46 protein-coding genes, 1 other RNA gene and 3 pseudogenes are annotated in these 54,017 nt (G+C 40.6%); 20 read left to right on the forward strand and 30 right to left on the reverse strand.

Features of this window, described 5'->3' with window-relative positions:
* Nucleotides 1–244 precede the first annotated feature (244 nt).
* Nucleotides 245–459 (forward strand): annotated as a pseudogene (locus FTU75_RS18420) (hypothetical protein).
* Nucleotides 460–473: 14 nt separating this feature from the next.
* Here the strand turns inward: FTU75_RS18420 and FTU75_RS18655 are convergent.
* The 4 genes and pseudogenes from FTU75_RS18655 to FTU75_RS06810 form a co-directional block, all read right to left on the reverse strand.
* Nucleotides 474–578 (reverse strand): annotated as a pseudogene (locus FTU75_RS18655) (AlpA family transcriptional regulator); the annotation flags it as partial.
* Between the two features lie 153 nt (nucleotides 579–731).
* A complete protein-coding gene (locus tag FTU75_RS06800; RefSeq protein ID WP_180115496.1) occupies nucleotides 732–1,691 on the reverse strand; it encodes a hypothetical protein in 960 nt (319 codons plus the stop codon).
* 84 nt (nucleotides 1,692–1,775) lie between these two features.
* Entirely contained in the window at nucleotides 1,776–2,741 is a 966-nt protein-coding gene (locus FTU75_RS06805) for an inovirus Gp2 family protein (protein ID WP_257223734.1), read from the reverse strand.
* Between the two features lie 239 nt (nucleotides 2,742–2,980).
* Nucleotides 2,981–4,627, reverse strand: a complete 1,647-nt coding sequence (locus FTU75_RS06810) for a hypothetical protein (RefSeq protein WP_180115497.1) — start codon at nucleotides 4,625–4,627, stop codon at nucleotides 2,981–2,983.
* A gap of 210 nt (nucleotides 4,628–4,837) precedes the next feature.
* Here FTU75_RS06810 and FTU75_RS06815 point away from each other — a divergent pair, with 210 nt between their 5' ends.
* Nucleotides 4,838–5,542: a hypothetical protein gene (locus FTU75_RS06815; RefSeq protein ID WP_180115498.1), complete on the forward strand. Its 705-nt coding sequence runs from the start codon at nucleotides 4,838–4,840 to the stop codon at nucleotides 5,540–5,542.
* A gap of 165 nt (nucleotides 5,543–5,707) precedes the next feature.
* On the opposite strand, the gene FTU75_RS06820 is transcribed toward FTU75_RS06815, so the two are convergent.
* Nucleotides 5,708–6,844 carry a tyrosine-type recombinase/integrase gene (locus FTU75_RS06820; RefSeq protein WP_180115499.1) on the reverse strand — a complete coding sequence of 379 codons (1,137 nt, stop codon included), beginning with the start codon at nucleotides 6,842–6,844 and terminating at the stop codon, nucleotides 5,708–5,710.
* A 184-nt stretch (nucleotides 6,845–7,028) separates the two neighbouring features.
* Nucleotides 7,029–7,388: a transfer-messenger RNA gene (ssrA, locus tag FTU75_RS06825) on the reverse strand.
* A 128-nt stretch (nucleotides 7,389–7,516) separates the two neighbouring features.
* Between ssrA and glpK the strand changes: the two genes are divergently transcribed.
* A complete protein-coding gene (gene glpK / locus FTU75_RS06830; RefSeq protein ID WP_180115500.1) occupies nucleotides 7,517–9,001 on the forward strand; it encodes a glycerol kinase GlpK in 1,485 nt (494 codons plus the stop codon).
* Nucleotides 9,002–9,070: 69 nt separating this feature from the next.
* Here the strand turns inward: glpK and FTU75_RS06835 are convergent, their stop codons facing one another.
* The 3 genes from FTU75_RS06835 to FTU75_RS06845 all read right to left on the reverse strand — a co-directional run bounded on the left by FTU75_RS06835 (nucleotide 9,071) and on the right by FTU75_RS06845 (nucleotide 12,515).
* The gene (locus FTU75_RS06835) at nucleotides 9,071–10,597 is read right to left on the reverse strand and encodes a DHA2 family efflux MFS transporter permease subunit (RefSeq protein ID WP_180115501.1); all 1,527 of its coding nucleotides are present in this window, start codon (nucleotides 10,595–10,597) and stop codon (nucleotides 9,071–9,073) included.
* Between the two features lie 6 nt (nucleotides 10,598–10,603).
* Complete coding sequence (locus tag FTU75_RS06840) at nucleotides 10,604–11,755, reverse strand: efflux RND transporter periplasmic adaptor subunit (RefSeq protein WP_180115502.1); 1,152 nt, start codon at nucleotides 11,753–11,755, stop codon at nucleotides 10,604–10,606.
* 262 nt (nucleotides 11,756–12,017) lie between these two features.
* Nucleotides 12,018–12,515 carry a thioesterase family protein gene (locus FTU75_RS06845; RefSeq protein WP_180115503.1) on the reverse strand — a complete coding sequence of 166 codons (498 nt, stop codon included), beginning with the start codon at nucleotides 12,513–12,515 and terminating at the stop codon, nucleotides 12,018–12,020.
* A gap of 107 nt (nucleotides 12,516–12,622) precedes the next feature.
* Here FTU75_RS06845 and hemB point away from each other — a divergent pair, with 107 nt between their 5' ends.
* On the forward strand, nucleotides 12,623–13,636 hold the full coding sequence (gene hemB / locus FTU75_RS06850) for a porphobilinogen synthase (RefSeq protein ID WP_180115504.1): 1,014 nt from the start codon (nucleotides 12,623–12,625) through the stop codon (nucleotides 13,634–13,636).
* Nucleotides 13,637–13,773: 137 nt separating this feature from the next.
* Complete coding sequence (gene thiO / locus FTU75_RS06855) at nucleotides 13,774–14,898, forward strand: glycine oxidase ThiO (protein WP_180115505.1); 1,125 nt, start codon at nucleotides 13,774–13,776, stop codon at nucleotides 14,896–14,898.
* Nucleotides 14,899–14,919: 21 nt separating this feature from the next.
* Here the strand turns inward: thiO and FTU75_RS06860 are convergent, their stop codons facing one another.
* From FTU75_RS06860 to FTU75_RS06870, 3 genes are all read right to left on the reverse strand, one after another.
* Nucleotides 14,920–15,855 carry a TIGR01777 family oxidoreductase gene (locus FTU75_RS06860; RefSeq protein WP_180115506.1) on the reverse strand — a complete coding sequence of 312 codons (936 nt, stop codon included), beginning with the start codon at nucleotides 15,853–15,855 and terminating at the stop codon, nucleotides 14,920–14,922.
* A gap of 66 nt (nucleotides 15,856–15,921) precedes the next feature.
* Nucleotides 15,922–16,371 (reverse strand): ABZJ_00895 family protein, encoded by a 450-nt coding sequence (locus tag FTU75_RS06865; RefSeq protein WP_180115507.1) that lies wholly within the window; start codon nucleotides 16,369–16,371, stop codon nucleotides 15,922–15,924.
* A 395-nt stretch (nucleotides 16,372–16,766) separates the two neighbouring features.
* Nucleotides 16,767–17,711: a GGDEF domain-containing protein gene (locus FTU75_RS06870; protein WP_180115508.1), complete on the reverse strand. Its 945-nt coding sequence runs from the start codon at nucleotides 17,709–17,711 to the stop codon at nucleotides 16,767–16,769.
* 676 nt (nucleotides 17,712–18,387) lie between these two features.
* Between FTU75_RS06870 and FTU75_RS06875 the strand changes: the two genes are divergently transcribed.
* Both FTU75_RS06875 and FTU75_RS06880 read left to right on the forward strand, forming a co-directional pair.
* Complete coding sequence (locus FTU75_RS06875; RefSeq protein ID WP_180115509.1) at nucleotides 18,388–19,635, forward strand: exonuclease SbcCD subunit D; 1,248 nt, start codon at nucleotides 18,388–18,390, stop codon at nucleotides 19,633–19,635.
* A gap of 9 nt (nucleotides 19,636–19,644) precedes the next feature.
* On the forward strand, nucleotides 19,645–23,256 hold the full coding sequence (locus FTU75_RS06880) for an AAA family ATPase (protein WP_180115510.1): 3,612 nt from the start codon (nucleotides 19,645–19,647) through the stop codon (nucleotides 23,254–23,256).
* Nucleotides 23,257–23,415: 159 nt separating this feature from the next.
* On the opposite strand, the gene FTU75_RS06885 is transcribed toward FTU75_RS06880, so the two are convergent.
* The 3 genes from FTU75_RS06885 to FTU75_RS06895 form a co-directional block, all read right to left on the reverse strand.
* Entirely contained in the window at nucleotides 23,416–24,225 is an 810-nt protein-coding gene (locus tag FTU75_RS06885) for a hypothetical protein (RefSeq protein WP_180115511.1), read from the reverse strand.
* Nucleotides 24,226–24,482: 257 nt separating this feature from the next.
* Entirely contained in the window at nucleotides 24,483–25,283 is an 801-nt protein-coding gene (locus tag FTU75_RS06890) for a thioesterase family protein (RefSeq protein WP_180115512.1), read from the reverse strand.
* A 270-nt stretch (nucleotides 25,284–25,553) separates the two neighbouring features.
* Nucleotides 25,554–26,240: a YggS family pyridoxal phosphate-dependent enzyme gene (locus FTU75_RS06895; RefSeq protein ID WP_180115513.1), complete on the reverse strand. Its 687-nt coding sequence runs from the start codon at nucleotides 26,238–26,240 to the stop codon at nucleotides 25,554–25,556.
* Nucleotides 26,241–26,365: 125 nt separating this feature from the next.
* Between FTU75_RS06895 and FTU75_RS06900 the strand changes: the two genes are divergently transcribed.
* Together FTU75_RS06900 and FTU75_RS06905 are read left to right on the forward strand one after the other, a co-directional pair.
* Nucleotides 26,366–27,403 carry a type IV pilus twitching motility protein PilT gene (locus FTU75_RS06900; protein WP_078190026.1) on the forward strand — a complete coding sequence of 346 codons (1,038 nt, stop codon included), beginning with the start codon at nucleotides 26,366–26,368 and terminating at the stop codon, nucleotides 27,401–27,403.
* Nucleotides 27,404–27,430: 27 nt separating this feature from the next.
* On the forward strand, nucleotides 27,431–28,552 hold the full coding sequence (locus tag FTU75_RS06905; RefSeq protein WP_180077385.1) for a PilT/PilU family type 4a pilus ATPase: 1,122 nt from the start codon (nucleotides 27,431–27,433) through the stop codon (nucleotides 28,550–28,552).
* Nucleotides 28,553–28,631: 79 nt separating this feature from the next.
* On the opposite strand, the gene fur is transcribed toward FTU75_RS06905, so the two are convergent.
* Nucleotides 28,632–29,069 (reverse strand): ferric iron uptake transcriptional regulator, encoded by a 438-nt coding sequence (fur, locus tag FTU75_RS06910; protein ID WP_078193101.1) that lies wholly within the window; start codon nucleotides 29,067–29,069, stop codon nucleotides 28,632–28,634.
* 112 nt (nucleotides 29,070–29,181) lie between these two features.
* Between fur and FTU75_RS06915 the strand changes: the two genes are divergently transcribed.
* Nucleotides 29,182–29,580, forward strand: a complete 399-nt coding sequence (locus tag FTU75_RS06915) for an outer membrane protein assembly factor BamE (protein WP_078193102.1) — start codon at nucleotides 29,182–29,184, stop codon at nucleotides 29,578–29,580.
* A gap of 43 nt (nucleotides 29,581–29,623) precedes the next feature.
* Here the strand turns inward: FTU75_RS06915 and FTU75_RS06920 are convergent, their stop codons facing one another.
* The 9 genes from FTU75_RS06920 to FTU75_RS06960 all read right to left on the reverse strand — a co-directional run bounded on the left by FTU75_RS06920 (nucleotide 29,624) and on the right by FTU75_RS06960 (nucleotide 39,193).
* Nucleotides 29,624–29,950 (reverse strand): RnfH family protein, encoded by a 327-nt coding sequence (locus FTU75_RS06920; RefSeq protein WP_180115514.1) that lies wholly within the window; start codon nucleotides 29,948–29,950, stop codon nucleotides 29,624–29,626.
* A complete protein-coding gene (locus FTU75_RS06925) occupies nucleotides 29,950–31,032 on the reverse strand; it encodes a hypothetical protein (RefSeq protein ID WP_180115515.1) in 1,083 nt (360 codons plus the stop codon). Before FTU75_RS06925 ends, FTU75_RS06920 begins: the two co-directional genes overlap by 1 nt.
* 142 nt (nucleotides 31,033–31,174) lie before the next feature.
* On the reverse strand, nucleotides 31,175–31,630 hold the full coding sequence (locus FTU75_RS06930; protein ID WP_078190032.1) for a bacteriohemerythrin: 456 nt from the start codon (nucleotides 31,628–31,630) through the stop codon (nucleotides 31,175–31,177).
* A 263-nt stretch (nucleotides 31,631–31,893) separates the two neighbouring features.
* A complete protein-coding gene (locus tag FTU75_RS06935) occupies nucleotides 31,894–32,742 on the reverse strand; it encodes a class II glutamine amidotransferase (protein WP_180115525.1) in 849 nt (282 codons plus the stop codon).
* A gap of 209 nt (nucleotides 32,743–32,951) precedes the next feature.
* On the reverse strand, nucleotides 32,952–33,860 hold the full coding sequence (argB, locus tag FTU75_RS06940; RefSeq protein WP_078190033.1) for an acetylglutamate kinase: 909 nt from the start codon (nucleotides 33,858–33,860) through the stop codon (nucleotides 32,952–32,954).
* Nucleotides 33,861–33,870: 10 nt separating this feature from the next.
* The gene (locus tag FTU75_RS06945; RefSeq protein ID WP_180115516.1) at nucleotides 33,871–35,295 is read right to left on the reverse strand and encodes a phosphomannomutase/phosphoglucomutase; all 1,425 of its coding nucleotides are present in this window, start codon (nucleotides 35,293–35,295) and stop codon (nucleotides 33,871–33,873) included.
* Between the two features lie 564 nt (nucleotides 35,296–35,859).
* Complete coding sequence (gene dut / locus FTU75_RS06950; protein ID WP_078193106.1) at nucleotides 35,860–36,312, reverse strand: dUTP diphosphatase; 453 nt, start codon at nucleotides 36,310–36,312, stop codon at nucleotides 35,860–35,862.
* A 71-nt stretch (nucleotides 36,313–36,383) separates the two neighbouring features.
* Nucleotides 36,384–38,423, reverse strand: a complete 2,040-nt coding sequence (locus tag FTU75_RS06955) for a UvrD-helicase domain-containing protein (RefSeq protein ID WP_078193107.1) — start codon at nucleotides 38,421–38,423, stop codon at nucleotides 36,384–36,386.
* Nucleotides 38,424–38,560: 137 nt separating this feature from the next.
* Nucleotides 38,561–39,193, reverse strand: coding sequence for an OmpA family protein (locus FTU75_RS06960; protein WP_078193108.1), 633 nt, complete (start codon nucleotides 39,191–39,193; stop codon nucleotides 38,561–38,563).
* Between the two features lie 247 nt (nucleotides 39,194–39,440).
* Here FTU75_RS06960 and FTU75_RS06965 point away from each other — a divergent pair, with 247 nt between their 5' ends.
* The 6 genes from FTU75_RS06965 to FTU75_RS06990 all read left to right on the forward strand — a co-directional run bounded on the left by FTU75_RS06965 (nucleotide 39,441) and on the right by FTU75_RS06990 (nucleotide 44,018).
* The gene (locus FTU75_RS06965) at nucleotides 39,441–40,364 is read left to right on the forward strand and encodes an acyltransferase (RefSeq protein ID WP_180115517.1); all 924 of its coding nucleotides are present in this window, start codon (nucleotides 39,441–39,443) and stop codon (nucleotides 40,362–40,364) included.
* Between the two features lie 15 nt (nucleotides 40,365–40,379).
* Nucleotides 40,380–41,444 carry a preprotein translocase subunit SecA gene (locus FTU75_RS06970; protein WP_373685849.1) on the forward strand — a complete coding sequence of 355 codons (1,065 nt, stop codon included), beginning with the start codon at nucleotides 40,380–40,382 and terminating at the stop codon, nucleotides 41,442–41,444.
* A gap of 125 nt (nucleotides 41,445–41,569) precedes the next feature.
* Nucleotides 41,570–42,289, forward strand: a complete 720-nt coding sequence (gene minC, locus FTU75_RS06975; protein ID WP_078193110.1) for a septum site-determining protein MinC — start codon at nucleotides 41,570–41,572, stop codon at nucleotides 42,287–42,289.
* 65 nt (nucleotides 42,290–42,354) lie between these two features.
* Nucleotides 42,355–43,167, forward strand: coding sequence for a septum site-determining protein MinD (gene minD / locus FTU75_RS06980; RefSeq protein WP_067670152.1), 813 nt, complete (start codon nucleotides 42,355–42,357; stop codon nucleotides 43,165–43,167).
* Between the two features lie 2 nt (nucleotides 43,168–43,169).
* Nucleotides 43,170–43,442 (forward strand): cell division topological specificity factor MinE, encoded by a 273-nt coding sequence (gene minE / locus FTU75_RS06985; protein WP_078190039.1) that lies wholly within the window; start codon nucleotides 43,170–43,172, stop codon nucleotides 43,440–43,442.
* 288 nt (nucleotides 43,443–43,730) lie between these two features.
* On the forward strand, nucleotides 43,731–44,018 hold the full coding sequence (locus FTU75_RS06990; RefSeq protein WP_067766167.1) for a PA4642 family protein: 288 nt from the start codon (nucleotides 43,731–43,733) through the stop codon (nucleotides 44,016–44,018).
* Between the two features lie 81 nt (nucleotides 44,019–44,099).
* On the opposite strand, the gene FTU75_RS06995 is transcribed toward FTU75_RS06990, so the two are convergent.
* Complete coding sequence (locus FTU75_RS06995; protein ID WP_180115518.1) at nucleotides 44,100–45,002, reverse strand: AEC family transporter; 903 nt, start codon at nucleotides 45,000–45,002, stop codon at nucleotides 44,100–44,102.
* Between the two features lie 104 nt (nucleotides 45,003–45,106).
* On the opposite strand from FTU75_RS06995, the gene FTU75_RS07000 reads away from it, so the two are divergent.
* On the forward strand, nucleotides 45,107–46,003 hold the full coding sequence (locus FTU75_RS07000) for a LysR family transcriptional regulator (protein ID WP_180115527.1): 897 nt from the start codon (nucleotides 45,107–45,109) through the stop codon (nucleotides 46,001–46,003).
* Between the two features lie 52 nt (nucleotides 46,004–46,055).
* Here the strand turns inward: FTU75_RS07000 and FTU75_RS07005 are convergent, their stop codons facing one another.
* Complete coding sequence (locus FTU75_RS07005) at nucleotides 46,056–49,169, reverse strand: DNA translocase FtsK (protein WP_180115519.1); 3,114 nt, start codon at nucleotides 49,167–49,169, stop codon at nucleotides 46,056–46,058.
* A gap of 253 nt (nucleotides 49,170–49,422) precedes the next feature.
* On the opposite strand from FTU75_RS07005, the gene trxB reads away from it, so the two are divergent.
* From trxB to FTU75_RS07020, 3 genes are all read left to right on the forward strand, one after another.
* Entirely contained in the window at nucleotides 49,423–50,376 is a 954-nt protein-coding gene (trxB, locus tag FTU75_RS07010; protein WP_111885274.1) for a thioredoxin-disulfide reductase, read from the forward strand.
* Between the two features lie 111 nt (nucleotides 50,377–50,487).
* Nucleotides 50,488–51,219: a leucyl/phenylalanyl-tRNA--protein transferase gene (gene aat / locus FTU75_RS07015; protein WP_180115520.1), complete on the forward strand. Its 732-nt coding sequence runs from the start codon at nucleotides 50,488–50,490 to the stop codon at nucleotides 51,217–51,219.
* A gap of 21 nt (nucleotides 51,220–51,240) precedes the next feature.
* Nucleotides 51,241–52,056, forward strand: coding sequence for an arginyltransferase (locus tag FTU75_RS07020; protein ID WP_180115521.1), 816 nt, complete (start codon nucleotides 51,241–51,243; stop codon nucleotides 52,054–52,056).
* A gap of 85 nt (nucleotides 52,057–52,141) precedes the next feature.
* Here the strand turns inward: FTU75_RS07020 and rimI are convergent, their stop codons facing one another.
* From rimI to tuf, 3 genes and pseudogenes are all read right to left on the reverse strand, one after another.
* Nucleotides 52,142–52,600: a ribosomal protein S18-alanine N-acetyltransferase gene (rimI, locus tag FTU75_RS07025; RefSeq protein WP_111885277.1), complete on the reverse strand. Its 459-nt coding sequence runs from the start codon at nucleotides 52,598–52,600 to the stop codon at nucleotides 52,142–52,144.
* 117 nt (nucleotides 52,601–52,717) lie between these two features.
* Nucleotides 52,718–53,599, reverse strand: a complete 882-nt coding sequence (locus FTU75_RS07030; RefSeq protein ID WP_180115522.1) for a metal-dependent hydrolase — start codon at nucleotides 53,597–53,599, stop codon at nucleotides 52,718–52,720.
* 215 nt (nucleotides 53,600–53,814) lie between these two features.
* Nucleotides 53,815–54,017: pseudogene (gene tuf, locus FTU75_RS07035) on the reverse strand (elongation factor Tu); the annotation flags it as partial.

The following is a 54,017-nucleotide window of genomic DNA, read 5'->3' on the forward strand; positions in this document are numbered from 1 at the left end:
AAACGGTCTGTCAAAACCGACTGACCATATGGGCCAGCAGGTCAAGGATAATTGGCAGGATTTAAAGTGTCAACGTTGTATTTTTACTAGAATAATCAATTGAGTGTTTTCGCTATACTTCTGATTCAGAATGACTATTGAATAATCAATATCATCTAAACTTCAACTGAGACTTCAATCTCAACATGAATTAGACAACATACTCAATTATAATGGTGTTTAGCGTTATTAAAGGAATCTGTATATGCAGCGTTTGAAGTGTATTGGAGGTCCACTGTATGGGCTCGAATATTCACACTCGCAGGATTCATTGATAAGCAAACAGGCAAAGAAACCCTTTACTGTAAGCTAATCTTAGACTTTACCCCACCTCAAGCATTCTTCATTGCAGAAGCAATGTCTCCTGATTTTGCTTATGCGCTGGCATTACAACTGATGGGGCAAAAATCTCATTCATAGCTTTGTGTTTTATCTCAATTTGTGATCATGCTACGTTCACTGATCTTGTGACTAATCCATGCATTGACCTCATGCGCAATCCACCCCACTCGATTACTGGTTAAATTAATCTGTTGAGGAAAGCTGGCATTCCATTACTTTAAATTAGGAATTATGGGAATAAATAGTGGTACATAAGCCTAAGTTCAATACTGTACGTATCGAAAGTCCCATCTATCCACTAGATTAAATACAGGGATCTATCTATTTTCATTGACTTGGATGAGCTCCAATCACCGTTTCCTTCCATTGAAGATTTTAAAACCACGTGTTGTGATACATATCTTATTCATCTGCTCATTTACGCTCGTCAGCGTATCAGGTAAGTCACTAAGATCATCCAATGGATTTTTAGGCTCAGGAAAGTTCAAAAGCCCATCTGGGTTATATCCAAAGGGATTACCCTGTGGTTTCTGTACTTCTTCATCTGGAATGTCAAATAAAATACCCATACCGTACGTAACATCTTGCCACAGTCTTAGAAGATCAATTGAATAGTCAACATCATCGGAATAAAAAGCTTTTTGAAAGGTAAGGAAGAATCTGATCACGTAACAATTTCGTGTAGTGTCGCGTATCAAGTGATAATAGCTAAATATCACTTGTGAGCGAAACCATGGCCGGGACGTTAACTTCTTTTCAAATTCTCGAAATGATTGAATCACCTGATCGACTGATAGCAACAGTTCAGTACCTGCTAGATAACTCAGATAGAATCTTAATTCAGGCGCATCTACACTCAATTTACTGACATCACAATAAAGGTCACGTAATTGATTAACTCTCTTCTCGTACTGCTCATTAGTTTGATTTAAAGCCTCATGGAAACCAGTTGTTACAAATAACAGTTTCAATTTACTTAAAATATGCTCAGTCAGCCATTTCTCTGTATGTTTGTCCGTTGGAATAAAATAGTACTGACGGAGGTCGATTTTCTGCAGAACAGTAAAATATGCATTTCTGAAATGTGTCACCCAAAAACTGCAATCTGACTCCCGATGATGAAACATCAGCTCATTCCACTCTCGAAAGTACTCCAATAAAACTTGAGTCGTTTGTTCAATGATTTTCTGAATATGTTCATCAGGAGTCATCGGTGGGATTGGTGAACCGAAACGCACTTTGGTAAAGAAACTTTGTATATCCTGTTCTAAATTTGGCGCGGTCTGGTGTTCAATGTGTGTAATGTCCATTAGATCAGTCCTATGTATTGATATCATTCATAGAACTGTCCACTCCATATTTTTTTACAGTTAAATGACGATTGGCTCATCCAATCAATCTTCATCATCTCGTGCAGAACAAACTCCTGCCAATGTTGGATCATTAATCTTGTACTTACGTCCATGCACGCGGTAAATACCTTTAAAGAAAGTTCTTTTGTTCGTTGGCTTAATCAACATCCGCTGCATGAACTTTTCAGGCTGAGTGAGATAACGGGCAACATTCAAAGCATTCTGCTCTTCTAAAGACTGATAGCGATGAATCATGCCTATCCCTAATAAGCCTCGATCAGCGTATTGTTTTTTCTTTTCAGGGGTATTGTTATTGAGTCCGTAACCTAAGCCTTGAGTGATCTTTTGCCACGTTTGAATCACTTCATCAGCCAAGTACCAATCCTGACAACGCTCAGAACCGTTGTAGATCAGCATTAAATGTGCATGGTAGCCTTTTGTAACACCCTGCTCTAATGCCAGCCCATAACCCAAAAGATGCTTAAAACAGCCATTCTTATCTTTCAATAAATTACGCACTGACTCAATATGGTTATAGAAATCCTGCACCATAATATTTGACATAGATACTTTTAAATATCCCAAATCAACACGCACAATCAAGACTTTATAATGATCTTTAATAATCCTCTGCACATAAGCTAGAAAACTCTTTTGGTTATCAGTTTCCTGCCCTTCGAACATTCGAATTTCATCTAGGTATAGTGACCTATGACGTCTCAACTGATTTCGAAGATTAGATACTTCTCTATATCGTAACTGTGTCAGATATTCGTCAATCCCTAAATCACCTCGACCAGCGTCAACTAAGCGCACCATTTCTTTAAACGCGCCAATCAAAGTACAGCATTCAATATCCTCCTGGTCAAAAACCTTAAATGCAGGAATCAATTTGCAAAGGTGATAAATGAACGATGTATCACATAGCTCAATATTCAATAAGTAATCAACAAAGTTAGTCACTGCATTCATTACAGCAGCTTGATGAGAGAGATCGTATTGCAACATCTGAAGATTCCTTAGTTATGTTTGATGCATAACTAAGGAGTTACAGTTATTTATTATGTATATGTGATCTACACTGTCGATATCTATGATCTGTATAAGTAAATAAATTTATAATTAGTTTATTAATTAATAATATTATTTACCGACTTGGTCTACAAACCAACTGGAACAAAACTAATCTGTATATAAGGTAGTGTACTTTTCGCTCTCACAAAATTCTTGCAATTTTACTCAAATATCTATTTACGAGAGTTAAGGCAGAAATTAGCTTTTATTTTTTTAGGATTGAACAGTCCATACAGCTTCTGATCCGCTAAGCTTAGGTCCAACTCTTTGCTTTTAAGTGCATACTCAACAGGATCAACTGAAATTCGCTCTAACTCAAGTATATGAAAAGCATCTTGTTCAGTATTTTGCTTTAACTCTTCAGCACCATATCGACAAAAATAAACTCGGTCACAAAGGCTTGCTTTTTGTAATGGTAATCCCACAAGATCAAAATATACTTTTGAACTTACTAACTTGCACACATCTTTGATGATAAGCATCATTTCGCTACGTAATAGGGTTTGGCTTATGGCATATAAGATTTTTGCTCTTGATTCTTCAACTAGCTGCTTCAGTGGAATTTGTATAACCTGAGTGTTTTCTTCACAGGAAGTTAGCTGAGATTTAACTTCAGGTAATGTAATTTTAGTTAAATTCCTATCAAACCAATCTAGTAATGATCTTGGCATTGGTGAATTCCCCCACACTTGTGCTTGATCTAAATTTGAAATTTTTATCTGAAGTAAATAGTTAAGTAAGAAATCAATTCTAGTAACATTCGATTGATCAGTGTTCAATGATGATTTCCCCATGCGGAAGCTGGGTAAAATAAGTTGTATATACTGACCAAAATTCTTTTCGAATTTACTCACAAAATTAAACTCTTCTCGAATCTCATAGCTCAGTTTGCTTTGAATAATTTGATAATTAGTTTCATCGGATACTTTGGCAAGCTCTTTCACAACACTATCGCAAGGGTGTGATGCTTTGTTTGCTTGATCAAATGCAGCCAGATACTGTATAAAATTAAAAGCTTGCTCTACGACAGATGTATATTCATTGGGTAATTTCAAAAAGTAATAATGTCCAAATATCCTCTTTTTACTCCAAATGGAGGCTGAGAGATTTAAGCAATACACCGGAGCAACAGAATTAAGTAAATTATTATTCAATGTTCCATCTAGTTTGGAGCGAAGAATCCCCATGTCAAATAAATCAGCAATTGCTCTTTGCAATGCATTACGGCTCATTCCAGTCCATTTAGATAATTCATAAGTTCCGACATCAAAAATGATCCCATTAGAATCACTAGACAGCACCATGTTCACTAAAACAAGCCACTGCTTATAATTGAGTTCCAACAACTCATTAGCATTTTTTTGCTTATGGCTAATTTTGACATCAAACATTAAACCAAATAAAACTTCCAAAAAATCATGTCGTGGATGACTAGCTACAAGCTCAGAAGCAGTTTTTTTTAACCTCATTTTTTTTATACTTTGTTTACCCAATTTTTTCTCTTTTAACTCTAATGCAGATTGATCACTATCTTTTGCTTTATCTAAAGCAACAATCAACTGGTCAGATGGTTTTCCCCCCCATTGATAACCTACTTGTCTCGGTAGAAGTACTTTATTCAGTTTTATAACTTTTTCTTCTGCCCGTTCGCATAACCCTTTTTCAACCAATACATCCAATGTTTTTTTTAATGTTAACCAATTCACTTTCACGTCTTCAGCCAAAGCCTTCAGATCCGATATTAAAATTTTACGACCTCCATAACAGACCAATAATCTTAGATAAATTATCCGATCTATTGGAGATAAAGTAGTTTCCATCTGCCTTAGCATAAGTATTGAAATTGATCTTAGTTCCCCCTGTCTATTTAGCTTATTCTTGGATTTTTTCATAAAAACAACTATTAAAAATTAAATAACAATTAGTTTAATTTAATATATAATGTTTATTAACATAATTAATTAAATATCGTTTTAATCATTTACTTAATGATTAAAAATCGATTTATCGGATATAAAAATGGAGCCAATATGGGCCGTCCTCAAATTTATTTAAAAGATTGGTGTTTAGAAGATAGTCTACTTAAAGCAGAATTCTTGAAAAACGAATCGGAAAATCCGATAGGTCTAGTTATCAAAGATCCCCAGCAAGGCTACATTCCAAATTTCAATAACTACCCTCAATTTAAGACAGGAATTTTTAATCTTGGGATGCTGAGGAATGGCACACAAGTTCGAATCACGCAAAGCTGCTATGAAAAATTAAAAGCTAAATTCCGCACTTTTAAGAAAAAAGACAAAGACAAAGACAAAGTTAAGAAGCAATATTATCTAGACCGTAAAACTGCGAATTTTTTATCTAAATTTAAAGAAAAAAACCACTTTGATCGTGAAGAGATTGTCATTGAATATCTAGTCAGCAATAAACAGAACCAAGAACTACAAAATGAACACTTTAAAAAAATAGACCAATCAACTATTCGTGTTCAAAACTTAAAAAATGAATTGGAAAATAATAAAAACTTATGTGCACAAGCCCTAAAAGATACACAAAATTTACGTATTCGCATTGATGCATTAGACGACCTCTTAGCCAGAGCATATATTTTAAATGACTTCTTTAAAGAGACTTTACAAAAGAACGGAGTTAATTTTAACCGACCTATAATTGATGATGAGACTGTTGAAAAGTATAAATTTGAAATAAGAAATAATTTAAGAACCTACTTAGATTGAAAAGTAGTAGAAACTAGCGCTTTTATATATTCTTGTTAGTTACATTCTTATTTTAATGGGCACTAAATTACACTTAGCTGTATTAGCTCAAACCTAATCTGACAGTTACCCGTTTTTTATTGTGTCTGTCAGGTTAAATTTGATCTAGATTTTTCTCCTTGTGATTTATTTTAACCAAGCACTCACTTTTGTCCCATACCACTCCATAATCTTTACACGCTCATCCCAATACTGTGCTCGGTTATATGCAGAACGAATACGGTTCTGTGGCACATGCGCAAGCTGACGCTCAATTGCATCTGAATTAAACAAATTTGACTCATTCAGTACTGTACTAAATAGCGATCTAAAACCATGGGTTGTCATTCGACCTGTATAACCAGAACGCTTAATTACAGCTAAAATTGTTTCACTACGCATAGGTTCTTTATTGTTTAAACGATGTGGGAATAATAGATCTTGGTTGTGAGTCAAACGTAGTGCCTGAAGCTCATCAATCATCATATCTGTTAAGGGTACACGATGGGGTAAACCATTCTTCATACGCTCAGCAGGGATATCCCACTTACGTTCTTCAAGATCAAATTCTTCCCAACGTGCTTGCAACAACTCACTTACTCGAACGCCAGTCAACATAACCAGAATGATTGCATGGTGAGTCTGAGCATCTGCTGGATAGGCTTTAATCCTTCTAAGAAATTCAGGCATTTCACTTTCAGGTAATGACGCTAAATTCTTCACTTTTTTATTCTTAAGCGCATAAACCAAATCACTGGCTGGATTGTCATATCGGTAGCCGTGGGCTATGGCATATTTCATCACCATACCGCATCGAGATAGCGTGCGTTTAGCTACTTCAGTAGAACCTCTAGCTTCAATTTTTTTAATAACCTGCAAGATCTCAGGTGCCTGAATCTGATTGATTCGTTTATTTGCAAGTGTACCGTAAAGCTCGTCCAAAGAAGCTCGTACATTACTAATATGTTTAGATGACCAAGTCTCTCTTTGGTTATCAAACCAATCTTCTGCCACCTCTTTAAAAAATGGCTTGATGTCTTCGTATAAGACTGACTTGGAATGCTTGTATTTCAGCTCAAGGGCAAGCTCTCTTGCTTTCTTTAAGCTCATATCAGGATATGGACCCAGTGACTCTGACTTGCGCTTACCATGAACGGTATAGCGCACATTCCAATATTTTTGCCCTGCTGGTGTAACCAATAGAGATAAGCCATTTTCATCAGAAAGACGATAACGCTTATCTTGGGTCTGTGCTTTTCTGCATTCCGTATCTGTGAGTTTCATCTGTATATACCCTTTATCAAGACTAAAAATAATTGGGTAAATTTTCCCAATAATTACCCACAAAAGGCAAAAATTGGGTCACACAGCTTAGGATAGGATCGGACAATATAACCAATAAAAAAGCCCTTAAACATTGAATTTAAGGGCTTTTTCACATTCAGTCGAACATCTCTGAATTGAATTTTGGTGGAGATGGCGGGAGTTGAACCCGCGTCCGCCAGCACTACGCTCGAGAATACTACATGCTTAGATATCGTCTATTGATTTAGCTCTTTGTGACCCGACGAACAGGGTACAAATCGCGATCCTTTAAGATTTAGTATAAGACCCCAAGGCTTGATCTTATACGGACTTGTGTGCGTTCGCTTCAGTCGGGACCCCTAACCACAAGTATTCAGGGATGCGGACAAGCTGCCCTTAGGCAGCTAGAGCGTAAGTTTCGTCGTTTGCGACTAAAATATGCAAATTTGATTTACGAGAGAAAATGCGCTCTCGACATGCATCTATGAGTTTCATCACCAGCGTCGAAGCCAGAAACATCCCCAAAGTAGCGTCATCATAGCATAACTTCAAAAAATTGCGATGCAATTTCGAAACAATTACACATTGATCTGCGCTTAATTACATAATTGCGTTAATATTTTATTTTTCAAGACCGCAAAAGAAAAATATATGAGCTTTTTATTGGCACTCGATCAAGGAACGACTTCAAGTCGCGCGATCATTTTTAACGAACATGGACAAGTTCAAGCTACAGCTCAACGGGAAACCCATATTCAAACTCCTCATTCGGGCTGGGTGGAGCAAGATGCTCAAGAAATTTGGAGTACACAAATTGCCGTCGTGCAACAAGCCCTCGCTTCTGCTCGTATCCTCGCCAAAGACATCAAAGCCATTGGCCTGACCAATCAGCGTGAAACCACTGTGGTTTGGGATAAACGCACAGGTCAACCCCTTGCTCCTGCAATTGTTTGGCAAGACCGCCGTGCAACCGAGTGGTGTGGACAACTGACCCAACAAAACCTCAATGACCTCATTCACAAAAAGACCGGTTTACGTATCGATCCCTATTTTAGTGCTGGCAAATTGGTTTGGTTATTAGAGCACACTCAAGGTCTACGTGAACTCGCAGAGCAAGGTCATGTGGCTTTTGGCACGATTGACAGTTGGTTGGTGTGGAACCTGACGCAAGGTGCAGAGCATGTGATTGAAGCCAGCAATGCCTCACGAACCATGCTAATGAACTTACAGCAACAAGCTTGGGATGAAGAACTCTTAGAATTATTCGATATTCCCCTGTCGGTCCTCCCTAAAATCATCAGTTCAGATGAATATATTGCAGATACCGCTACAGGTTTACTTGGCGCAAACATTCCCATTACCGGCATTTTAGGTGATCAGCAATCTGCGTTATTTGGACAGTCATGCTTTGACGTAGGAACAGCAAAAAATACCTATGGTACCGGCTGTTTCATGCTCTTTAACACCGGCACTGAAGTTCAATATAGCCACAATAAATTACTCTCAACCCTTGCATGGCAAGCTCAAGGTCAAGCCCATTATGCACTTGAAGGTAGTGTGTTTATGGCTGGCGCAATCGTGCAATGGCTGCGAGACGGTTTAGGGATTATTCAAAAAAGCAGTGATGTTGAAAAACTCGCGTGCCAAGTTGAACACACCGATGGCGTGGTTCTGGTTCCTGCCTTTACTGGGCTAGGCGCTCCGCATTGGGACAGTGATGCCCGTGCCCTCCTCTGCGGCATGTCACGTGGTACCAATAAATCCCACATAGCTCGTGCTGCCCTTGAGTCCATCGCCTTTCAAGTGTCGGATGTATTGACCGCCATACAGTCAGACCTGTCTAGTCCACTTAAAGAACTCAGGGTCGATGGCGGTGCCAGTAGCAATGATATGCTGATGCAATTTCAGGCCGATATTTTAAATGTGCCTGTACTGCGTCCTAAACTTTTAGAATCAACAGCATGGGGCGCTGCCGCAATGGCCGGACTCAAAGCAGGTGTGTTTTCAAACCTTGATGAAATTGCTGCATCATGGCAATTAGAACGTGCTTTTGAACCAAAAATGAATGCAGATCAACGTGAATTTCATTTGGCTCAGTGGCAATCTGCACTCAAACGGGCGCGCTCGGATCTTTGATTTTTTTCAATCAACGCCGTATGCAATATAAAACCGCTCGAATGAGCGGTTTTTTATACTTGATGTTATTTAGTGTGCATGAACGCCACCCACACCTGCTTTAGGTCGTGGACAGAGCCAAATGATCAGTGCAGCGAATATGAAGACACCTGCCAGAACTAAAAACACATGATTGGCTGAAAGCGTTAAGGCTTCTTTATCCACCAAACTGGAGATGTAACCCAATGCGGCTTCTGAACTCATTCCATGATTCACCAAGGTATTTTGTACCTCGGTAACATGTAAATTACTGACCATTTCACTGCGTGCGACTTTGGTGTGATCATCCCAAATGGTTACTGCAATCGACGCTCCAATTGCCCCTGCCATGGTTCTTAAGAAGTTCATCAAACCTGCCGCAGATGCCATGTCTTGTGGCAGTACCGATGCCAAGGCCATATTGGACAAAGGAATAAAGAAAAATGGCACGGCAAAACCTTGTAATATTTGCGGTAAAGCCAAAGCCATAAAGTCCGCATCCGTGGTCCAAAAGGCGCGCATAAGGGTTACACCACCCAAAATACTTAAACCAAAACTCGCCAAAGCACGTTGATCGTATTTGGTTGCAAGCTTCGCAACAATTGGCGACATGGTCAAACTACCGACGCCCATCGTTGCAGTGAGATAACCTGCCCACGTTGCGGTATAGCCCAAGTTGATTTGTAACCACTGCGGAATCAGGACAATACTGCCAAAGAAGGCACCAAAACCAAAGGCCAAAGCCAAGACCGAAATGGTAAAACTTCGGTACTTAAACAGCAGTATATTCACCACTGGATGCCGCTCAGTCAGCTCCCAAATCGTGAAAACGATCAGCCCAACAAATGCCGTCAGTGCCAGCACCACAATAAATGGATTATTAAACCAATCTCGTTCATGGCCCAAGTCCAACATCAACTGCAATGCACCGATCCACAACACCAACAGCAACAAACCTCCACGGTCTATTTTCAATTTTTGTGTAGGGGTTTCAGCCGTTTTCAGTAAGCGCATCGCTGCGATTGCACAGCCGATCCCAACTGGAATATTGATAAAGAAAATCCAATGCCAAGATAAATTATCACTGATCGTACCACCCAAAATTGGACCTAAAATAGGGCCAACTACAGTGGTCATTGCCCACATCCCCATGGCTTGGGATTGCTTTTCAGGAGGGAAAATGCGCATTAACAACGTTTGGCTCAGTGGCATAATCGGGCCACCAAATAAGCCTTGCCCAATTCGGCAAAACACCAACATTTCCAAACTGGTCGATAAACCACACAGTATCGAAAATACAGTAAAGCCAAACAGGCTGATCACAAAAACCCGTACAGAACCAAAGCGCCCAGCGAGCCAACCGGTTAATGGCACGCAAATCGCTTCTGCCACAGCATAGGAGGTAATGACCCATGTCCCTTGGGATGCCGACACTGCAAGACTACCGGTGATATGCGGCACTGAAACATTGGCAATGGTCATGTCGAGCACAACCATAAAGTTCGCCAACGCCAAGACCAAGGCAGCGAGAATCAGACGACCACCTTTTAGGTCAGTCATTTGCATTTGCTGATTCATAGGCAACTACTTCGATTTCAGGTCAATCGTCGCTTCCATAGATAGCCCCACACGGAGTGGGTGTTCTGCCAACTCTTTTGGATCTAAACGTATCCTTACAGGTAAACGCTGAACCACTTTAATCCAGTTTCCTGTGGCATTTTGTGCTGGAATCAAGGCAAATGCTGAACCTGTGCCACCAGAAAAACCGGTCACTGTGCCATTAAATTTAACTTTGTCACCATACAGATCAGACGTCAGCTCAACTTTTTGACCCGCTTGCACCCCTGCCAATTGGCTTTCTTTAAAGTTGGCATCGACATATAACTGAGAGACTGGCACCACCATCATTAATGACGTTCCCGGTGCAATGCGTTGCCCAACTTGAATATTGCGACGTGTCACTACACCATCAAAGGGTGCTTTAATTTGTGTACGTTCTAAGTCCAACTGAGCTTGTTGTAGACGTGCTTGCGCAACTAAAACATCTGGGGTTGAATTTTCATTGCTGTCTTGAATTAATGCATCATTTGCAGCTTTATTACTTTGTGCCGCTTTTTGACTAGATTTGGCTTGAGCGAGTCCTGCTTGTGCCAGATCAAAACTGGCTTTAGCGGTATTCACAGCACTCTGCGCTGTGCTTAATTCTTCTTTAGAAATCGCACCCGTAGCAGCCAATTGTTGACGACGTTGTAATTCATCTTGTGCTTTATTCAGATCGGCTTGTGCCTTGGCGACTTGTGCGCTTGCACTATGAATCGCATCATCACTGACAAAGATTTGTGAGTTTAAAGAGCTACTATTCGCCGCAGTTTGTTTGTATTGGCGTTTTGCTTTAAGTAATTCAGCCTGAGCTTGAGCTAAGGCAATTTCAGCATCACGAGCATCAATACGAACAAGCACATCGCCTTTTTTCACTTGCTGCGTATCACTCACCAAAACCTCTGCCACTTGCCCCGTGACCATCGAGGTAATCGACGCTGTTTCTGCACCGACATAGGCATTATCGGTACTGACGGAATGATTTAGAAATATTGACCAAATCAAATACATCACCAAAGCAATCACGATCAATACTGCCACTATACCAAGGCCTTTTTTTCTGCGTGCTTTTAATTCCTGATCGGTGGGCTGCTCTGTAGATGGGGTTTCTGGCAGGTTACTAACGGTATCTGTCATAGATTTGTCCTAAATCTAGCAGACTTGGTCATGGCATCATGAGCTTTGCAAAGCATGTCAACTTTGCTGTCAGATAATGGTGTCGTGAGAAAGTCTATCTTCTTCAATTTTCCGGCATTTTAAAGCTAAAAAATCATATCCTGAGAATAGAAAATGTAACTCGTCAGTCTTTTTTTCGTTGGCAACAGGATAAAATCATGCCCTGCTGCCAATACTGGACTTTATTTTTTCATTATTTTGAATGTGTTAACTTAAGAATGGCTTAATAGGCATACGATGCAATCGCTGTTGCAATCGCTTTACCTTCATCATTGACCATGGTCATACGCATGGTGCAGCCCTTACGACCTAAACGTAAGGTTTCAGCTCGTGCAACGAAATACTGTCCACGTCCTGGCGCTAAATAATCCACACGCATATCGACGGTCGCTAAGCGAGATACCTTTTTACTAGTTTCTACTAGATCTTCAGCTGTGGCCTTTTTATACAATTCTGCCATTGCAGAGATACCACCGATACTGTCGAGTAAGGTTGCCGCTACACCACCATGTAAAATTTGGAATGCGACATTTCCAATTAAATTACTGGCCATATCCACACGTGCTTCGATCTGACCATCGATCACCGTCATTTTCATGGCATTGTGTAAAAAAAATGGGGAGCTGTTAAATGCTTGAGCAATGTTATTTAATAAAGTATCGATTTCAATCTTCGAGTTTAGGTCAATATTACCGGTCCAACTCTTATTTACATCTGTCATAGCCTACTCGAATCGCTGTCATTGAATAAAAAAATAATACGGGGTGCGCCAAACCCTCATTATGCGTCTACAATAGTCAAAGTTTAATACTGATCAATGAGATTGTTATGACCTATACGTTCAATCGTCCAGCTTTTCCTGCTACCCGCATGCGTCGCATTCGTAAAAATGACCAGCTTCGTGCCATGGTGCGTGAAACTCAACTGACGACTGATCATCTCATTTATCCAGTATTTGTGTTGCCAGGCCAGCAACAAACTCAAGACATTCCAAGCATGCCAAACGTACAGCGTCTATCTGCTGACTTGTTACTAAAAAAGGCAGAACGTTTACTCGAATTGAGTGTTTCAAAATTAGCTTTGTTCCCAGTTACACCACAGGAAGATAAAAGCTTAACGGCTGAAGCAGCTTGGCGTGAAGATGGCTTAGTCCAAAGCACTATCCGCTTATTAAAAAAAGAACTACCAGAAATGGTTCTCATCACTGATGGTGCACTCGACCCATATACCACACATGGTCAAGACGGCATTATCGATGATTCCGGCTATGTACTGAATGATGAAACCGTTGAATGCTTAATTAAACAAGCACTCAGCCATGCCGAAGCGGGTGCAGATGTAGTTGCACCAAGTGACATGATGGATGGTCGTATCGGTGCGATTCGCCAAGCGCTTGAAGCCAATGGCCATATCTATACCAACATCATGGCCTATTCTGCAAAATATGCATCTAGCTTTTACGGTCCATTCCGTGATGCGGTAGGTTCTTCAAGCAACCTCAAAGGTGGCAATAAATATAACTATCAAATGGACATCGGTAACCGTGCAGAAGCTTTACATGAAATCGCACTGGATATCCAAGAAGGCGCCGACATGGTGATTGTAAAACCGGGTATGCCGTATTTAGATATCGTCCGTGAAGTCAAAGATAATTTCGGTGTTCCAACATTTGTCTATCAAGTGAGTGGCGAATACGCCATGTTGGCAGGTGCCATTCAAAATGGTTGGCTATCTGAAAACGTGATTATCGAATCGCTGATGAGCTGCCGCCGTGCAGGTGCAGATGGGATCTGGACTTACTTTGCTGAAGATGCAGCACTCATGTTGAAAGACATGAAATAACCTGCAAAGCCTTCCTGAAATGGTAACGTTCAGGAAGGCTTTTTTATATCTGTAAAATTTAAAAAACAGTCTTGGAAGAAAAACTTCGGCGTTGCTGAAGTTAAGATCAAACTCATACATTCATCGGTTAAAAGAACATGAATATTGCCATTATTGGGGCGGGTATTAGTGGTTTACTCAGCGCATTGGAACTCGTTGAACGCGGTTGTACGGTGACGATTTTTGACCAACAACGCACAGGTTCTGCCGCATCTTGGGCTGGTGGTGGCATCCTCTCCCCGATGTATCCTTGGCGATATCCCAATGAAGTCAATGCGCTCGCACGTTATGGCAAGCAGAGCTACCAAAAATGGAATGAAAAATTAAAACCGATCACTGGGATTGATTTTGAAATTCATGAAACTGGCATGTTGATTTTTGATGAAGATGATTTTGAAATTGGCTTAGATTATGCCCGTTTGCACCAAGACCCAATGCAACAGTCGGAATATTTACAATCCGAGCAAATTGAGCAGATTAATCCTCACATTTCAGCACGCTTTGCACATGGCATTTATTTTTCGCAATTAGCCAACATCCGTAATCCGCGACTTTTGCAGTCATTAACGGCTTATTTACAGCAGCATCCCAAAGTGATCATTCATGAACATTGCCCGATCCGCCAATTAAACCGTTCGGACAATCGTATCCAGTCCATCACCACCGCAGATGGCAAACAACATACAGCTGATCAATTCGTTATTACCACGGGCGCTTGGTCAGCCGCATGGAGTGAACAACTAGACATTGAGATACCCGTACAACCCGTGCAGGGACAAATGCTTCTCTTTAAAACTCCGCAGAACTGGTTGCCGACCATGTGCATGAATAAAGTCATGTACTTGATTCCACGCCAAGACGGTCATGTGGTTTGCGGCTCAAGTATGCGCCAATGTGGCTTTGATACTCAGACAACAAATACAACCTTGCAGCATATTCAAGAATCATGCTTTGACATGGTGCCAGAGCTTGCCAACTTTCCGATTGTGAAGTCTTGGGCTGGCCTGCGTCCATCTTCCCCTGAAGGGATTCCGTATATTGGGCAGATGCCAAATTTCGACAATCTATGGGCAAACTTTGGGCATTTTAGAAATGGTTTATGCATGGGACCTGCTTCAGCTCAGTTATTGGCTGAACTGATGACTGGGGAAACGCCTTCATTCAATGCAGACCACTATAGTCCGAGTCGCCTGTTTCAAGATGCATTGTTAAGCGTCGAATAATGGTCGATCCGTCAAATTCAACTAAGCCAATAAATCCTGCAAGGCTTCTTTTAACGTCGGAAATTTAAACTCAAAGCCTTGCTGTAATAAAGCAACTGGCTGAACCAATTGACCATTTAAAATTAATTGCGATTGCTCACCCAATAAAATTTTAAAAACAATTGCAGGCACATTGAGCCATGGCTTTTTCGCTAATTGACGTGCTGCAATCTGCGCAAACTGAGCCTGCGTCGATTTTTCAGGCGCAACTAAATTAAAAATATGCGGATCGATTGGCGTGGGTTCAAGCAACGCATGTTTTTTCTCAGCTTGTTTCATTAAAAACAGCATACTTCGGATCACATCTTGTATGTGTATCCACACAAAAGGCTGCCGACCAGAACCTATTTTATTGACCAAATTGAACTGAATCGGTCGCAACATTTGCGGTAAGATCCCGCCACCTTCAGCCAAGACCACACCTAGTCGTGTGATAATGGTATTTTGTTCAGGAAATTGGCGTGTGACTTGCTCCCAACTTTGGCATAGCTCTGACATAAAAATGGCTTGTGGTGCAGTATTTTCATCGCACACTTTTGTCCATTGTTCTTCAATATCAATACCATAATAGCCAACAGCCGAACCTGAAATAATGCATTTCGGAAAAATTTTACGTTTACGTAAATATTGATACAGCGCTTCCGTGGTTTTGACCCGACTTTCTAATAATTGCTGTTTACGCGTCTCTGTCCAGCGACCTTTGCCGATACTTTCACCTGCAAGATTAATCACATAATCAATTCTGTCATGAGGAATTTGATCGAGCTGCTGTACCCAAGTTAAATGTGGTGATTTAGAAATACGCCCAGCCTTACGACTGAGCCCAATCACTTTATAATCCGTAGCTAAAAGTGCCTTGATGAGATGTGTGCCAATAAAACCGCTGCCACCTGTCATCAGTACTGTGGGCTGATGCATAATTTGTTCTTATCTATATGAAATAATACTATTATCTATAGAACAAGATCACCAAACGATCAAGCTTTATGCACCAAACTTTTGAGCAGCCATCCGCTGTGCTTGCGGACCATAAAACCAATAGGTGATTAAATACAAAGGGATAGCCATCAGTAATAACATGATCACCATTAAACTCATAAACTGAGGATGTTGAACATAGAGCATTAAATTTTGCCAAATTTCAGGATTTTTTCTTGAAAAAATTGCGATACCCAAAAGTACAAAACCAAAATTATATAACCAAAAAATCAGGCTAAAACCTAGGGTAAATTTTTTACGTTCTGCCTGTGTCGGTGCTCTCTGATTTTTATTTAAAAACCGAAATAACACCACGATCATGGCAATCAGATAGGGTACGACCGTTAAAATACCACCCACACCCTGTGGCAATAATGCTGCGATCACACCGCAAATACAGGTCATGATTAAACAAATGAAAAAAAACAAGAAAAAATAACGTGTTAAAGACACCATGACCCTAACCCAAGAAGAAGTTGACACCTAGTATAAAAAAAAATGCATTTATTTTCATTTTCATGTCAACCAATCTGTAATCGACTACGTTATATAGGGTACAAGGTCTGTAGCAACCGATGATTTGGACGGCATCCACAATGTTTCGGTGACCTTTTTAAAAGCAATAAGTTTCATTTTGAATTTAAGTATGAACAGCAGCCATCACTTAAATTTAAAATCGATTTTTTGACCGACGATTTCATCATCACTCGAATCGTCGGTCTTTTATTTTGTGCCTTATGTATTCAGCATTTAATTTTTATATTCTACACCCCAAAAAAATCAGCCGATAAAATATCGACTGACTGAAAAATCTATGCAACTTTAAAATAAGTCACAACTGTAAATCTATGTTATGCAGCACAGTAGCGATTACGTCCCTGTCTTTTGGCTATATAGAGGTTTTTATCAACTTGATCCAGAAATTGCATTGGATTATCCAGATCTGAAGGAATAATGGTTTTTACCCCCATGCTGAGTGTGACGAGTTCCGACACTGCTGAGGCTTTATGCGGTAATCGTGCAGCACGCACGGCATCCATAATTCTATCGGCCATCACTGCTGCTGCGGCTTCATTGGTCTCTGGTAAAATCCAAGCAAATTCCTCGCCACCAAAACGCGCAACTAAATCACGAGGTCGTGTACAACAAGATTCCAAACTTTTAGCAATTTGACGCAGACATGTATCCCCAATCACATGACCATTCAAGTCATTGTATTGTTTAAAATAATCTAAATCGATCAAAATTAAACTCAGCGGCTTTTGCGTGCGGATTGCGTTTAACCATTCACGCTGGTAAAAGTCATCAAACAAACGTCGATTTGCAATACCAGTTAAGCCATCTTTATATGAATATTCTTCGAGCTGACGTTGCAATTTTTGTAGTTGTTCCTCTTGTTTTTTCCGCTCGGAAATATCAAACATAAAGCCGACAAGACAATCTACATCACCATTTGGTTTACGCACGACATGCACAACATCACGTATCCAAAGATATGAACCATCTTCTTTAAGTGCACGATAATCTGCTTCATGATCTATACCAGCCATCGACTGTGAAACACAATAATTCAGTACATAATTACGGTCTTCCTCGTGCATACGTGATGCCCAATCATCTACCGTTTTCCAACTACTTTGTTTCCAACCGAGTAACTTTTCAATTTGCGGTCCAATATAACTAAATGTTTTACTGTCCCAATCAATACACCAAGGAATGGCTAATGTAGACTCTAATAAAGTCTTATACACCATATTATTTGCAAGTTTTTCTTCATCAAAAGGATTATTTGGCATGTTGCATCTCCTGCTACTCCAAATGCAGGCAATATACCCGCTGTACAATAATTCACCTATATACAGGATTAGAACAACATTTTATATTCCTAGTTCTTGGTATTTTTTACCCTAATTTCAGATCTCAACTATTTGAAACGTGTAATCCATCAAAGAAAATATAACAACAATGAACCAGCCTACTATTTTGAAATTCAAAGTTCTGATACCAAGCGTTAAGTTGTCTATTATTCTGCCGTTTTTGGTTGGTCATTTACACGAGTTACAGGATTCCCTAATCAGTAACCCCAGACTTCATGGTGACCTCTTAGAAAGCTCTGTACAGACTCCACCGATGCATTGCATTACCAATACATTTACTCGTAGTTTTGAAGTTAAAGATTTCAACCAAATCACTAAGAAAAATCTGGTACAAGATGGCCAAATTGCTATAGAAAAATTTGTGATACTTGGATAATACTAGTAAGGCTATTTCATAAATCCAGCCCATAATACTTTTGCCTCCTGCAAGTGGATGCAAAGGCACATTAATGCAGTTATCGCATAGTTTAGATTGGGTACTTTGTAACTGTCGATAACGACTTAGTTGGACTGATGAATGATTAATCTCCCTCGTAAACATAACCATCTGTGATACTTTATAGCCCAATCAATTTTTTGATTTTTTGGTGCTTGCATGACTGTTCGTTTTTTTCATACTTCAGATTGGCATTTAGGACAATTTTTTCATAATCATGAGCGTGACTACGAGCACACCCAATTTTTAAATTGGTTACTTGAGCAAATCCAAGAAAAACAACCGAATGCATTACTGATTGCAGGCGATATTTTTGATGTGGTGAATCCAGCATCCAGTGCACAAAAACAACTGTATCAATTTTTAACCGATGCCCATGCTCTTGCCCCACATATGCAAACCTTGATGATTGCAGGTAACCACGATTCGGGTTATCGCATTGAACAGGTTGAGCCTTTTTTAGCGAAGTTTAATGCCAAAGCAGTGGGGATTATTTCAAAACAAAACCAGCAATTTGACCTCGATCGTTTACTTGTCCCGATTTATGATGCTAATAAAAACATCATTGCATGGTGTTTAACTTTACCTTATTTACGCAGTGCTGAAATCACAGGTTTAAATGAGCAAACCACCAACAGTCAAAATGCCATTGCTTATTTACATCAGCAGTTGATTGCGGCAGCAAAAGCTCGTAAACAGCCTGATCAGGCTTTGATTCTGATGTCACATGCACATATGCAAGGCGGTGAAACGTCTGATTCGGAACGCCCGATTGTGGTCGGTAATGAAGAAGCTTTATCAACAGCGTTGTTTGATGATGTGATTGATTATGTGGCACTTGGACACTTGCATAAACCGCAAAAAGTGGGACAAACGCATATTCGTTATAGTGGCTCACCTATTCCATTGTCATTTAGTGAACGAAATTATAAACATCAAGTGGTCGATGTCCGTATTGATCCTAAAGCAAGCGTAACTGAGCGCTACCAATACGAATCACTGATTATTCCTCGTACCGTTGATTTAATTCGGATTCGTGAAGAATTAAAAGATTTGATTAGTGCTGTACAAGCCTTACCGCAAGGTGAAATTGAACATTTAAATGCGCGACATTTTTTAGAGATCGAGTACACCACCGATGCACCGCCCCCTGTCGATTTACGTCAGCAAATTGAAATGGCACTACCTCCAAATCGTTATCGTTTGCTGCGGATTGCGCGCATCTATCAAAAGCAAACTGAGCAACATGATACTTTCACTACAGTCGATCTTAAACCACCAACGCCTGAACGACTGTTCTTGAATCTTTGGGAAAAGATGGGCTATGAGCAAGATGAATCGGTTAAACGTGATTTTTTAACATTACTCGAAGCCGCGCAACACGATTTGGATCAAAAAGTACAATAAGGATATGCCATGAAAATTTTACGACTCAGTTTAAACAACTTGGCATCTTTGGCGGGTGAACAACATATCCATTTTGAAAATAGTCCATTATCTCAAGCAGGTTTAATTGCGATTACGGGAAAAACAGGTGCAGGTAAATCCACGCTACTCGATGCCATGTGTTTAGCCCTCTATGACGAAGTACCTCGTCTGCGTGGTGCAGCGGGCAGTATTCGTGATGTTGGTGGTAAAGATATTTCCATTAAAGATTCCAAAAATATTTTGCGCCGTGGGACGACTTCAGGTTTTGCTGAACTCGAATTTATTGCCCTGGATGGCAAACGCTACCAAGCGCGTTGGGACATTAATCGTGCACGTAAAAAAGTCGATGGTAATCTTAAAGTTGAGCGCGCTGTCATCTGCCTTGATGACGGTACGACCCTGACCCAAAAAATCTCTGAAGTCACTCCACTGATCGAAAAGCTGATTGGTTTAAGTTTTGAACAATTTACTCGTGCGGTATTATTGGCACAATCTGAGGTTGGGGCATTTTTAAAAGCCAAAGATCATGAACGTGCCGACTTGTTGGAATATCTCACGAATTCGCAAATTTTTAGCGAAGTGAGTAAAAAAGCAGCAGATAAATATAGTGAAATCAAACAGCAACGTGCCGACTTGGAAAAACATATTGGACATTTAGAGATTTTATCGGAAGATGAACTCGCCACGCTCAATCAACAACATCACGCCATAAAACTTGCCTTACATCATTTAGTACAATCCGAAAAATTGCTCGAAAATGATCTGAAATGGCACAAAGATAAACATGAGCTATATGCAAGTGTTCAAGCGAAAAAAGAAGTCTATGATGTTCAAGTGGACGCTGATCTAAAACTGCAACCACAAAAAAAATTATTAGCACAATTGGATTCATTTCAGCCGATTCGTGCACAGTATGAGAGACAAAATGCTGCTCAACTGCAACTTAATCAATTGACACAAGCACTGAGAGATTTTCAGCCGCAGTTACAACAGGCTCAATCGCAACACGAACAAGCACTACAGCAATTACATCAAGCTGAGCAAAATGCGCAATTATGGCAAACACACCTCGAACAGCTTAAACCGCAATTAGAAATTGCGTATCAACTCGATCACGACATTCAAAGCAAAATTAAGCAACATCAGAGTGTTAAGCTTGAGCAACAACAATTTGCCCATCAACACGTTCAACCCCTTGAGCAACAATGCGCTCAGCAGCAAGCAAACTTAAATCAAGCGCTGCAACGCAATCAACAACTCGAACAACAACTCCAGCAACAACAGCAATGGGCAATTTTTGATGCAACATTTGCCACTACAGCACAACGTCTAGATGATTATGTACAGCAATATCAAGCTTTGAACAGCAAACAACCTGAATTATTGCAACAGTCAGTAGAGAGCTTGCAACAACAATACACTGACCTCAAACAACGTATGCAGTCATGGTCAGCGCAATACCAAGACATTGCCTTACTTGAGAAAAAAACGCAGCAAACTCAGCAAACATTGCAGCAGCAAGATCAAGCTACTCGCATTTTGGAACGTCTTGAACAACAAGCCACACACCTCTTACAGCACGAGCAACAATGTCAGCAATTGCAACGACAATTACAAGCCGATGCAAAAATTGCAGCGGATTTAAAACAGCAGACCATTACACAGCAGCAACACGTACAACTTAGCCAAACGTCTCTGCAACAACTCGAGCAAATGTTCGAACAGCAGCGTTTGCTGCAACATCAGAGTGTGCAAGATTTACGCGCCCAACTGAAACCGAATGAAGCCTGTATGGTCTGTGGTAGCCATGCTCATCCCTTTGTGGAACATAAAGATTTGCTGAAGCATGCTTTGGAACAATTGCAAGACCAACAATTACAGCAAGCCAAAAAAGATCACGAGCATCTGTGCAAACAGCTAAATCAATTAGAAATACAATCTTCAAAAATCGAAGCAACGACGCAGCAACAACAGCGTCAAATCGATGAACTCTCACAAAGCATCAGCGTTCAGAAGCATAAGTTTAACAATGAACTACGATCACAGCAGTTGGACTTTGATACACAGCAATCTTCTGCTGATCTTTTACAACAGATTCAAGTGGCTTTAGCGCGAACAACGCAAACAACGCAACAACTGCTTGATGATTTACAGCAAGATCAACACACCCTCCAAACATGGCGTTCAACACAGCGACAAGCTGAACAACTACAATATGGTATACAACAGCGACAACAACTCGAATACCTGATCGAACCTATTACTCAGCAACTTAATACCATGCAGCAACAGCATTGGCAGGCGCATCCACTTCATTATGCTCAACAGATCTTGCAGGAATTACAACAACGTCAGCAGTTATTGACGCTGATCAATGAGCAACAAAAACAGTGTGAGCAGTTGCAGGCTGAACAGAATCAACAGCAATTAAAACTTGAATTTTTACAAAAACAATCTCAGGAAAAATTAGATCAATTGGCAGAGATTTCTAGCGCTGGTAAACACTTACGTGAACAACTCAATACTCTGACCGAAACCTATGCAGGTCGTCAGTATCAGTATGTCAGCGAATGGCAAGCAACGCTTGATCGAGAACAGCAGCAATTACAACACGCAATTACTGAAATACGTCAGCAGCTCAAAGGCTCTGAAGACGTATTACAGCAATTGCTTTTAAAACAGCAAAATTTAAATAGTCAAATCAGCTTAAATACACAACAGCTTCAGCAGGCAAGCCAACACATTGCCACATGGCAAGAAACGCATCCTGATTTCTATCCAAGTCTTATTGAACAATGTTTGACGATTGACCATGACCAGCACCAAGACATCCGTCACAACTTATTGAATCATCAGTACACATTGGATACTGCCAAGACTTCATGGCAAACGCTTGAAGAACAGTATCAAAAGCATCTCAAACAACAGCCTGAACTCAGCTTTGAAGAGCTACAAAGCAAACTGATGACATTGGCATCGGAGAAAGCACAGCAGCAAAATGCGTTTAACGAAGCTGATGCGCAACTGCGTATGAATGCTAATAATCAAAGTAACTACGCCAAATATCAATCACAGATTGAGCAAATCAAAACTGAAGAATATCGTTGGGGTCGCATCTACGACTTAATTGGTCACAAAGAAGGCACGAAATTTAAGAAAATCGCCCAAGAGCATCATTTGGATATCTTGGTGGAATATGCTAACCAACAATTACAGCCTCTTTCACAGCGTTATCAATTACATCGTATTCCTGACAGTTTAAGTCTAGCGATTATCGACCTCGATATGAACAGCGAAGTCCGCCCTGTCCTCTCCCTATCTGGTGGTGAAACTTTCTTGGTATCTTTAGCGCTGGCTTTAGCGATTGCCAATATGGCGTCAGGCTCCATGAAGCTCGAATCACTGTTTATTGATGAAGGTTTTGGTACGCTTGACCCTGCCTCCTTACATATGGTGATGAATGCACTCGATCACTTACAAAGCCAGGGTCGTAAAGTTGTCTTGATCTCGCATGTACATGAAATGCATGAACGGATTCCAGTACAGATTCAAGTCAAACCTGTCGGTGCTGGTGCAAGTACCATTGAAGTTGTATGCTGAGTTCCTGAGTAAATGGTTAATCAATCTAACGATGCGTGATATTGACGATATTCAAAATTTGAGAGCTGATTAGAAAGCAAAGGCTGAATGAATTTTTCCACTCAGCCCTGATTTTCTTGACTTAGGAATGACAAAGAAGTGTATGGTCCTACATCCACCTTAATCCGCAGGAAAAGCATTTGGTGGTGGGGCATATTGGCTTGTAGGTTTGACTTGATCACGTGGTGCATTTAGCTCATAAATAACCGTACCAATCACACCTGTATTGTTAATCGAGCCACTGGTAGAGTGCGCTGCATATGAATCTTTAGGTTTACTGAAGGTAAATGAAGCCACTGCACTATTGCTCTTACGGAACCCTTCAATATCCAAATGACTATAAGGCCACAGCACATAACCACTGTTGTAACGTGATGCACGCTGTCCATTTAATACATCCAAACCATCTACACTTGCCACTACCTCAAAGGTTTGTGGGCTGTTATTGGTATAATGCAATACATAGCTTTGGCCATCATTAGCAGATAGAAAGTATTGCTGCCCATCTCGATATAAGGCTAAATTACGTCCACGCTCGTCTTTCACTGAAAAGCTAACTTTGCCCGCCGCCAAGGAAATGCTGTTAATACTACGCCCTGAAAAGTCTTTTCCTGCATAACGGATTTGCGACTCAGCAATAGGCGTTGAACTTAAGCGTTTTAAATTGACGGGTTTAACCGATGAACTGATTTCATCCCCCCATTTCGTTCCAAGACGCTGCTCATCCTTAACTTTATTGTTACTTAAAGAAGCTGAAGTTCGACTGGCAGTCATGCTCGGTGTAGATACTTGAGCCATTTCACTTTCAATTTGAACATCTGAACTCATGTCATCTGCTGATTGCTGAACTGGTGCCGAACTACAGGCCGATAAAATTAAACTAAAAAAACCGCCCAACAAACTCCAAATCACAATCCATCTATTTTTCATTGCTCTGCCCTTTATTAGAATACTTATCTTGCCAGTATAAAAAACTAGGCTGAACAATAGTGCTGCAAATTGTTGACTTATGCTAAGCACTGTAACCAATAACCGGATCAGATTCATCCAAATAACATACAGCTGGAATTCAACTAACCCAGAATTTGATTGCATTCATGATTGGAATAATTAAGGCCTAACAATATCCCTAATACTTTCAATATAAAGTAGCAATGAACACAATCAAATTTGCATTGTGTTATCTGCTATTCTGAAATTTTACGCAGCGTAAGGATTTGTTCGCTACGTCCAAATGGGCCATTAACATCATGTAGGATTGAGCTGGTTAATCCGATTCCGTCGTCACCATATTGCTGTACAGTTTCTAAACCTAGCCACTGCCCCTGCGGCATTCGATGCAAATGAATTTGAAGGTCTAAATTTGGAAAACCCCATTTAAACGGCCAGTCTTGACGTGGCACAATGCCATTTGCTGTATCAACCAACCCCATTAAGCGCACGAAATCACTACTCGTTTCGCCCTCAATCATTTCATGAGGTGTGTTTAACCAAACAATACCCCGACCTGCTCGTCGTTCATGGCTTCGTGCCTCAATAGAGTGAATAAAACCACCGGGCCATTGACGAATCCCCTCCCAAAGAGGCGCTTGTTCAGGTCCATTGACCGACTGGTCTTCAAGTCCATGAGCGATTTGACTGTTTTGCGTCATCATGCGCCACGTTCGCGCCACAATACAAACTTTGCCTTGAGCACGCATTTCAGACTCAATCAACTCAATGGTTTTACCTGGGCGTATCACCTTACTGACTATTTCAAACTCTCCCGCAGGAATTAAGCCTAAAATATCCAAACTAATTCGCCCTATGCGCACATCTTCACGGGGTAAAAATCGATCTAGTTCTGCGCAAATAATGCCTGTTGCAGGTGCCATATGTTGCTCATGTTCATTCCATGCGCCCTGTGCTAAGACTGTTGAACGATAATGTGCTGTGACAATGCCTTGCGCATCCGTATTACGCTGAATCAGTTGATAATATGCCATCATGAACTTTCCTATTTGTCCAAAAATCAAATCACTTTCATCTCAAAATGTGCGTGACATCCTGCTTGTTTTGTACGCAACTTTGCTGGAAAGTTCAATTTTAAAGCCCAAATTTGAACCCGAGGGTTTCAAAATTTGAGAAAGAGGAAATGATGTGCTTATTTAAATTATTTTGATTGAAATACTTTTTTTAGCTTTGCGTTTTGAAATAATTGCGGATTTAGCAAGTGCATAAGGCACCTTGTTCTCAGCACCTCGGCACTTGCATAGTCATTATTTGGAATAATCACGTGCACCAAATAAGGCTGTGCCTACACGCACCATAGTTGAGCCTGCGGCAATAGCATCAACCATATCGCCCGACATTCCCATACTTAAAGTATCCCAATCTTCAGGGTGGGCATGCTCTGCTTTAACTTGCTCAAAGAGCTGCCGAGCATCAAAGAAAGCCTGAGTATTGTTAGGCGCAGGAATCACCATGAGCCCGCGCAATTTTAAATTTGGTAATAGACTAATTTGACGAACCAACTCTGCAACTTCATCAGGAGCACAACCATCTTTTGAATCTTGATCATCAATATTCACTTGTAGACAAATATTTAATGGCTGTTGTGAAACGTCACGTTGAGCTGATAAACGCTCTGCAATAATCAAACGATCGACGCCATGTACCCATGCAAAGTTTGAAGCCAAATGTTTGGTTTTATTTCGCTGTACATGACCAATGAAATGCCATTCAATCTCTAAATCGGCCAAAGCCTCAATTTTTTCAAGCGCTTCTTGCAGATAATTTTCACCAAATGATCGTTGCCCCGTTGTATACATTTCTCTTAGCATTTCAGCAGGATGCGTCTTAGATACAGCCAACAATTCAACCGACTGCTGTAGTCGACCCGCAAGTTGGCAAGCCTGCTCAATTTGCTGCAAGACTTGATTTCGTGCTTCTTGAAGTTTATTCATTGACGGGGTTCTCATTTCATTCATCTTTTTTTGCATTGCCCTGCAACTAAGTGTTGGTTAAGCTGTGGGAAAGCCTTATTATTCTATCAAAATAATTAAGATTTAATTTTTATCTCGGGGATTTTATGGACATTACAGAACTATTGGCCTTTGCTGCCAAAAATAACGCTTCGGATTTACATTTATCTTCTGGTATGCCACCAATGATTCGTGTGGATGGTGAAGTTCGTCGTATCAACCTTCCTGCTCTTGAACACAAAGAAGTGCACAAATTGGTTTACGACATCATGAACGATAAACAGCGTCGTGATTACGAAGAAAAATTAGAAACCGACTTTTCATTTGAAGTACCTGGTGTGGCTCGTTTCCGTGTGAACGCATTTAACCAAAACCGTGGTGCTGGTGCCGTTTTCCGTACCATTCCTTCAAAAGTACTAACCATTGAAGATCTTGGTATGGGCCAAATCTTCAAAGATATTTGTGAATATCCACGTGGCATCGTATTGGTGACTGGTCCAACGGGTTCGGGTAAATCTACCACGCTTGCTGCGATGGTTGATTACATTAACGACAACCGTTATGACCATATTTTAACGGTCGAAGACCCGATCGAATTTGTACACGAATCAAAAAAATGCTTGGTCAACCAACGTGAAGTACACCGTGATACGCACGGCTTTAACGAAGCACTTCGTTCCGCACTGCGTGAAGACCCGGATATTATCTTAGTCGGTGAGATGCGTGACCTTGAAACCATTCGTTTGGCGCTGACAGCTGCTGAAACCGGTCACTTGGTCTTCGGTACACTACATACAACCTCTGCCGCAAAAACCATTGACCGTGTGATTGACGTATTCCCTGCTGAAGAAAAAGATATGGTTCGTGCCATGTTATCCGAATCACTTCAAGCCGTAATTTCACAAACCCTACTCAAGAAAAATGGTGGCGGTCGTGTGGCTGCGCATGAAATCATGATCGGTATTCCTGCGATCCGTAACTTGATTCGTGAAAACAAAGTCGCGCAAATGTATTCTGCGATTCAAACCGGTGCCAACTACGGTATGACCACACTCGATCAAAGCTTAAAAAACCTTGTCGCAAAAGGCATTATTAGTACGCAAACTGCACGGACTGCAGCGAAACAACCCGAATCTTTCTTGTAATTTTTTTATTTTTCTGGGGCGATCGTTATGGATTTTAACGGCTTACTTGATTATATGGTGGAGAAAAAAGCATCGGATTTGTTTATTACAGCCGATGTTGAACCCTCGATTAAGATCAATGGGCAAATTTTGCCAATTGGCTCGACTAAGCTACCGGGCCCGACTGTCGGTCAAATCTTACATTCTATTATGTCTGACAAACAGCGTAAGGAATTTGCCGAAACGCGCGAATGTAACTTTGCCATTAGTAATACCAGTAAATCTGCTCGTTTTCGTGTCAGCGCCTTTCAACAACGTGACCAGCCAGGTATGGTGCTGCGTCGTATCGAAACCGTTATTCCAACGATGGATGAGTTGAAATTACCGCCGATTTTAAAAGAATTAGCGATGACCAAGCGTGGCATTATCATTTTCGTAGGTGCAACGGGTACAGGTAAATCAACCTCTTTGGCATCTTTGATTGGCTATCGTAATGAAAATAGCAAAGGTCATATCATTACAATTGAAGACCCGATTGAATTTGTACACCAACACCGAGGCTGTATCATTACCCAACGTGAAGTGGGGATTGATACCGACTCTTTCGAAGTTGCCTTAAAGAACACGCTACGTCAGGCACCAGACGTGATTCTGATTGGTGAGATTCGTTCACGTGAAACCATGGACTATGCGATTGCCTTTGCTGAAACGGGTCACTTGGTTTTTGCTACTCTGCATGCCAACAACGCCAACCAGGCCATCGACCGTATCATTCACTTCTTTGAAGCGGATCGTCATAGTCAGCTGTTCATGGACTTGTCTTTGAATTTAAAAGCAATGGTTGCGCAGCAATTGATTCCAACCATTGATGGTAATTCACGTCGTGCTGCCATTGAGATTTTGATCAACTCACCTTTAATTTCAGATTTAATCCGTAAGGGTGAAGTGCACGAAATTAAAGACCTGATGAAGCGTTCTCGTGAACTGGGTATGCAAACCTTTGACCAAGCTTTATATGATCTATATAAAGCCAAGCAAATTAGCTACAAAGATGCGCTCAAACATGCCGATTCACCGAACGACCTGCGTCTACAGATTAAATTGTCTGAAGAAGGCGGTGAGCATTTACTGCGTGCAAATTCAAATATTACCTTTGATGGTCAACATTAATTCTGCATGATGCTTTCGGAAATAAAAAAACAGACTTCATATGAAGTCTGTTTTTTTATTTATTCTCATCCGCATCGGATTATTTTTTACGATATGCTTCTTGGCATTCAGGTGCATCACAATAGCCATAAAGATTTAATGAGTGACCTGTAAGTTGGAAACCAAATTTTTCTGCCACTTGATGTTGCTCATGCTCAATCACATCATTAGTAAATTCCACCACTTTATTGCAGTTTTGACACACAATATGGTCATGGTGATCTTCTTGCATAATCTCAAAAACAGAATGATTGTTTTCAAAATGATGGCGTTGAATAATACCTGCAGCTTCAAACTGTGTTAACACGCGATACACAGTTGCTAAACCCACATCTTCACCCTGTTCAAGTAAAGTCTTATAAATATCTTCTGCGCTTAAGTGATGTTGTCTTGAATTTTCAAGCAATTCCAATATTTTAATTCGTGGAAGTGTAACTTTAAGTCCAGCTTTACGTAAATCTTGATTTGAAATAGGCATGAAAAAAGGTCTCTCAACAAAATTAAAGTTGGAATATGCAACAAAGTGTAGATGCAGTATGATCTATCCTTGGATCAAATGCATCATAATTAATTTGGGATAGTTTAGCAAAATGCAAAAAATCATGCTGACGTTATTCGTCACTTCATTGCTCGTAGGCTGTTCAACCTTGGGCGTTTATAAAGTTGATATTCCACAAGGTACACCTTTAACTCAAGCACAAGCGGCTAAAATTCAAGTGGGAATGAGCCACCAACAAGTTCGCTTTTTGCTAGGTAGTCCAACTGTTGCCGATCCAATGAATCCGTTACGTTGGGACTACATTTATAAGTATACCCCAGGAACATATGCTAAAAAAGCCAAGATTCCTGCTGCACATGGTCAACACTTAAAAATCTTCTTTGACCAAAACGGTATCGTTCAAAAAATTGAAGGCTTAGAAACCATTCCAGAGTCTCAACCGGGCTTACCAGGTTCTAAAGAAGCGATTTTAACTGCGCCACCACTATAGTCGCTTTAAGATAAAAATAAACCCCTAAATTTAGGGGTTTTTTTTATAAGTACAATTGCTTGAAACGATTGCCTCGACAATAACGGCCGACGGGATTTTTCTTGGCGCGATTACGACGAATATCTTTCGGATTAATGATTAATGCACGATAGATTTCGACGCGATCACCTGCTTCAAGTAACTGAGATGAATCGCTTACACGCGCCCCGAAGATTCCTAGTGTTAATACTTCTGGTAAATCCACTTGTTTTCGAATGCCACTTTGCACAATAGCATCTTCAACCGTCATACCGGGATTAAAGATCAGAGGAATTAATATCTGCTGTTCCACGCTCGCATAAGCGACCCATACTTGTAACTGAGCTGTCATTAGAATAACTGCCCAATCACAGCCACCAATGCCAATATTATTGACAAGGGCACTACGATACGTACGGCAATACGCCAAATATTATAAAAGGTTTCATGACTGAAGTTCATTGACTTACGTAGATGACTAATCTTCATAATCCAACCTGCGAAAATCGCATAAATCAGACAAATAATTAAGCCCCAAACCAACAAGGCAATATTAAATACTGGAACAACAGTGCTCAGTGCCCATACAAAAACCGCAACCAATAAAATCGCCCATTGCAACACTACAGCCAATTGGCGTTGTTGTAATTGTTCACGTGCCATTTGAATCAGTAATGCAGAAGCTGCAACTAAACCCACAACCAGTGCTAAAGCAGGTACTTGCGCTTTTGCTGCGAAAAAGGCAAAAGCAACCACTGCCAAAAGTTGAGCGATCCAAATCGGAAATACCGTTTTGCTTGCAATCTCTTGTTGCTTCACGGCTGGTAAACTTGACTGCCAATACAAGCCCATCCCCAAACCACTTGCTACGAGCGCCAAGACAGTTGCATTGCCCCACTCACTAAATTCGAGCGCAGTCATTTTCCACTCTGGTAAGGCAGTTCCCATAACATTCGCTAAGACTACTGCAGCAATCACACCAATAGCGGTCAAAATCACTAAAAATTGGCGTGGTACAAACGACAATGCAAATGCAATGACTGCAAGGACAGCCAAAATAATGCTATAGGCAAAGCCATTAGCTGTAAAAATTGCCACATATTGCGACGCGGCTGAAAGCATGGCACCTGCTAAAAATGGAATAAATACTACGGCAAGCCAACCGACTATACGCCATTTGGGTGAAGCATCCGCATCACGTGTTAGCGAAGACAGTGCTTGAACTGCTGTAATTTTTGAACGTTTTGCTAAGGCAATTTCCAAATAACATAGCGGTAAAGCTAAAATAAGCATTGTACCTAGCCACAACAGCCAGAAATCTAGCTGACGTTCAATTTGAATACCTGTTACCGGTGCTAAAGTTGCAATAATGATAAAAGATAAACAGAACGCCATCAGTGGCGATAACCATTTCGACATCGCATTGTCCTGCATGACAAATTCCTTTGAAAATTCTAGCGCTATTTTGCCTTGCTGTGCCTTGAAAATCAAAAACAAAAAGCAAATCACCTTAAAGGTGATTTGCTGCGCAAATGATATTATTAGAATTTAATTGTTTTTATTTCATTTTTTGAGGTTATGAAAAGAAACGTGCAAACCAATTTTTGCCTTTTTTCTTTTCTTTTTCTTTGATGATACCCATCATATTTTCTTTAACCGCACCGACATAATCAGCATCATCGTGCTGAATATGGTTAATTAGCCATTTTGAAAGCACTTCATGTAATTCATTTTCAATCGCATGCCCCATTTCAAAACGGTCGCGGTAAGATTCAATTTTTTTAATAAATAAATCATGTACGCGTTTATGTGGCACACGATATTTATAACCCGCTTCTTCTTGTAAAGATTCTTCGAAGGTAAAATGTGATTGCGTGTAATCAATAATGTTTTCCAGAATTTGTTTTACACGATCACGATCTGTATTTGCGTCAATGCCATCAATTTCATTGATGTAGTCAAGAATCCGTTTGTGTTGATCGTCAATCACATCGATACCAGTATTGTATTCTGGAACCCATTTCATTTTCATTACGACCACCTATAAATATGAAGGACTTATCACGTAAATTTCATCATATAATTAAAGGACTTAAATAAAAATGAAGTAAAAAGGTTGGTTTTAATTGAAATACTGCTATTTATAATGTAATCAATTGTTTTTATTATGTTAATTTATTTAATCCTGAGTATAAAGCTAAGATATTTTTTAATCAATTCAATATCTTAGAAAACACCCTTAATTCAATAAAGTGTAAGATATTCATTTTTATAATGAATATCTTTCATTCAAAATTAATACTGATCTGCACGTGTGACACGTTTTAAAGATGGGTCCAGCCGCTCACGTTCTAAACGTTCAACAACCGTCTTTGCAGCACGTATTGGACGACCATGTTGAAATAAAAGCATTTCACCCGGCTCAAATGCTGTCCAAACTTCATTTTGCGTTAAGGGTTCAGTGGTAATCACGGCAACACGGTCTTCAGGCGTAGTGACTTCACTAAAATCGACTTCAACATCAATATCAATCAACTGTGCAGGCTGAAATGGAAACTCTCGAACCAGCCAATGCAGCTTGGTAATCGCATAACTAAATAGCGCCTGCCCATTCGACAAACAAAAATTAAAGGTGCCATGTTCCGCAATTTTCGGAGAGATTTCTAATAACAGGTCAAACACCTGATCGAGTGTTGGTTCGGTATAACCAAAACGTTTCACCATTTGCTCAAGCAAATAGCAAAAGGCCAATTCACTGTCGGTATTGCCGACGGGAGTGAAGCGCCCCGTGAGCTCGGGCTGAAAGCCATGCAGGTCGCCATTATGCGCAAAAATCCACTGTCTGCCCCACAATTCACGACTAAATGGATGTGAGTTTTCAAGATTAATTTTGCCTTGTGTCGCTTTACGAATGTGTGCAATCACATTGCGAGATTTAATCGGGTAGTTTCGGATCAGCTCAGCAATCGGAGACTCTACAGCAGATTGATTGTCGACAAATAAACGACATGCTTTATCTTCAAAAAAAGCGATACCAAAGCCATCACAATGATCTGAGGTAATTCCTGCTCGCTGCGAAAATCCCCGAAACGAAAAAGTAATATCGGTAGGAGTCGCACAATTCATTCCGAGCAGCTGGCACATATCGATCATTTCAGCAGTAAATCTATGATTTCTCTATTGTGCATGACAGTTTTAGTTGTTGTAAATCTAAAATCGGCGCCATTGTAAGAGTTTTTATAATCCAACAGGGCAAATACATTATTTGATCTTTTCAAATGTCACTTAGCTAACTGATAAATAATAAAAAAGCCTCAAAAGAGGCTTTTTTATATCAAAAAATGCTAAGTATCTTAAGCTTTTTTCACATTGGTTCGATTGGTGATTAATGTACCCACACCATGATCCGTAAAGATTTCAAGTAATGTTGCATGAGGTACACGACCATCAACAATATGTGCGCTGATTACGCCACCTTTGACTGCATCTAATGCACAGCCAACTTTCGGAATCATGCCGCCATAGATCACGCCAGTTTCAATCAAACGATCGACTTCTTGGGTGGTTAACCCAGTCAGCAGATTTTTATTTTCGTCTAAAACACCCGTGATATTGGTCAATAGAATTAGCTTTTCCGCACCCAATGCTTCCGCCACTTTACCTGCAACCAAGTCAGCATTGATGTTATAGGTATTGCCGTCTTCGTCTACACCTAATGGTGCAATCACAGGAATAAAATCGCTTTGGGTAAACATTTCAAGTACGTCAGTTTTCACACCAACCACTTCGCCAACTAGACCTAAATCAATCTGTTTTACTGAACCATCTTCGGCAGTTTTTTCCATCAATAATTTTTGCGCACGGATCAAATTACCATCTTTACCGGTTAAACCAATCGCACGGCCACCGTGTTTATTGATTAAGTTCACAATCGATTTGTTCACGCTGCCGCCCAAGACCATCTCGACAACTTCCATCGTTGCAGGATCAGTCACGCGCATACCGTCGATACGATCAGACTCACGGCCTAATTGTTTGAGGAATGAATCCACTTGTGGACCACCGCCATGTACCACAATCGGATTTAGACCAACCGTTTTCAGCAATACGATATCACGTGCAAATGAACTCTCAAGCTCAGGATCGGTCATGGCATTACCACCATACTTCACTACCAGCGTCTTACCCGCAAAACGTTGAATATACGGCAAAGCTTCCGTCAGGATTTGTGCTTTGTCGATGCCAGTATGTTGATGTGGCATTTGCCTCTCCTTATTGAGCATCTGGAATGTCATGAGCAATGTTTGGATAGTGCTCAACTAACATGGAAACAAACAGATCTCGTATTTCTTTTAAGCGTGCTGATGAGTTGGCATCAAAGCGTAAAGTGAAATACTCACCTGTATTCGATGCTCGAATGATGCCAAATCCATCATCAAAATCAAGGCGTATTCCATCAATTTTACTGATTTGTGCTGGAATTCGCGTAGAATTGGCTTCAACCTGCTTTAAAACTTCCGCTGGATCATGCTGATGCGTACTGACATATAAATCTTCGGTACTAAAGCGCTCCGGATATTTCGCCAAAGCTTCTGACAATGTTAGTCCCTGAGTTTGAATATATTCTAATACCCTTAAGGCAGCATATAGACCGTCGTCATAGCCACCACCACGACCGTCATTAAAAACATAATGCCCTGCGTATTCACCACCAAAAACCGCTTTGCCTTTAGATTGGGAAATATACTTTCGCAAGAAACTACTGCCCGTTCGAATCATGATAGGCTGCGCATCTAGATCACACACGGTATCCCGAATCATTGTTGAACATTTCACATCAAATACCACCTCTGCATGTGGTTTTTGAGTCAAACAAATTTCAGCAAATAAACACAATAATCGATCTGCAGAAACCACTTTGCCAGTTTCATCAATCAACACTAAACGATCACCATCACCATCTAAAGCAATGCCAATATCGGCCTTTTGCAACTGTATGGCTTGGCGAAGGTGAGTTAAATGTTTGAGCTGTGATGGATCTGGAGCATGATCAGGGAAATGGCCATCAGCTTGGCAACGTAATGCCAAAACTTCACAGCCTAATTTATTTAATAATAATGCTGCACAATGCCCAGCTGAACCATGCATGCCATCGATCACAACTTTAAGCGGTTGCTGTAAATGAATGTCATCTAAAATAAATTTCTGATAGGCCAAACAATATTCAGGTTTGATTTCGTGTGGCTCAAGTTCAGTCATCAAATGCACACGTTCCGATGAGAAACAATTTCGTGCTTCAACGGCAACATGTTGAATCATCTCCGGACAAGGTGGCTCACCTTTGATAATCCACTTGATACCATTATCTGATTTAGGATTATGGCTCGCCGTCACCATAATGCCATTGCCTTGAAATTGTCCCGCAATAAAATACAACATCGGGCTTGAGCAGCAGCCAATAATTTCCGCTTCAAGGCCAGCCTCATGGCAGACTTTTTGAATTATTTTTGCATAGGTTGGACTGGTTAAACGCGCATCATAGCCAATGGCAAGGCTCTTTTGCCCTGCATCTAAATATTGTTTGACTAAGCCACAAGCAATTGACTGAACTAAATCAGCATTTAAGAGCGATATTTTCCCGCGAATGTCATATGCACGAAAAATATGTTGCGGAAAGTGACTAAACAGTGAACCCATACTATGTTCTTCTAATTACATCTTTATTAATTAAAAAATCTTAAATTCTATTGAGAATTTAAGCTTTTAATTAAAGGATAAAATCCTGAAAAAAAGTGTAGCTTTTTTTATAACAAATTTAGTTAACAATCAATTAATAATATTTAAATACTGATCTAAAAATTACACTCACATTTATCCACTAATTTATTTTTAAAATTAAATCAATACCTTACATTAATAAAAATATCAATTTATCATTTAGTCTTAAATATTTTACTTTTCAAATATTTTTGATTATTTATTTAAATGTGTAAAAATATAGTAAATCGATCAAATTTAAACCAATACACAAAATTCTAATTATTCTTTACCCTCACCCCTAAAATATAAACCAAGTAAACTTATCAGAATTAAAAATCCTAATAAGATCCAAAATACTCTAAATATAGATTTGAATTTGAATAAATTAAAATTTAAATAAAATGATATAAATAAAAAACCATCACGAGGATGGTTTTTTATTCGCTACTTGATTATAGGCATTTTACTTATCAACGCACTGGATCAAAATTCTCGTGCTGATTAGTTTTTACCTGTATGACCAAAACCGCCTGCACCACGTTCAGTGGCTTCAAACTCATCTACAATATCAAACTGAGCTTGTACAACTGGCACTAAAACATATTGTGCTAAACGCTCACCCGGCTCTAGGCTAAATGCCGTTTGGCTACGGTTCCAAACAGATACCATCAATTCACCTTGGTAGTCAGAATCAATCAAACCGACCAAGTTACCCAACACGATTCCATGTTTATGGCCTAAGCCTGAACGTGGCAGAATTAAACCTGCATATTGCGTATCTTCGATATAAATCGATAGGCCTGTTTTTACCAGAACAGTTTGACCCGGTTCAATTACGGTGGTTTCTTCTACACATGCACGGAGATCAAGACCTGCCGAACCTGCTGTGGCATAAGTTGGCATTGGCCATTCCGTACCTAAACGTGTGTCGAGAACTTTAACTTGAACTTTCATGGTTCATTCCTGTTTCAATAAAACGAATTTCAAAAAATAAATAAAATATTCTACGCTTTAAGCTTTAAGCTTTAACGCTTAATCAGCGCGCGTAAATTTTCTAAATAATGCTGTGCTTGCTGTTTAGGATCGATATCCCCTGCCAGCTTTTTCTTGCGGCCTAACCACTCCAATTCATCTTGTGGCAGTTCGTCCAAGAAACGGCTTGGTGTCATTTGTCGCATTTGACCACCGGCTTTACGTTGCTCTGCTAGAGTCATAGTTAAGCCTTGACGTGCACGAGTAATCCCCACGTACATCAAACGTCGTTCTTCCTCGACCGTGTCAGCAGCAATGGAGTTTTTATGCGGTAGAATTTCTTCTTCCAGACCAATCAAATAAACGAATGGAAATTCCAGACCTTTCGACGCATGAAGTGTTAACAAATTGACTTTATCGGTGTCTTCTTCTTCTTGTTGCTGTTCTAACATATCGAGCAGCACCATTTTACGAATCACACTTTCAATGTTCTTTTCATCTACATCTTCAGCGCGGTTTATCAAACTTTGAATACTGCTATATAGCACTTCAATATTATCCAGTTTGGTTTTTTCCTGCGCAGGAGTAGCTGCAGATTCTTTAACATAGTCGATATAACCTGCTTCAATCATCATGCGACGAATAATGGGAACAGGCTCATCATCTTCTAATAATTCACGAGTAAAGGTCGAAATAAAGTCCGCAAATTCGGCCAATTGGGTTGTGGCTTTTTTCGGAATCGCCATGCTTAAGCGCTGGTCACCTGCTGCACTGAGTAAGGATAAATTACTTTCTTGAGCAAATAGACCGAGTTTTTCCAAAGTCACAGGGCCAATCGCACGTTTTGGCGTATTGATAATTCGTAAAAATGCACTGTCATCTTCAGGGTTGATGATCAAACGTAAGTAGCTCATCAAGTCCTTAATTTCAGCACGAGCGAAGAAAGACTGACCACCCGATAATTTATACGGGATCTGCATTTGGCGTAGCTGTGTTTCTAGAGCACGCGCTTGGAAATTACCACGGTATAAAATGGCGTAGTCTTTCCAATTTTTACCGTTCATCAGCTTGTGTGTAATTAAGTCTTTTACGACGCGTTCTGATTCATCATCGTCATTACGACAAGTAATCACGCGGATCACTTCACCATGGCCTTTATCTGACCAAAGCTTTTTATCGAAAATATGTGGGTTATTGCCAATAACTGTATTGGCAGCTTTTAAAATACGACTGGTCGAGCGATAGTTTTGCTCAAGCTTAATCACTTTCAGATTACGGAAATCTTCCTTCAATAAAGCCATATTCTCAGGCTTAGCACCACGCCATGCATAAATCGATTGGTCATCATCACCTACCGCGGTGAACTGTCCCATGACACCCACGAGTAATTTCACCAAAATATATTGCGCGGTGTTGGTATCTTGATATTCGTCGACCAATAAATAGCGGATTCGATTCTGCCAACGATCACGCACTTCTGCATTTTCTTGTAATAAGCGCGTCGGCATGACAATCAAATCATCAAAATCCACAGCATTGTAGGCACGTAAATTACGCTCATACAGTTGATACAGATGTGCAAACTGAACGTCTTCTGCTGTTTCACAGGTGGTATGCGCTTGCTCAGGTGGAATCAGATCGTTTTTCCAATCTGAAATCATTTTCATGGCTTTGGCAATCAGCTCTTTACTTTCTGCACCCGACAAATTGTCACGATGCATTAAATCCATCAAAATGCGTTTGCAGTCATCTGCATCTAAAATAGAAAAGTTATTTTTTAACGGTGTATTTTTTAATTCCAAACGAAGCATGTTTAGCCCGAAGTTATGGAATGTAGAAACCGACAGCCCTTTTGCCTCTTCACGACTCATCAGCTTCGTCACACGCTCTTTCATTTCACGCGCAGCTTTATTGGTAAAGGTCATCGCGGTGATACGGTGCGCAGGAATTCCACAATGCTTCACCAAATAGGCAATTTTACGGGTAATCACCGATGTTTTGCCTGAACCTGCCCCTGCAAGTACTAACAAGGGTCCTTGAGTGTATTTCATTGCTTCAAGTTGCTTGTCGTTCAACTGACTTGCCAGTGACATAGTCTTTCCTCTTATTAATTCGAGGATGATTATAGTCATCTGAAACGATCTTGCCTAATGCAAAATGTATTTTATCGGTCATTAAAAATGCCATAAAAAAAGCCACCCGAGGGTGGCCTTTCGTTTCGAACTAAAACTTATTTAGTTTCGTAAACTGAGATTTCTACGCGACGGTTTTGTTCACGACCTGCAGCAGTTGAGTTATCCGCTACTGGAGAAGTTGAACCATAACCACGTGCAGTAATACGAGTTGAAGAAATACCTTGAGACGCTAGGTAGTTTTTCACTGAGTTTGCACGGTTTTGAGAAAGTGGGTTGTTGATCGCATCAGTACCAGTGTTGTCTGTGTGACCATGTACAACGATTGCAAGTTTGTTTGCAGTACCGTCTTCACGCAATACTTTAGCAACATCATTCAATGCAGATTGGAACTGAGATTGAATAGTTGAAGAGTTAGTTGCGAAAGTTACTGATGGCATAACAAGGTTGATCGAACCATCTGGATTACGACCTACGTCAACACCAGTACCAGCCAATTCTTGTTTAAGACGTTTTTCTTTCTTATCAAGAAGAAGACCTGCACCACCACCAACTACAGCACCAATTGCAGCTGCTTGACCCATTTTGTCTTTATCAGCATTAGAATAAGCAATACCAGCGCCTAAAAGAGCGCCTAGACCAGTACCGATTGCTGCTTTGTCATATTCCATGTTTTGACAACCAGTAAGTGCCATTGCCCCAACTACTGCCGAAATTACTAGTGCACGCATTGCATGCCTCCTTCTTTGTGTTTTGTTGTATGGTTGAAATGATGAAGTAAAACAAATGGCTGAACCATTGATTTTTTGTTAATAATAAAACGTTTAGTTACAATTTGTAATATGAATACGAGATTTATTTGTTAATTCCATCACAATTTCTTCACAGTTCAGCAGATGCCCTTTTTTATTTAATCAACTCGAACTATATTTACTAGAATCAATCATTATTTGGACAATTTCCGCTAGGACTTTTTATATGTCATCTCAAACAAATAAGCAACCGACACTAAAAAAAATTAGCAAAGGACTTACCGTCGGTTCTGTTATGACAGGCAGTACTTTTTTCCATGGTCCTCCTGTTTTAGCCCTTGGTCTAACCAAACTCTTTAAAAAATCAAAAAAGGTCGATGAAACCAACATTAAAATCACCAACAGTTGGCTTACTATCAATAACTGGTTGATTGACCATGTGCTGCCTAATACCAAATGGGACATTACCATCGATGAAGGCCTCGACTTAAATTTGCAGGGTCGTTATCTCATGACCTGTAATCATCAAAGTTGGGTCGATACGACAGTCAACCAATATTTTGGTTTAACCCGTATGCCTCTGACGCGTTTCTTTACCAAATGGGAGCTCATTTTCATTCCATTTGTGGGACAAGCTTTTAAAATTTTAGGCTTCCCAATGATGAAACGTCATAGCAAAGAACAAATCGCGAAAAATCCTGAACTTAAATATCGAGATATGGAAGAAGCGCGTAAATCTTGTGAACAGTTATTGAGCCAGCCTTTTACCCTGCTGAACTATTTGGAAGGCACTCGCTTTACCCCTGAAAAACATGCGCAGCAGCAATCACCGTATCAAAACCTTCTTAAGCCGAAAGCGGGTGGTTTAGCACTGGCACTCAATATTTTAGGGGATCAAGTTGATGCTCTCGTGGATATGACCATCGTCTATCCAAATGGTGCACCAGGTTATGGCGAATTTTGGCTCGGTGAAGTTCCGCGTATCGCCGTGGATTTACGTAAAATTGAAATTCCAACGTGGGTGCATGGCGGCAACTATGAAGATGATGCAGAATTCCGTGAAAAATTTCAGCATTGGGTAGATGAGCTGTGGACGGAGAAAGACCAACTCATTACTCGTATGAAAGCTAAATACTCAGTTACTGAATAATTAAGAAGAAGTTTTATGTCGCAGAACAGCATGCCGCAAAACAAGAAATCTAAATATCATCATGTCAATCCAGACAGTTGGTCATTCAAACTGTTTTTGATTTATGACATATTCATGGTGTTTATTATTGTTTTTAACTTGTTCTGCCTGTGCATGAACTTTTTCCTCATGAGCAATCTTGGCAGTTGGTTCTTTAACAGTATCCACCTGCCCGATGTGCTGAGTTTTTACCGTGAACATTTGCATCCATGGGTGATTACCACCGAAGCGTGGTTTATTATCTTTTTGATTGTAGAATTGTTGGTGCGCTGGGCGATTGCTATTATCAACAAGCACCATCAGCGCTGGTTCTTCTTCCCGTTTATACATTGGTACGAAATTTTAGCCATTGTGCCGCATTTACGTTTCCTGCGTTTATTTCGCGCGGGCGTGATTGCCTATCGACTTTATGAAATGGGTTATCAGATTGTGCCATCGGCATGGCAAAAGAAAGCTTTGTTTTATTATCGTGTGGTGATGGAAGAACTGTCTGATCGTGTGGTACTTACCGTGTTAGATGGTGTTAAGCATGAGCTCAATACCAGTACAACCCATAAAGACCTGATTAATAATCTTGTGCAGCATCACCGTGAGATGTTCACCCAAGTTTTAGCTGAGATTTTGCAAGAAAATTTAAGCAAAGAGCTACGTACTGAACGTGAATTGATCGCCAAAAATGTCGGACAAATCGTCAGTCAGGCCATCGAAGACACTCCAGAACTCACGCAGCTATTGCGCTTAGTGCCAATCGTTGGCAGCCGCATTGAACAGCAGATTCAAAGTATCGGGCAACGTTTGGGTGAAAATATTACCCAAGGTTTAATTTCCCCATTGGCTTATCCCAATACATCGACGGCTCAAAAACCCAATCTATATTTAGACATTTCACAGCGTGTTAGCCGTATTGAAATCGAAAATAATGCCCAGCTGGATGAGTTGGTTCGCTCTGCGGTTTTTGAAAGTCTAGAGGCTATTCGTAAGCAAGTGAAAGTAAAACAGTGGCAGCAGATTATGCAGGAACAGGACCAAGCTACAGAATAAACACTTAGTCAAAAATAATTGCGAACTCCGCTAGAGTATTCATGCAAATTGTTCTAGGATTTGCTCTATTTACAACATAACTACTTCGGCACAAAAGTAATAGTTAGAAGTCTCAAGGATTCAATATGGCTGATATACGGATAAAAGGCAAAATGGTCAATGCGATTCGCATTCACCTCGATACCAATGATCATGATGCGATCCGCCAGCAACTTACTCCAATGTTCCAAAAGGCTTTTCCACCCGGAACATTAGCCGTGATTGAAAGTACGGTTGATCAAGAACTAATTGCACTGATTCAACTACTTATTAGTATTGAAATTCAACCGATTGGTGTCACTGAAGGTCCACTATCTGACCAAGCACGTGCCATCCAATTTCCCGTGGTTCCTGCGGATCGCAAACTACAACAAGTTAAACCGACACGCGAACAAGTGGTTGAAGAGCCCGCACCTGCAGAAGAAAAAACCGAAGATAAAATTGCTGCAGTCGAAGTACCAACCATTCGTCATGCCACGTCGTATCACAATGAAATCTTGCGTACAGGTCAATGTTTAGTCCAAGACCATGGCGATATCATTATTAATGCTGGGATTAATAGCGGTTCAGAAGTAATTGCTTCAGGAAATATACATATTTATGGTAGTGCTCGTGGTAGAGTCATTGCCGGAGCTGGTGGGAACACGGCTGCACGTATTTTCTGCCATTCATTAGAAGCTGAATTGGTTTCAATTGCAGGGACTTACTGTGTCGCTGATGACATTCCACCTCATGTGGTCAAACAGCCAGTACATATTTATTTGAATGACCAGCAAGAGCTAGTATTTGAAGCTTTGCAATTTTAATGTATAAATAATCACCAAACCCCTAATTAAAAAAGGGGATTTAAACCATAACAGGAGTGGATTCGGTGGCGAAAATTGTTGTCGTAACATCAGGTAAAGGTGGCGTAGGTAAAACAACTACAAGCGCATCTTTTGCAACAGGTTTAGCCCTTCGCGGCCACAAAACTGTTGTGATCGACTTTGATGTGGGTTTACGTAACCTTGACTTGATCATGGGCTGTGAACGCCGCGTTGTATATGACTTTGTAAACGTATTGAATAACGAAGCTCGATTACAACAAGCGCTTATTCGCGATAAAGATATTGAAAATCTCTACATTTTGCCAGCATCTCAAACACGTGATAAAGACGCGTTAACAGATGAAGGTGTAGCACGTGTAATGGACGAACTTTCTCAAGAGTTCGATTACATTATTTGTGACTCACCTGCGGGTATCGAACGTGGTGCAATTTTAGCAATGTATCATGCTGATGAAGCGATTATTGTAACGAACCCAGAAATTTCTTCGGTACGTGACTCTGACCGTATTATTGGTATGCTCGACAGCAAAACCAAAAAAGTAGAACAAAACGAAGGTCGTATCCGTAAGCATCTATGTATTACACGTTTCAATCCAGAACGTGCGGATAAACAAGAGATGTTGACGATTGATGACATTTCAAAAGATATTTTACGCGTACCGACTTTAGGTGTTATTCCTGAATGTAAAAGCGTTCTACAAGCATCAAACGAAGGTAAACCAGTGATTCTGTTTACAGAAGAAGCGGCTGGCCAAGCGTATGATGACCTTGTTGCACGTTTCCTTGGTGAAGAGCGCCCTTACCGTCACATTACGGTAAAACCTAAGGGTTGGTTAGCACGTCTATTTGGAGCGTAATCATGGCAGGATTTTGGAGCAAACTTTTTAGCAGCGACGAGAAACCCTCAAGCGCACAAACGGCAAAAGACCGTTTAAAAGTCATCGTGGCATCTGAAAATGGTTTAGGTAAACGCCTCAGCCAAGACAAGATTGACATGATGAAAAAAGAAATCATGCAAGTAGTAAACCGCTATGTTCGTGGTGTAGATGAGCAACATATTCAAATGTCTGTTCGTTCTGAAGCGAATATTGAAATGCTTGAAATGAATATCAATTTGCCTGAAGAACGTTAATCTGAATTCTGATTAGCCAAGTAAATTGAATCAAGGCAAAATGTGAGGCTGGATCAGTAAAGCGCTGCTTTACCCAGCCGCAAGATGAGAAGCTTTGCTTCGAGTGGGCTGGATTAGTTTTATTCCTTTGTTAGATCAAAAGCTTTGCTTCGAGTAAACGGGATAAAAAAAATAACTTTTGATCCAACCATAAAATGAGTCGCTTAACTTAGAGACGGCGAATAAAACTATTTTACTTGCGTACTCATATTTGCCTTTTTGTATTTTTAAACCAGCAAGGAGATTGCGATGGCATTATCTCAGCCAGCAACGTTCAACGAAGAATGGTCAGATGAGCGTGTATTTGCCTACCTTACTCAGCTTCCTCCTGAAGGAGTGAATGGCGACTTTCACGTGCTTTACCATGCTTTCAAACATATGCGTCCAAATGACTATGAGCGTCTTTTGACTCAATTCGTTGCCGATGGCCGTGATGTGAACGCAACTAATCCTGAAGGTCAGCGTATTCATGACGTGATTGCTCAATACCCACGTCAAAGCGCAGGTTTCCTCGAAGTATTGGCAAAATTTGCTTAATTTCGAGTAACAAAAAAAGCCCGCATCATGCGGGCTTTTTTTTATCTTATTTAAAATCAGCGTGATAGTATTTCAGCATGATTAATGCACGATCAACATGAGCAATGGAAACATCAAGCCAAAACCAATGGTTTGTACACTAATAATGGCCGCCATCAGTTGTGAATCACCTTGATAATAGCGTGTCAAAATATAAGACGATGATGCAGTTGGCAAAGCAAAAAAGACCACTAAAATCATTCGCTCAAAATCAGTCAGACCCATCCAAGTACTCAATAGATAAGCAATACATGGCATTAACATGAGACGCCCTATCGTATTTAAACTTAAACGACGTAGATCGGCGCGCATTTGTTGAAACTGTAATGCTGCCCCAACAGAAAGTAGTCCGAGCGGTAAACTCATGGCTGCCAATATTTTTAATAATTCAGGTAAGCCATGAAACAGACTCAAGCCTGATAAATTAAACAATACCCCTGCCACACAGCCTAAAATTAAGGGATTTTTTGCGATGGACTGACAGGTCTGCCTCAATTGCTTCACACTTAAATTTGAGAAGGCCAATACTGAAATAATATTGACTAAGGGCACTGCAACGGCAATTAACATGGCAAACATCTGCATGCCTGTGGAGCCAAATAAAGCGCCCATAAGGGATAAACCAATATAGGTATTAAAACGGATATGACTTTGGATATACACGCCAAAACGCTGCACGGGGATATGCATAAACTGCTTGATCCCCCACAACACAATGCTGATCAAACTGGTGCCCGCAACCAGTACTGTCAACATTCGTGAAACGGTGTTCATATCCAATTGCACGGCTGATACATTCAAAAAAAGCAGCACAGGAAATAAAACGTAGTAATTAAGTTTTTCTGAATTTGCCCAAAATTCATCCTGAACAAACTGTGTGTATTTAAGCACATAGCCCATCGCGATTAATGCAACGAGGGGAAACAATGCGACGACGATATTCATGCTGTACGCCTTGAAATAAAGTAGCTATTTCATCTTTAACCATTTATGTAGCACAATATAATCCTCATCTAGACTCATAACAAAATGAGTAATTACTCATGGCAATGACATTTTCTCAGCTTGAAATCTTTATTAAAGTCGCAGAACAACAAAGCTTTACTCTCGCTGCTCGACAGCTGGGAATTACTCAGTCAGCTGTCTCTCATGCCCTAAAGTGTTTAGAACAACATTGGAATGTCAGCTTATTTAGCCGTGAACAAGGCGAAATTAGCCTGACTCATATTGGTCAGCAGTTATTACTGCATGCTAAAGAAGTCATCAATACCGCACAAATCATGCAACAAGAAGTGCATGCCGCACATGGTATTCAACAAGGAACGCTGAGAATTGGCTCTTTTGGTTCTTCTAGTTCGATTCATCTGCTTCCAGAGCTATTAAAGGCATATAGAGAGCGCTATCCGCACATTGAGATCTATGTCGAAGAAGGTACTGATGCAGAAGTGTCTCGTTGGATTTCTGAACGTCAGATTGATGTTGGTTTTGCCGTACTCCCCAAGCCGCAACTGTTCACCTTCCCCTTAATTCAAGATATTTTCATTGCCTTGATTCCAGATAGTTATTCAGTTTCCAAACACAGTCATTTAAATATCCAAGACCTACAAAACTACCCCTTTATTATGACCCGTGCAGGTAGTCAGTCTCATGTGGAAAAGTTACTGCAACAACATCAAATTCAACCCAAAATCACCTATCAAATGTCGCAACTTTTAACCATTTTAAATATGGTGAATTTACAAGAAGGTATCGCTATCGTTGCGGATATGGCTATGCCTGCTGAGCTGTTGGCGCTACATCCACATGTGGTTAAACGTCCACTCTTTCCAAATACCCAACGGCAGATTGGACTCGCCGTAAAAAATCAAAAACTCATGAGCCCGGCCTGCAAAGCTTTTATCGAACTGGCCCAGTCCATGTTCTACCAAGATAAGTTCTCAATCTAAAAATAAAAAAACCTGCCGAAGCAGGTTTTAGAGAAAGATCTAATCCAATTGATTAAACCAAAATGTCACGCTTACCATTTGGTCCCATACCACTGACGATGCCATTTTCTTCCATCTGATCAATAATCCGTGCAGCACGGTTATAACCGAGGCTAAATTTACGTTGCAGCGAAGAAGTAGAAGCTTTACGAGTTTCCAGTACAAAGCTAACGCATTGGTCATACAAAGCATCTCGATCTGATCCGCCATCACCATCTTCAAAACCGCGAGATGTCGGCTCTTCATCATAAGGCGTGAGGATTTCATCGACATAATTCGGTTCACCGCGCTCACGCCATGCATCACAAATACGGTTCACTTCATCGTCTGAAATAAACGCGCCATGTACCCGTTCAGGTTCAATTTTCCCCGGTCCGAGGAATAACATATCACCATGGCCCAGTAAGTCTTCCGCACCACCAGCGTCTAAGATAGTACGTGAATCCAGTTTACTGTTGACACGTAGCGCAGCACGCGTTGGAATATTGGCTTTGATCAAACCTGTCACTACATCTACGGTTGGACGCTGCGTCGCCAACAGCAAATGAATCCCTGCTGCACGTGATTTTTGTGCAAGACGGGTAATCATTTCTTCAGCTTTTTTACCCACTTGCATGATCATGTCGGCAAATTCGTCGGCAACAATTACGATCAACGGCATAGGCTGTAAACGTGGCGCACGACTTTGGGTTGCAGAGTCATCTGGCTTCCAAGTTGGATCGATGAGATCTTCCCCGTTGGCCATTGCTTCTTCAATTTTGCGGTTAAAGTCAGTCAGCTTACGCACTTTCATCAAAGACATCAGCTTATAACGACGCTCCATTTCATTCACACACCAGTTCAATGCACTCACCGCATCTTTCATGTCGGTTACAACAGGCGTTAATAAATGTGGAATATCGTTATAGTTGGCAAGTTCCAACTGTTTCGGGTCAATCATGATGAGTCGCAGTTGCTCAGGTGTATATTTCAACAACATCGACAACAACATGGCATTAACTGCGACTGACTTACCAGAACCCGTGGTACCTGCCACCAACATATGCGGTGCTTTCGCCAAATCTGCCAAGACAGGATTACCCGAAATATCTTTACCCATCGCCATACTAAGTAAGGCATTTGGATCACGGTATGCCGGCGTTTCTAACAGCTCAATAAGACGAACCATTTCACGTGAACTATTTGGGACTTCAATCCCGATATACGGTTTACCCGGAATAACTTCCACCACACGTACAGAAGCCATAGACATTGAGCGTGCCAAGTCACGTGAAATATTGGTCACTTTCGATGCTTTTACACCGGGTGCCAAATCTAGTTCAAAACGTGTCACGACAGGGCCCGGCTGTGCTTCTACAACTTTAGCTTTGACATTAAACTCTTGCAGCTTAATTTCTAAAAGTTCAGACAAGCGAGACAATTGCTCTGCGGTAAAATTAACTTTCTTATTCGGATCTACAGGATCTAATATTTCCAATCCCGGCAAAGTCGGTAAATCCAAACGTTTTTGTGCCACTTGCATCGCACGAGACATTGGACGACCAGAGGCATCGGTTAAAGGCGCATCAAAGTCAAAATCATCTTCGAGATCTAAATCGATGTCTTCAGGCTTACCTGCTGTTTCTTGCCACACTTCACGGAAAGCATCTTTATTCGAGCTGATTAAGGCTTTTTCATCATCAGATACAAAAGTCTGCGGCTGTGTATTGATTTCAGCACGAACCAAAGGCGTAGATTGCGCATAACTACTGGTTGTACGAACTGGCTGTACCTGTTCTATCACTCGCTCTGCTTCTTCAACCAGCAAATCATCGAGATCATTAAATTCGGTTTCAACACTGATATTTTTCGGTGTGGTGAGCGTTGTCGTTTGTGCAGCAGCTACGCCTAAACCTGCAACGGTTGCAGCAGCACCTGTAGCAAATTCATTTGAATGCGTTGCAGGACTTTCACTTTGTGCTGTATTAAATGGGCTATGCACATCAGTCGCTGTTTTACCATTTGGAACAGCGGCTAACAGCTCATCGAAGATCTCATCATCATCCCAATCCACAGATTTTTTAGCTGCCGGCGCCGCTTCTGTCGGAGAAGTCAAATGCACATCTGCTGCTTTGTTGAAATATTCAGTTTGATTGGCAGGCTGCTCTTCTTCTGCAGCTTTCAGTAAAGCATCAATATCTTGTTTATGCCTTTGGTCATCATTTGAATGCAAGGCACGCCAAACCTCTCCTGTCGCAACAACACGTTGTTGATCTTGCTCAAACTGACGCACTTTCGCCAAAGTATGTTCAAAATCATCATCGGATGGTGTAGCAGTCTCCATCGAATCTACCGTAGATAAATGCTGTACATTGCCTTCTTTTTCTGCCCATTCTTTATCAGCAATATCATCAAATAAACGCTCAGCAACACGATCGCGTACTACAGGGTCAACCTCTACAGCATGATGCTCATGGGCGGGTGTAACTGGTGCAACCACTTTTGATGCATGCGCAGCAGCACTCTCTTTTTTAGTCGTTGGTACTGTACGGTCAAATGCGGTGTCGCCTTCAGGCACATTGCGATAGAACAAATCTTGCAGATAAGCTGGTGTCGATTTCATGGTTGCCCATGTCTTATTCCACTTGATGCCAAAGGCCAAAGTGAACAACATGATCCAAAATGCAATAAGAAATATTGCTGCACCATAGACCGTTAAAATTTGTTCAAGACTTTGACCCAGTTCATAACCAATAATCCCGCCCGATGCATTTTCTAAAGTATCTTCAGGGACATTCCAAAATAGGAAAAGTAAACTTGAAGTTGCCAGTAAAATAAAGAACTGAGCGGCATAACGAAATGGACGGTTTAAAAAACTACGCGGCCACCATACTTGAATTGCTTCGAGAAATAAATAGACAGGTATCAGCAGACTTGCCCAACCTAAAAATCCATAGAGTAAGTCAGCTATCCATGCGCCTGCGACGCCGCTGGCATTTGAAACTTGCTGAGTATCACTGGATAAATGCATCCATCCCGGATCAAATGGCGTATATGTGACTGTTGCAAGGAACAGATATATCCCAAATGAAACAAGGAATAATGTCATTATTAAGCGCTGTGCATATGCACCCGACACCGCTGTCATATACGTTCCTGTAACCAATTCTTCATGAATGTTTTTGTCATTACCCACAACAAAAATGGGCTGAATCTAAACCTGTTATTATGCACCTGTTCAATAAAAAAGATGCAAGATAATTTAAGTATAGTTGTTAACTTTATTCTATATAGCTCAAAACGATTTCGATGATCAATAATATCGACTTTAATCTCACACAATCGTTTCAAACTTTGACGTATAATTCCACAAATTATCATATAAAAAAAGGATTCTACGGATGAGCGCTCGTCACTCACGTCTAATTATTTTAGGTTCTGGTCCTGCAGGTTATAGCGCTGCGGTATACGCTGCCCGTGCGAACCTGAAACCGACACTCATCGCAGGTATTCAATTAGGCGGTCAATTGACTACGACAACAGAAGTAGATAACTGGCCAGGTGGTGCAGAAGGTTTAACAGGCCCTGCCCTAATGGAACAAATGCAAGCGCATGCTGAACGTTTTGGCACAGAAATAGTGTATGACCATATCAACGAAGTTGACCTCAATGTTCGTCCATTCGTACTTAAAGGCGATATGGAAGAGTTCACTTGTGATGCATTGATTATTTGTACAGGTGCAACTGCGCAATACTTAGGTCTTGAATCTGAAGCTGCATTTATGGGTCAAGGTGTAAGTGCTTGCGCAACTTGTGATGGTTTCTTCTACAAAAACCAAAAAGTTATGGTTGTCGGCGGCGGTAATACTGCTGTGGAAGAAGCGCTGTATCTTTCAAACATTGCTTCTCATGTCACTCTTGTACACCGTCGCGACACTTTACGATCAGAGAAAATTCTGCAAGATCATCTTTTTGCAAAAGAAAAAGAAGGTAAAATCAGCATCATCTGGAATCACCAAGTGGATGAAGTGATTGGAGATACGACGGGTGTGACTTCTGTACGTATTAAATCTACGCAAGATGATTCAACTCAAAATGTTGATGTCACTGGTATGTTTGTGGCTATTGGTCACAAACCAAACAGCGGTATTTTTGAAGGCCAATTAAACTTACGTGACGGCTACATCCAAGTTCAAAGTGGCACAGCGGGTAACGCAACACAAACGTCTATTCCGGGTGTATTTGCTGCGGGTGATATTGCCGATAGTATCTACCGTCAAGCGATTACTTCTGCAGGTTCAGGCTGTATGGCTGCACTCGATGCTGAAAAATACCTTGATGCACTCGGCGAATAATCTTTTGCTTCAGTCATTTGCTTAGCTAAATAGTTTTAAAAAATTAGCCGACCTAATGGTCGGCTTTTTTATGTATGATAAATATCCGTGTACCTCAATAAGAAGCTTGGCATGCCGATACTCCCTCCTTCTGAATTTACTTTCCCCGATCCAGTTGAATGCGATCCCGAAGGTGAAGGCTTAATTTGCATCGGTGCTGACCTCTCCCCTTCCACACTGTTTGAAGCCTATAGTCACGGTCTTTTCCCATGGTTCAGTGAAGGTGATCCGATTTGTTGGTGGTGTCCTGAACCCCGCTGCATTATTCGACCGCAGGACTATCATCCAAGCAAATCGTTATTACGCAGCATGAAAAAAATGGACTATAAGATCACCATTAATCATGCGTTTGAAACTGTGATTCGCTCATGTTCACTGCCGCGTAGTTATGCCAATGAAACATGGATTTCAGAAGATATTATTCAGGGATATTCTGCGCTGTTTGACGCAGGCTATGCTTATAGCATTGAAGTTTGGGAAAACGAGATCGTTGTCGGTGGCCTCTATGGCGTTAATATTGGTCATGGCTGCTTTGGCGAGTCTATGTTTAGTACACGAACAGATGTCTCTAAAATGGCGTTTTACACCTTAATGCTCATCGGGCAAGAGAATCAACTACCATGGATTGATTGCCAATTAGTCAACGATCACCTCTTAAGCTTAGGTGCGAGTACACTTTCTCGCCAACAATACCTTAATTCGTTACAAGATGTTGTTAAACAACCCTCTATCGATTGGAAAAAGTATCAGGACAGTGTATTTTCAAGTAAAACAATAGAGCAATGGGCGAGTCTCAGCGCATGACAATATAAGAGGGATATTACGATGAATTCCTATCAACCAAAGTCCCTGTTGAACGAATTACAGTACTACATCACGCCTCCGCATGATTGTAGCTACTTAGAAAATAAATCTGCTCGAATGGTCTTTTTGGACCCGGTCCATCGTATTGATGTGGTCACATTATCTGAACTTTCCCGCATGGGTTTTCGTCGTAGTGGTGATTTTGTCTATCGCCCTGAATGTCATCTTTGTCGCCAATGTTTGTCCTCTCGCGTTCCTGTTCATGAATTTCAAATGAACAGCGTGCAAAAAAAAGCGCGGAAACGGAATCAAGATTTAACGGTGAAAATTAGCCGCCCTCAAGATGCCGATGCAAAGCATTATGCGCTGTACGAACGCTACATTAATGAGCGGCATGCTGATGGTGATATGTACCCACCTAGCCAAGATCAATTTGAAAAATTTTTAATTAATAGCTGCACTGACAGTTTCTTTTTAGAGCTGTGGTTAGATGAGCAACTGATCAGTGTATCTACCTGTGATCCACTTGATGATGGTATTTCAGCGGTATATACCTTTTTTGATCCTGATGAAAGCCGTCGCTCCCTAGGGACTTTTGCCATTCTGAAACAAATCGAGCATGCACAAAAACTTGGACTGCAATATGTCTACTTGGGCTATTGGGTGCCCGATTCGCAAAAAATGAATTATAAATCTCAGTACATTCCACTGGAACTTCTGCTTGATGGACAATGGCGTCGACTCAACCGACCACTGACCCAAGAAGAAATCAGCCAACTGGGGGATTCCCTGATGACCACCCTACCTTCCGGTTGGAACAATCCTATTATTAAATAAACGGGATCAAACAAAAGATATTCAATAAAAAAGCATCCGTTTATTCACGAATGCTTTCTTTAAATCTGATTACGCTTCACCGCTTTTATTTAAATAAAGCTGCAAAATCATCACCACAAGTCTTCACCATAATAATGGCGTGCTCACGAGTTCCATCGGCATTTGGATAATAATTCTTTCGCAAATCGATTTGATGAAAATCCGCTTTTTCATATAAACGGATCGCTGGTTGATTACCTTCTCGCACTTCTAAGAAGATTTGAATGGGGTTATTTTTGAGTAAGGCAATAGATTCATCGAGTAATTGAAAACCTAATCCTTTGCCTTGCTGGCTCGGATCGATCGCCATTAACAATAAATTTGCTTCATCTAAAACGGGTTGTAAAATGCAAAAACCTACAACTTTTCCTTGTCGCTCAATCACCGTACTTTGATAGGCAGCAATCGATTCTTGAAATTGTTTTATGGTCCAAGGATGGCTTTGTACGCGGCGCTCGATATCGTAAACCTGCTGGACATCAGCGTCTTGCATCAAACGAATCATCTTCGTTTATCTTTCTATAGCTAGGGTATGCGCATTATAAAAAGTTTGTCTATAAAGTTGAATAAAAAAAAGAGCGATTTACATCGCCCTTCTGAAAAAGTCACCACAGCGCTGTGATTAGAGACCCAAATATGCTTTCCACGTTTTTAACAAACCAGAAGTATCTAAATCATTCGGGTGAAAACCTGGTTTAAAATACATCAGCATTTCTTTACCCATACCAGTGATGATGCCTTTTGAAGGGCTATAACCATAGGTATAAATATCTTTTAATGCTTCAAAATTAAGCTTGTTATCTTCTTTTAATAAACGAGCGACAAAATAACTTTGTATGAAGAATAATGTCACCATTGCGCCAATCAATGAACCTGTACGGAGTGCGTAGGCCTTTATTCCCTGACCAAAGACACCTTCAAATACATCATAAGCTACGGCTTTATGCTCATTTTCTTCAATCGCATGCCATAACCACATATTTTTCATGGTTTCATCAGTCATTAAGGCTTGAATATGTGGGTTTACCAATAACTGTGAAGCAATCGTTGCAGTGAAATGCTCAAGTGCCGTAGTTGCAGTAAGATCCACCATTTCTTGAGTAATACCAACAGGTTTACCAATACGTGCAAAGACTTTACGTACACCTTGGATAACACGACCCGTTGCCTTATCAAGTGTTTCGACATCATGACCGTATTTTTGTGCAGAAGCATTAAAACCCTCATGCTCTTGCGTATGCATTGCTTCTTGACCAATGAAAGCACTAATTTCTTTTTGTAGGGCTTCATTATTTGCGATCGATGGGTGTTTACGTACTGCACGCACACTATCAATAAAGAACATTTCACCCGCGGGAAATAAAGCAGACAATGCGGTCATAAAATGTGTCAAACCTGCTGAGCCATTCATCCAGTACTCTGGTACCGCATCAAAATCAAAATTCATGCGACGTACAGGGAAACTTGCACCTGCTCGATTAGTAATCTTTACTTTAGCGTTCATGCCTAACTCCTTTTTGAGTTATGAAATACTCAAACTTTTATTGGTTTTCTTGAGTTCATATTACGGTTTTATTGACACGTAATTATTTCAGTTAAGGACAGTGAATTATCACTAAAGGACAGCTTTAAAAAATATTGTCAGACAATTTCCCTATCACATTGAATAAGCATAAAAAAAGCGCCTCAAAGAGGCGCTTTTTTTCACACATTTAGTGATTATGCAGTTACTTTAGAAACTACACCCGCACCAACTGTACGACCACCTTCACGGATCGCAAAGCGTAAGCCAGCGTCCATTGCGATTGGGTGGATTAATTCTACTGACATTTCTACGTTGTCACCAGGCATAACCATTTCAACGCCTTCTTTAAGCGAGATCGCACCAGTTACGTCAGTTGTACGGAAGTAGAACTGTGGAC

Source organism: Acinetobacter sp. YH12140 (genome assembly GCF_013418475.1).
Taxonomy (GTDB): domain Bacteria; phylum Pseudomonadota; class Gammaproteobacteria; order Pseudomonadales; family Moraxellaceae; genus Acinetobacter; species Acinetobacter amyesii.

Coding starts and splice junctions, on each gene's coding strand:
- FTU75_RS06990 (WP_067766167.1), top strand. CDS start 43,731: ATGGCATTATCTCAGCCAGCAACGTTCAACGAAGAATGGTCAGATGAG.
- FTU75_RS06890 (WP_180115512.1), bottom strand. CDS start 25,283: ATGATGGCATATTATCAACTGATTCAGCGTAATACGGATGCGCAAGGC.
- dut (WP_078193106.1), bottom strand. CDS start 36,312: ATGAAAGTTCAAGTTAAAGTTCTCGACACACGTTTAGGTACGGAATGG.
- FTU75_RS06895 (WP_180115513.1), bottom strand. CDS start 26,240: ATGAATAAACTTCAAGAAGCACGAAATCAAGTCTTGCAGCAAATTGAG.
- glpK (WP_180115500.1), top strand. CDS start 7,517: ATGAGCTTTTTATTGGCACTCGATCAAGGAACGACTTCAAGTCGCGCG.
- FTU75_RS06965 (WP_180115517.1), top strand. CDS start 39,441: ATGTCATCTCAAACAAATAAGCAACCGACACTAAAAAAAATTAGCAAA.
- FTU75_RS06960 (WP_078193108.1), bottom strand. CDS start 39,193: ATGCGTGCACTAGTAATTTCGGCAGTAGTTGGGGCAATGGCACTTACT.
- FTU75_RS06860 (WP_180115506.1), bottom strand. CDS start 15,855: ATGCATCAGCCCACAGTACTGATGACAGGTGGCAGCGGTTTTATTGGC.
- FTU75_RS06920 (WP_180115514.1), bottom strand. CDS start 29,950: ATGACAGCTCAGTTACAAGTATGGGTCGCTTATGCGAGCGTGGAACAG.
- hemB (WP_180115504.1), top strand. CDS start 12,623: ATGACCTATACGTTCAATCGTCCAGCTTTTCCTGCTACCCGCATGCGT.
- FTU75_RS06945 (WP_180115516.1), bottom strand. CDS start 35,295: ATGGGTTCACTGTTTAGTCACTTTCCGCAACATATTTTTCGTGCATAT.
- argB (WP_078190033.1), bottom strand. CDS start 33,860: ATGCCACATCAACATACTGGCATCGACAAAGCACAAATCCTGACGGAA.
- FTU75_RS07000 (WP_180115527.1), top strand. CDS start 45,107: ATGACATTTTCTCAGCTTGAAATCTTTATTAAAGTCGCAGAACAACAA.
- FTU75_RS07005 (WP_180115519.1), bottom strand. CDS start 49,169: ATGACAGCGGTGTCGGGTGCATATGCACAGCGCTTAATAATGACATTA.
- FTU75_RS06810 (WP_180115497.1), bottom strand. CDS start 4,627: ATGGAAACTACTTTATCTCCAATAGATCGGATAATTTATCTAAGATTA.
- FTU75_RS06970 (WP_373685849.1), top strand. CDS start 40,380: ATGTCGCAGAACAGCATGCCGCAAAACAAGAAATCTAAATATCATCAT.
- FTU75_RS06935 (WP_180115525.1), bottom strand. CDS start 32,742: ATGTGCCAGCTGCTCGGAATGAATTGTGCGACTCCTACCGATATTACT.
- FTU75_RS06880 (WP_180115510.1), top strand. CDS start 19,645: ATGAAAATTTTACGACTCAGTTTAAACAACTTGGCATCTTTGGCGGGT.
- FTU75_RS06995 (WP_180115518.1), bottom strand. CDS start 45,002: ATGAATATCGTCGTCGCATTGTTTCCCCTCGTTGCATTAATCGCGATG.
- FTU75_RS06925 (WP_180115515.1), bottom strand. CDS start 31,032: ATGCAGGACAATGCGATGTCGAAATGGTTATCGCCACTGATGGCGTTC.
- FTU75_RS06805 (WP_257223734.1), bottom strand. CDS start 2,741: ATGTTGCAATACGATCTCTCTCATCAAGCTGCTGTAATGAATGCAGTG.
- FTU75_RS06905 (WP_180077385.1), top strand. CDS start 27,431: ATGGATTTTAACGGCTTACTTGATTATATGGTGGAGAAAAAAGCATCG.
- FTU75_RS07020 (WP_180115521.1), top strand. CDS start 51,241: ATGAATTCCTATCAACCAAAGTCCCTGTTGAACGAATTACAGTACTAC.
- thiO (WP_180115505.1), top strand. CDS start 13,774: ATGAATATTGCCATTATTGGGGCGGGTATTAGTGGTTTACTCAGCGCA.
- aat (WP_180115520.1), top strand. CDS start 50,488: ATGCCGATACTCCCTCCTTCTGAATTTACTTTCCCCGATCCAGTTGAA.
- FTU75_RS06865 (WP_180115507.1), bottom strand. CDS start 16,371: ATGGTGTCTTTAACACGTTATTTTTTCTTGTTTTTTTTCATTTGTTTA.
- FTU75_RS06930 (WP_078190032.1), bottom strand. CDS start 31,630: ATGAAAATGAAATGGGTTCCAGAATACAATACTGGTATCGATGTGATT.
- FTU75_RS06815 (WP_180115498.1), top strand. CDS start 4,838: ATGGGCCGTCCTCAAATTTATTTAAAAGATTGGTGTTTAGAAGATAGT.
- minE (WP_078190039.1), top strand. CDS start 43,170: ATGGCAGGATTTTGGAGCAAACTTTTTAGCAGCGACGAGAAACCCTCA.
- FTU75_RS06840 (WP_180115502.1), bottom strand. CDS start 11,755: ATGACAGATACCGTTAGTAACCTGCCAGAAACCCCATCTACAGAGCAG.
- fur (WP_078193101.1), bottom strand. CDS start 29,069: ATGCCTATTTCAAATCAAGATTTACGTAAAGCTGGACTTAAAGTTACA.
- FTU75_RS06875 (WP_180115509.1), top strand. CDS start 18,388: ATGACTGTTCGTTTTTTTCATACTTCAGATTGGCATTTAGGACAATTT.
- FTU75_RS06835 (WP_180115501.1), bottom strand. CDS start 10,597: ATGAATCAGCAAATGCAAATGACTGACCTAAAAGGTGGTCGTCTGATT.
- FTU75_RS07030 (WP_180115522.1), bottom strand. CDS start 53,599: ATGAACGCTAAAGTAAAGATTACTAATCGAGCAGGTGCAAGTTTCCCT.
- FTU75_RS06885 (WP_180115511.1), bottom strand. CDS start 24,225: ATGAAAAATAGATGGATTGTGATTTGGAGTTTGTTGGGCGGTTTTTTT.
- rimI (WP_111885277.1), bottom strand. CDS start 52,600: ATGATTCGTTTGATGCAAGACGCTGATGTCCAGCAGGTTTACGATATC.
- minC (WP_078193110.1), top strand. CDS start 41,570: ATGGCTGATATACGGATAAAAGGCAAAATGGTCAATGCGATTCGCATT.
- FTU75_RS06955 (WP_078193107.1), bottom strand. CDS start 38,423: ATGTCACTGGCAAGTCAGTTGAACGACAAGCAACTTGAAGCAATGAAA.
- FTU75_RS06845 (WP_180115503.1), bottom strand. CDS start 12,515: ATGACAGATGTAAATAAGAGTTGGACCGGTAATATTGACCTAAACTCG.
- FTU75_RS06915 (WP_078193102.1), top strand. CDS start 29,182: ATGCAAAAAATCATGCTGACGTTATTCGTCACTTCATTGCTCGTAGGC.
- FTU75_RS06800 (WP_180115496.1), bottom strand. CDS start 1,691: ATGGACATTACACACATTGAACACCAGACCGCGCCAAATTTAGAACAG.
- FTU75_RS06900 (WP_078190026.1), top strand. CDS start 26,366: ATGGACATTACAGAACTATTGGCCTTTGCTGCCAAAAATAACGCTTCG.
- trxB (WP_111885274.1), top strand. CDS start 49,423: ATGAGCGCTCGTCACTCACGTCTAATTATTTTAGGTTCTGGTCCTGCA.
- FTU75_RS06820 (WP_180115499.1), bottom strand. CDS start 6,844: ATGAAACTCACAGATACGGAATGCAGAAAAGCACAGACCCAAGATAAG.
- FTU75_RS06870 (WP_180115508.1), bottom strand. CDS start 17,711: ATGCCAAATAATCCTTTTGATGAAGAAAAACTTGCAAATAATATGGTG.